Raw genomic sequence first — 57,671 nt, forward strand, 5'->3', positions numbered from 1 at the left:
ATACGCGTTACGCACCCGTGCGCCGGTCTCTAGGTCCGAAAACCTATACCCCTCGACTTGCATGTGTTAAGCCTGCCGCTAGCGTTCATCCTGAGCCAGGATCAAACTCTTCATCGTATATTTTGCGAGATATAATCTCTTTTTTATATTTGACTTCAGATCTAGTGGTTTCTTTCGAATCTTTTGATTCTATTACTCTTATTTTATTTGTTTCGATTTACATCGAAACGGCTGTCAATTCAATATGTCTAGGAACGTGTCTTCTTATTATTTTCGCTTCTTTTTCACACCGTGGTGTGTTTCTCGAAGCGGGTGCAAAAGTACAACTTCTTTTCTTTCTGGCAAGCTTTTTTTGAAGTTTTTTTTAGAAAAATTTCTTTTCCGTTTTCTTCGTTTTTCTTGTCAGTCTCTCAAGGAACGTCGCTCGTTTGCGGGGTGCAAATGTAACATCTGTTTTTAAATCTCACAAACTTTTTTAAACCTTTTTTTTAGAAATTAATTTCTAATTTGATTTGTTAGTCTGTCAGTATTTTTATGAACGTCTGCGTTGTTGCGGGTGCAAAAGTAGAACCTTTATTCGTTTTAACAATGACTTTTCTAAACTATTTTCAAACTATTTTTTAATACACTGAAAACGTGAAACTTATTTTTCTGAGATTTTGGGATTTGTAGGAGTTTAGATGGATGAATACCGTGTTTTATAGCTTTTCCGCACAGATGAACCAAGAAAACACAGAGGTTCGCTAAGGGGTTTTCCGGAATTTAGAGTATAAATGTTGTTTTTACCACCACTGCCCTAGCCCTGATAGAAGCGAAAATCCTTTCCTGACGACCTTTAGTCATGAAAGATTGTAGCGGATAGCAGGAAAAAGCTCCAAAAAACTACTCTTATATATGTACCGAATTTTTTTAATTGAAAGGCATAAAAAAACCTGTCTCATTTAGAACGAGACAGGCTGTATAGTTTAAACTTATTATTTTTAATATAAATTATGGTAATCTACTTTCCCAATATTCATTTAATTTGTCCAGATTTACAGGATTAGCTGCTGGTTGATTCTGAAGTCTTCCTGTATCAAAAGCTTCTTGAAGAATATTTTCAATTAAATAATCCTCATTGGTTTCATATGGTAAGTATTGCGATTTTAAATCAATGTCAAACATACTTGCAGCTGTATTAGACCAAAAAGCCTTCCAACCACTTTTCAGGGTTTTAATTAATTCGTAAGTACTTTTCCCTGTTTGCCGATGAATCAACTTAACCAAAATACGCCCCTGACTTCGGGATAACTTTTTTAGCCTTGCTTCAAATTCATTAGTCAAATAATCTTCAACTATTTTAAAGTACTTTCTTTTTTCTCTTTCAGAAGAGAGTCTGGCCATACCTTTATTTAAATTTGTTAATCTGTCGGCAGCTAATTTAGCATAAGGATAAGTTCTGTAAACTCTATTTTGCAATATAAGGTACTGCTTCCTTCCTTCTTCGTCCAACTTACTTTTAGAAACTACAATTTCAGGCAATTTAATAGTATCATTTAAAAGACTGTCTTTTTCGGTCAACACATATCCCATTGCATCGGGATTATAAGGAACCCCCTGACTAAAGCCAGAAAAAGACAATAGAAATAAAATTGCTATAAAATAAATAGACTTCATATTAAGGATTATAATTTGGTGTAAAATTATACATTAAATATACAACTGTAATACCAAATTTATAATTTAGCAAAAAAATATTTTATGAATACAAAATCGATATTAAACAATGAATCAATGGCTTTTTTAGAAAGCTACCTTAATAATGCTTCACCGACCGGTTACGAAAGTAGCGGACAAAAAATATGGATGGAGTATCTAAAACCTTATGTTGATACATTTATAACAGACACTTACGGAACAGCTGTAGGAGTTATCAATCCGGATGCTCCTTTTAAAGTGGTAATTGAAGGTCATGCTGATGAAATTTCCTGGTATGTAAACTATATTACTGATGACGGATTAATATATGTAATTAGAAACGGAGGTTCTGACCATCAAATTGCACCTTCAAAAAGAGTAAACATCCATACTAAAAACGGTATTGTAAAAGGTGTTTTTGGGTGGCCGGCTATTCATACCAGAAACAGGGACAAAGAAGAAAATCCAAAAATCAGTAATATTTTTATAGATTTAGGTTGTGAAACTAAAGAGCAGGTAGAAAAACTGGGAGTTCATGTAGGCTGTGTGATTACTTATCCTGATGAATTTGAGATTTTAAATGAAAACAAATTTGTTTGTCGTGCTATTGACAACCGTATGGGAGGTTTTATGATTGCCGAAGTAGCCCGTCTATTGCACGAAAATAAAATAGAACTACCTTTTGGACTTTATATAACTAATGCTGTTCAGGAAGAAGTAGGTTTACGTGGCGCAGAAATGATTACTCAAACCATCAAACCTAATGTAGCTATTATTACTGATGTATGTCATGATTCTACTACGCCAATGATTGATAAAAAAATAGAAGGAGAAACTAAAATAGGTAAAGGTCCTGTTATTACTTACGCACCGGCTGTACAAAACAATTTAAGAGACTTAATTATTGACACTGCCGAAGAAAAAGAAATTCCTTTCCAAAGACTAGCCTCTTCAAGAGTTACAGGAACTGATACCGATGCCTTTGCTTACAGTAATGGCGGAGTGGCTTCAGCTTTAATTTCACTTCCTTTACGCTATATGCATACCACTGTAGAAATGGTACATAAAGAAGATGTAGAAAATGTTATTAAATTAATCTACGAAACTATAGTAAAAATAGAAAACAACGAGACTTTTTCTTATTTTAAATAAGAGCTTCAAATTACAATTCGGCTATTCAACAATAGCCGAATTTCAAACTAAATAAATATGAAAATTCTACTACTCGAAGACGATTTTACTTTATCCAAAGAAATATCTGCATTCTTTACTTCAAAAGAATTCGAGTGTATTCCATATTATGACGGCTCTTTATTATTAAAAAAATATTCCGCTTATGAATATGATTTAATAATTCTTGACATAAATGTTCCCGGAACAAATGGCATAGAAGTTTGCAAAGGCATTCGTAAAACAGATAAAAAAACACCTATAATCATGCTAACAGCCTTTAGTGAAATAGAAGATAAACTAATTTGTTTTGACTATGGCGCCGATGATTATCTGGTTAAACCATTTCATTTTGAAGAATTACATGCCCGAATTTTATCTTTATTAAGACGAAAAGAAATTCCGCAGCAAACAGAAAACAAAATTATCATTGAAGATTTAGAAATCTTTGAAGATGAAATGAAAGTTTTTAGATCAGGTGAAGAAATTAAACTCACTCCAAAAGAGTTTAAATTGATCTTAATTTTAGCACAAGCCAAAGGAAAAATAATTTCCAAACAATTTATTGCCGAAAAACTTTGGGATTATCATATTGAAACCAATCAAAATACTATTGAAGTTTATATCAATTTTCTGCGAAAAAAGATTGATAAAGACCAAGAAGTAAAACTTATTCATACTAAAATAGGTTACGGCTACTATTTAAACAATCAGGAATGACATTAAAAAACCGAATATCACTTTTAGTAAGCTTACTGTTTACAATTCTTTTTGCTTTGGCATCAACAGTGATATTTATCTTATATTCTAATTTTAGAAAAGAAGAATTCAGAGATCGTTTAGAAATAAAAGCCCTTTCAAATATTAAACTTTTAGTCAATGTAAAAGAAGTTGATAATAAACTTTTAAAAATGATAGACCAAAATTCTATCAATAAACTCTACAACGAAAAAACTTTAGTTTTTGATTCTAATTTTAAACTCATTTACAGTAGTATTGATGATGCTAAAATTAATTGGTCGGCAGAAGACTTAAAATATCTTAAAAAACACAAAACTTTCTTTAAACAACAAGGCGATTATGAAGTATATGGTGTTTTTTATGACACAAACGACAAGGATTTTTACGCCTTAATTTCGGCAACGGATAATTATGGAAAAAGAAAATTACTCTTTTTAAGATACACCTTAATCGTATCCTATCTTCTTTTTACTTGTATATGTTGGGTTTTAACTTCGTTTATGGTCAAAAAAGCCATGAATCCACTCAAATTATTTCATCAAAAAATAAAAAAAATCAACGAAAACAATCTGGATACCCGTATTACCTCTAAGAGCACCAGAAATGAAATTGATTTGATTGCTAATGAATTTAATTTTATGATGGATCGAATAGAAATCTCGTATCAAAAACAAAAAGAATTCACCGCACACGCTTCACACGAGCTCCGAACACCATTATCCAGAATTACAGCACAAATTGAAAATACAATTGATGATGTTACTACATCTGCCAAAGAAAAAACTTTTTTAAAGACTATTTTATCAGATGTCAATCATCTGTCGGAATTAATCAATTCCTTGTTGATATTATCTAAAATTGAATCTAAAAATACCGAAAACAGCGAAGTTCATCGTATGGATGAAATTTTATTTTCGGCAATGAAAAAACTCAAAAAAAGCTTTCCTGATTTTGTAATATTATTTGAAATGGAAGAAAGCGACAATTTAGATACCGCATTAGAAATTAAAGGCAATAAAAATCTATTGGAAATAGCTTTAAATAATGTTTTAAAAAATGCCTGTCTTTATTCAGACAACAAACAAGCTCAGGTGAAAATTAGTACCTCCGGAGATAATCTTATTATTTCGATTTCAAACACCGGAAATACTTTAAGTGAAAACGAGCAGAAAAAACTTTTTCAGGCTTTTATGCGTGGAAAAAACTCAAAAGAAATCTCGGGATTTGGTCTTGGATTGCGAATTGTAAATCGAATTTTAACACTCCATAAAGCGCGAATTATTTATAGTATTCCTAAAGAAAAGACTAATTTATTCCAACTTATTTTTCATTAAAAAACAAATTTCTCTTCATTTTTAAGTTCTTTTTAAGTTCAATTTAAGTCACTTTAAAGACTAACAAAACAACTTTGTATCAAATAAAAATGATACAATGAAAAAGTTATTTGCATTATTATTACTGATTTCTCTCAATCAGCAAATTAGCGCACAAAAAACAGTCACATTAGAAGACTGCGAAAGTCAATTTTTAAAAAACAATCTTTTCCTTTTAGCATCACATTATAATATTGATGCAGCAAAAGCTTTAACTATTCAAGCACATATTTGGGACAACCCAACTATTACTGCCAGTCTAAATGCTTACAATCCCCAAAGAGATCAGTTTTTTAACGTAGGCCAAAATGGTCAAAAAGCTTTTGGTATAGAACAGCTGATTTATTTAGGACGAAAGAAAAAGAATGAAATCAAACTAGCTCAGGCTAATGAACAATTAGCCGAACTTCAATTTAATGATTTACTTAGAAATCTAAAACTGCAATTGCGTCAAAGCTTTTATACTGTTTTTTACAATTCAAAAAAACTGGAAACCACAGATAAACAACTTAGCCGACTTGAAGAATTAATTAACTCCTATTCCATTCAGACTCAAAAAGGAAATTTACCTCTAAAAGACCTGGTTCGTTTACAATCTTTATACCTCAATTTCAAAAACGAGCGCATGGAAATTGTAAATAACAATATTGTTGAACAATCTAATTTAAAATTATTATTAAATGAAACAGAAAACATCATACCCAATGTTTCTAATACAGAATTTAATAAATACCTAAAAACAATTCCTTTTGATATTAAAAATTTGGAAAATGAAGCTATCACAAACAGACCTGATTATTTGGCTAAACAAAAAGAAATTGAGGCTAATGAATTGAATCTGAAATGGCAAAAATCATTGTCGATTCCGGATATCACTTTAGGCGCTAATTACGATCAACGCAGTGGTGCTTTTCAAAAAGAAACTAATTTAACCCTTGACATCCCTTTACCTCTTTGGAATAAAAATAAAGGTAACATAAAATATGCTCAAAACATTTTAGATCAATCTAAAATTGAAAAGCAAAATTTTGATTTACAAATACAAACCGAAATCACTACTGCCTGGAATAAATGGGACGAGTCCCGTAAAAACTACATGCTGATAAAACCAACTCTGAACTCTGATTTTGAAACAGTATACAACGGAATCTTAGACAATTTTCAAAAACAAAATATCAGTTTATTAGAATTTACTGATTTCATGGAAAGTTACAATCTGGCTACAGTACAAATAAATGAATTAAAGAAAAACCTAGTTCTGTCTGCAGAAGAATTAAATAAAACCATCAATAAAGATCTATTTTAAAAACTATATCAAAATGAACTATAAAATAATTTTAGGAATTGCTATCCTGAGTCTATCCTATACAAGTTGCAAAAAAGAAGTTGAAAATCCTGAAATTAAAACTTCTTTTGCTTTGAGCGATACTATGCTAAAATCTACCACAACAGCTCAGGCAAAAATGGAACCATTAAAAAATGAGTTAAGTTTTTACGGAAAAATTACAGCCGACAACAATAAATCTATTGATGTATTCCCATTAGTTGGAGGAAATGTAATCAAAGTAAATGTTGAATTAGGCGATTATGTACACAAAGGACAAGTTTTAGCAATTATAAGAAGTACGGATATCGCCGATTTTGAAAAGCAATTAATTGATGCCAAAAATGATTTATTAGTTGCCAAAAACAACTTAAAAGTTGCTCAGGAATTATTTGCTGGGAAATTAAATGCTGAAAGAGATGTACTGGAAGCAAAATCTGAGGTAAATAAAGCGCAATCCCAATTAAGTAAAATCCAGGAAACCTATAAAATTTATAATATCAAAGCCGGTTCTATTTACGAAGTAACTGCTCCAATTAGTGGATTTATCATTCAAAAAAAGATTAATCAGGATATGCTTTTACGTAACGATCGTTCTGATAACATTTTTGATATAGCTGAAATTAGTGAAGTATGGGCAATGGCTAATATTAACGAAATAGACATCAACAAAATAAAGCTTGGAATTGATGCGTCTGTAACCACATTAAGTTATCCCGACAAAATTTTTAAAGGAAAAATAGATAAAATTTTCAACGTTATAGATCCTGAAACTAAAGCAATGCAGGCACGCGTCAAATTACAGAACCCTAATTATATGCTAAAACCAGAAATGAATGCTAATATAAAATTATCATTCAATGAAGATCAATCTATGATTGCAATTCCTAATAATGCCATCATTTTTGACAAAAGCAAAAATTTTGTCATGATTTTCAAAGATCGTAACAACATAGAAACCAGACAAGTTGATGTGTACAGACAAGTCGGTGACACCACCTATATTTCGAATGGTTTAAAAGAAAACGAAAAAGTAATCACTAACAATCAGTTATTTATTTATGATGCCTTAAACGATTAAAAATCTAAATGCATTGATTTTTGATTCAAATTCCCTTAAAACTTTATTCATTAAAATTATAACTAAAATGAAACTGAAGCTTTTAAATTTCATACTGTTTTCTATTTTTTCCTACACGGTTTCATTTGCTCAAAATCAACAAAATGATAGCATAGCACCATTTAATTTGAGGTTTCAAATGACTTCCGTTTATCAATACCATCCCGCCTTTAAAGCCGATTATTCAGGAAATAACAGCTTACAAAATCATGAAGAGAAAGCACTTTCACTCACTTCTACTCTGTTTTTTGATATGCCTTTATGGAAAGGAGCAACAATAAGTTTGAACCCGGAAATGTCAGGTGGTGAAGGAGTTTCCGGAGCTAAAGGTCTTGGTGGTTTTGCAAATGGAGAAACTTTTAGAATTGGTCAGACTAAACCTGTAGTTTATATGGCACGAATGCTCTTGGAACAAAAAATCGATTTAGGAATTAATCAGTCGTTACAATTTGTAATTGGAAAATTTGGGCTGTCGGATTACTTTGATGGAAATACCTTTTGTCATGATCCCCGTACTCAATTCTTAAATTGGTCATTAATGACACACGGAGCCTGGGATTATGCCGCAAACACCCGGGGTTATACCGATGCAATTTATGCGAATTATCAATTAGACACCTGGCAAATTCGTGCTAGTATAGCTGCTTTACCAACTACCGCTAATGGTCCAAATGTGGAATTTAATTTCAATAAATCAAATGCAATAAATGTAGAAGTTGAAAAAGAAATGAATTTTAAAAACAATGACAAAGCAATCATTAGGGTATTAGGATTCAAAAATGTGGCTAAAATGGGGAATTACAATCAAGCCAGTTCTTCATTTATCGGAACTCCTAATATCATAAGTACCCGAGCAGACGGAAGAACTAAATACGGACTGGGAATCAATGGAGAATACAGTCATGGAGAGCAATGGGGAGCTTTTGGGCGTATTAGTTATAACGATGGAAAAAATGAGACCTGGGCATTTACCGAAATAGACCAATCGGCTTCATTAGGAATTAATTTAAAAGGAAAAATGTGGAATCGCAAAGATGATTTTGGAGGAATTGCCATAGCTACTAACGGATTATCTAAAGATCATCAAAAATACCAGCAATTAGGCGGAAATGGTTTTATGATAGGAGATGGAAATTTAAATTACGGTACGGAAGAAATTGCAGAAGCCTTTTATTCTTTTAATGTTCCTCATTCGCATATTACACTTTCTCCTGATTATCAGTACATCATTAATCCCGGATACAACAGAGACCGGGGACCAGTTCAATTTTTATCACTCCGTTTTCATACAGAATTTTAATAGTTATTAAACACCATGAATAAATTTATAAAAAACATCATTGCTTTTTCTTTAAAGAATAAAGCTTTCACCTTTTTTTGGGTTGGTTTACTGGCTCTATCAGGTTTTATTGCCTTTAAAAATATGCCCATCGAAGCCTTTCCTGATGTGACTAATACTCAAATTATTATTGTAAGTCAATGGAATGGAAAAAGTGCCGAAGAAATAGAACGTTTTGTAACATCGCCTATCGAAATATCGATGAATTCGGTTCAAAAAAAGACAAGTGTAAGGAGTATCACTATGTTTGGTTTATCGGTAATCAAAATCATTTTTGATGATGGAGTTGACGATGCTTTTGCCAGACAACAGGTAAACAACTTATTAAAAAATGTCAATTTACCGGAAGGCGTAAATGCCGATGTACAACCACCATATGGTCCTACAGGCGAAATTTTTAGGTATGTTTTAAAAAGTAAAAATCGTGATTCTCGTGATTTGTTAACTTTACAAACATGGGTAATTGACAGACAATTACGCGCTGTTCCCGGAGTAGCTGATTTAGTTGCTTTTGGTGGTCAGGAAAAAACATATGAAGTAGGTGTTGATCCTATTAAGTTAGCGAAATATAATATTTCGCCGTTACAAGTTTATGATGCTATTAATGAAAGTAACTTAAATGTTGGTGGGGATATAATTGAAAAAAACCAACAAGCTTATGTTGTACGTGGAGTTGGGTTATTAAAATCAATTTCGGACATAGAAAACATTATTGTTGATGACGCTAACGGAAATCCTATTTTAGTTAAAAACTTGGCCAATGTTTATGAAAGTTCTATGCCTCGTGTGGGACAAGTTGGTTTAAATGGAAACGACGATGTTGTTGAAGGAATTGTCGTGATGCGAAAAGGTGAAAATGCTAAAGAAGTTCTAACAGCTGTAAAAGCCAAAATTGATGAGCTTAATAATGGTATTTTACCAAAGGATGTCAAAATGGAAACTTTTTACGATCGCGACCGACTAATGGATTTTACGACCGAAACGGTAATGCATAATTTATTCGAAGGAATCATCTTGGTTACCTGTGTCGTATTTCTTTTTATGGCCGATTGGAGAACCACTTTTACAGTTTCAATCGTAATTCCGTTGGCATTATTATTTGCTTTTCTGTGTCTGAAAATGATGGGAATGAGTGCCAATTTATTGAGTTTAGGTGCAGTCGATTTTGGAATTATCATAGACGGTGCCGTGGTTATGGTTGAAGGTCTCTTTGTTGTACTGGATCATAAAGCTGTTGCTGTAGGAATGGAAAAATACAATAAATTAGCCAAAGGAAGTTTGATTAAAAAAACCGGAACCGAAATGGGAAAAGCCATTTTCTTTTCTAAATTAATCATCATAACCGCTCTTTTACCTATTTTCTCTTTCCAAAAAGTAGAAGGAAAAATGTTTTCTCCCCTAGCCTACACTCTGGGATTTGCCCTAATGGGAGCCTTACTTTTTACATTAACATTAGTTCCGGTTTTATCCCATTTGTTATTAAATAAAAATGTAAAAGAAAAACACAATTCCTTTGTAAGTTTTTGGGACAGAATTGTTACCAAAGGATTTCAATGGACTTTCAAACATAAAATTAAAACACTAACTGTTTCTTTAACTTTATTATTAGGTGTCTTTTTCTCGGCTTCATTTTTAGGAACCGAATTCTTACCTCAATTAAACGAAGGAGCACTCTGGGTAGAAGCCAAATTACCTATGAGTACCGGTTTAACAGAAACCGTTAAAACAACAGCTATTTTACGTAAAGAATTACAAACTTTCCCGGAGGTAAACGGTGTTTTATCTCAAATTGGACGAAGCAATGACGGGACTGATCCCAGTGGATTTTATTATGTTCAAATGCAGGTAAATCTAAAACCAAAAGATGAATGGAAACGAAAAATTTCAATGGATCAATTGGTGGATCAAATGGATAAAAAACTAACAAAATATCAAGGAATTGGCTACAACTATTCACAACCCATTATTGATAATGTAGCCGAAGCTGTTGCGGGAATTAATGCTTCAAATGCAGTAAAAATCTATGGAGATGATTTAGATAAATTAGATGAACTGGCAAATCAGGTCATTAGCAAAATACAACATGTTCCGGGGATAAAAGACGTTGGTATTTTAAGAAACATCGGTCAGCCTGAAATTAGCGTTATATTAGACAGAGAAAAAATGGCTGCTTACGGAGTGACTTTAAGTGATGCTCAGGCTGTATTAGAATTAGCTTTTGGAGGAAAAACAGCAACTGAAAAATACGAAGGGGAAAAGAAATTTGATGTCCGAGTAAGATTCTTAAAAGAATACAGAAAAGACGACAAGGATATAGCCGATTTAAAAGTACGAACAATCAGCGGAGCTAAAATTCCATTAAAAGAAATTTGCGATATCAAAACTGTAACCGGTCCAGCGTTTATTTACAGAGATAATACCAAACGTTTCATTGGGGTAAAATTCTCTGTTCGCGACCGAGATTTAGGAAGTACAATTGCTGATGCCCAATCCAGAGTTGCCAAATTAAAAATGCCTGAAGGTTACCATATAGGCTGGACAGGTGAATTTGAAAATCAGGTGCGTGCCAGTGCCCGTCTGGCTCAGGTAGTACCTATCAGTTTAATTGGAATATTTGTGTTACTGTTTATTTTGTTTGGTAATATCAAAGATTCGTTACTTGTTTTAGCCAATGTTCCATTTGCAGTAATTGGTGGAATTATAGCCCTGCATTTAACCCGAATGAATTTCGGAATCTCTGCCGGTGTTGGTTTTATTGCTTTACTGGGAATTTGTATCCAGAATGGAGTAATTCTCATCTCTGAATTCCATCATAATCTCAAAGCTAAATTTTCACTGGAAGAATCTATTTTCATGGGAGTCAAAGCCCGAACCAGAGCTGTAATTATGACTGCATTAATGGCTTCAATAGGTTTAATGCCGGCTGCCATTTCAACCGGAATTGGTTCTGAATCTCAAAAACCTTTAGCAATCGTCATCATTGGAGGTTTAGTAACGGCGACTATTTTAACACTATTAGTGTTTCCTATTCTATTCTGGATATTCAATCGCAAGAAACACGCACCTATTGAGTAAACAAACAGAAATTATTTAAGCAACTGCAATTAATTATTATTACAAAAAAACATCATTAAATTTTAATGATGTTTTTTTATTTTAAAAAAGTATATATTAGTAAAATACTTATATTTTAAACAGAATACTTTTTAAATAATGAAAAATATTTATATAATGCTTAGCATTTTCTTTATCACCTTAAGCTGGTGTATTATCAATCCTAACGAAAAATTCACTTGCTTTCTCGAAATTGTTCCTGCTATCATTGGCCTTTTAATACTTGCATTTACTTTTAATAAATTTCGGTTTACCAATTTTACTTATTTTCTAATACTCATCCATTGTATTATTTTGTTCATTGGTGGACATTATACTTATGCCGAAGTTCCTTTATTTGATTACATCCGTAATGTTTTTCATCAAAGCAGAAATAATTATGATAAGGTTGGACATTTTGCACAAGGTTTTATTCCTGCCATGATCATCAGAGAACTGTTTATCCGAAAAAAAGTAATCAATAATAAAAGCTTTTTCAACTTTATCATTGTTTGTATTTGCCTGGCCATTAGTGCCGCTTACGAATGGATTGAATGGGGCGTTTCATTAGTAACAGCCGAAGAGGGTGATGCTTTTTTAGGAACTCAGGGCTATATTTGGGATACTCAATCGGATATGTTATTTGCAACAATTGGCGCTATTACTGCTTTGATTATGTTCGCTAAAATACAGGATAAGCAAATACAGAAATTATAAATCTTTATTTATAATACCAAGATAGTATATTTATATAATCCTTTTTAAAAGCTTGATAACAGAATCACCATAAATGAAAAGAATAACACAACTCCATAAAATGAAAATATCACAAGAGCTAAAATCCCCATGAATTTATAATGTGATTTTAAATATTCAAAAGAGGCCGTTAATTTTTCATTGTCTGTAGTGCTAAAAGCGACTTTAGCTTTGGATGCAAATTGAAACAGATAATAAACTGGGAAAAAATACAATACTGCCAACAACAAATAAATAACAGTTATAAATCCGCCTTCCATCATTCCAAATCGTGCTCCAAAAACACCCAATTTAGAAAAAATAGTTCCCATAAAAAGAGCCAAAATAACCATAAAACCTACTCCTACAAAACCAAGTATGGATAAAAAATAAGCCCATTTAGCAGTTTCTTTCAAAAACGATTTTGATTCTTCGTTAATTTGTAAATTTGAATTCGTCGATGTTTGAATTTCTTCCATAAAATTTTAGTTTATTAATTAGATTTTAAATGTATAAAAAAAATATAAGATTTTACACAAAAAAAAGGTTTTCAAAAAATGAAAACCTTTTTTACAATTAAAATTATTTTTTTACAAATTCTTAATTACAAACTCACTTCTTCGGTTTAACTCATGTTGTTCTTCGTTGCAGGATTCACTAGGTTCACATTTCACAATTTGCACTGTTTCTCCGTAACCTTTGGCAAAAATTCGCTTAGCTGGAATTCCCTGGCTAATAAAATATTCTCTGGTTGAAGCAGCTCTTTTAGAAGAAAGATCCAAATTGTATTTAGCATTTCCTCGGTTATCAGTATGCGAACCAATTTCTACTACCATTTCAGGGTATTTCTTCATCAATTCGATTACGCGATTCAAAATAGGTTTTGATTCTTTTCGGATGTACCATAAATCGTAATCAAAATAGATAGGATCGGTTTTAATCAACAATCTGTCTTTGTCTTTTACAATATCTTTTTCAGCAGCAACAATGGTTGCTATTTTTTCTTGTTTCTTGATTTCAGCATCTGCAATAGCTTTTTTAGCTGCTTTTTCTTTTTCTATTTTAGCTTTTTCAACCAGAATAGCAGCTTCTTTCTTTTGTTTTTCAACTAACAATGCTGCTTCTTTTTTCTTTTGCTCAATAACTGCTAATTCTTCTTTCTTAATCACCTCTTTCGATTTCAAAGCCATTGAAGCATCATTTGTTTTCTTTCTATCCTTATATAATTTTAAAAATTTTGAAGCATCAGTATATTGATTTTTGGAAGCATAAACCGTATAACTTTTTTCACAATCAACTGAAAAAGAAAAACTTCCATCGATTGAGGTAATAACACTTTGGACTTCTTTTTTATTAGCATCCTGTAAAATCACTTTTGTTTGAGCCAAAGGCAATTTAGAATCCACATCAGTAATTACACCGGCAATATATTGCATGCAATTTTCAACAAGCAAAGGTTGAATTTCATTAATCTCATAAATATCGTCAGCACCTTTTCCTCCTTTTCTATTCGAAGCAAAATAACCTTGCTGTGTATCCGAATCAATAACAAAAGAAAAATCGTCATAACCGGAATTAATAGGTAACCCCACATTTAATGGCGTAGTAAATTCTCCTTTTCTAATTTCGGAAACAAAAACATCCAGAAATCCATAACCTGCATGCCCATTAGAAGAAAAGTATAATTTGTTGTCTTTTGAAACAAATGGAAATTGTTCTTTTTTATCGGTATTGATAGTTGGACCTAAATTTTTTGGTGTACCATAATCAGAACCTAAAATTGAAACACTGTAAATATCAAAAGAACCTAAAGACCCCGGCATATCCGATGCAAAATACAAGGTTTTTCCATCATTGCTCAAAGCCGGATGTTCTACCGAATAATTATCGCTGTTAAAAGGCAAAGCGGTGATATTTCTCCATTTCCCATCTACTAATTCAGCTCTGAAAATCTGGAGGGTTGAAACCTTGTTTTCATTTTTAACTCTTATTCCGTCTTTAGAATTATTTCGGGTAAAATACACTGTTTTTCCGTCTTTAGTAAAAACAGCATTAGCTTCATGTAACGGAGTATTTAATTCGACAGAAAAATTCTTAATCGAATCAATCTTAGGATTTTTAAGAGAAACAGACATCAAATCCAAATAACTTTCATTGTTCCATTTATACACCTTCCCAAAAATATTTGGTCTGTTATTTACTGCCGAGAAAATTAATTCGTGACCGTAAGTTACTGCTCCAAACTCTGAATTAGATGTATTGATAGTCATATTTTTAATATTGTATCTATTTCCCAAGGCTGAGATATTTTCTAAAACCAAATTATCTTTATCAAGATTTTCAATGGCTTTTTGATTTTTAGTACTTAAAAAATAGTCACGCAAGACCTTATTTGCTTCCTCATAATTTCCTGATGCTTTCAGTGTTTGCGAATACTTAAAATAATATTCGGCAGTTGCTGCCTCCGGAAATCTTGAAATTAATAAACGATATTGTCTTTGAGCATTAGCATAATTATTGGTATTGTAATAACTGTCAGCCAAATTTTTTACGACTTCAAATGAACGATTCGTAGTAATAATAGATTCATACAATGGAATAGCTTCGCTATAATACGTTCTATCAAATAAGCGTTTGGCTCTTTTTAAATCTTGCGACTGTGCTTGCGTAAATTGTATGCTAAATACAATTAATAGCAGGTATATTCTTTTCATGGTCATCATATTAAAAGAATCTTGGTGATTTATCAAATCCTTTACCTAATAAATCGATATTAAACAACATAAAAACTTCGTGTGTTCCTGAATTGAACTGCCCTAAATTAGAAGTCGCATAATCATAAGCATAACCTACACTTATACTGGGTGAAACTTTTATATTCATCAAAGCACTTACCGAATCATCCCATCGATAGGAAGCGCCTAATTCAAATTTTTCATTAAACAACACATTCGCAGAAACATCTAAAGAAGCAGCCGATCCCGGAACAATCTTAGTCATAAAAGCCGGTTTTAACTTGAACGAATCTGATAAATTAAAAACATAACCTCCTGTAAAAAACATATGGATTTTCTCAGAACCTAAAGCGTTAATTCCAGAACGTTTTTCGATGTGTTTAGACGAAAGCAAATTTGGTGCAGACAATCCCAAATAATAGTTGTTGGTAAAAAAATAAGCTCCTGCTCCAATATTTGGAAACATATCATTTAAATTATTTGAAAAAGCCTCGTCTGTGGAAGAATCTCCTGTTTCCAATTGAAAACCGTTGAAATTTGTTTTAAACGAAGTAAAACCGGCTTTCAATCCTAATGATAATTTTGCTGTACTACTCATATTTAGAACATAAGCAAAATCGGCATAGAAATTATCCTCTTTCAATGCTCCGTTTCCAATATCATCAGTAACTACAGAAAGTCCCATTTCTACCTTTTTATTCAAAGGAATGTGACCAAAAAAATTATATGTTTTAGGAGCTCCCTCCATTCCTGCCCATTGAGCCCGATACAAAACTCCTAAATCCAACATAGCCTGTGTCCCTGTTACGTAGGCTGGATTAATAACATTCATATTATACATATAATGTGTGTATTCCGGATCTTGCTGTGCAGTAACTTTTATTATAAACAATAAAAAACTGATACTAAGTATTATTTTTTTCATTCGAAATTTAGTTTTAAGTAATGCAAACAACTATCGGTTTAGATATAAACTTCCTTGAACAGGTTTTTTATTTCCTTTATTAAAATGAAGGACATAAAAATAAACTCCGTTAGGAGCTATTCCATCAATACCTACTTTGTAGTCCGAATTTCTACCATCCCATTCTAACTTATTTTTATTCCCACGAAAGAGAATATTTCCATAACGATTGAATATTTCTAAGCTAAAATCAGGATAAATGAATTGAATATTTGGAATTCTAAACACATCATTTTTATTATCTCCATTTGGTGAAAATCCATCAGGAATAAAAAAGTCCGGAGTAACCTCACAATCAGATAATACAACTGTTACTTCTAATGGATTCGAATAACAATTCGTTGTACCTGAATAATTAAATCCATAATACTTCATTCCGTCTTTTAGTAATGCATTCGGACTTAACAGATTTCCATTTGCAGCAGCGTCATACCAAACTAAAGTATCATCAAAAGTTGTTTTATCACTTAAACTTTGAATCGTTGGCTTATCTAAACCACAAAAATTTTGTCCGTCAGTGGCTAAAACCGGAGTATCAATTTCATTAATTGTTACAGGAATTGCTGTTCTTCCGGATTCACATCCTGTTGCGGAACTGACTTCTTTTACATAATACGTTCCGGTAACTAATAATGTTGATGCGCTTAAAATAGTCGTGCTTGAAACCGAATCAAACCATTGCAATTGTGAACCACTTGGACTTAAATTAGCTATTGTTTTTAAATCATTTTTACAAAAACTAAAACTACTGCCTGCCGGATTTGAAGGTTTAGCATTTACAATAAACGATTTTGTTTTATTTAAAGCAACAGCAGCACAACCATTTCCATTATCTAAAATTGAATTCAGCGTAAATATTGTACTTCCGGTATTGCTTAACACTGAAAAAGGAATAGAAAAATTTGCACTTCCGGAATTTACAGCAAGAGTTACATTCTGATTTGAAATTACATTGGCATCTGATATAGCATAATTTAAAGTAATATTAGTCAAACTTCCTAATCCTGAAAGTTGAACAGTCGCATTTTGACCTAAACAAATATTGCTAATATTTAAAACAACAGCAGAGGCATCGGGTAAAGCTTTAACAGTAATCAGTTTTGCTAAGGCAACTGAATTACTACAGCCCGTAGTTAAATTCACAATATTAGTAACTGTAAATACCGTATTCACTCCTATATTCGGTAATAAATTTGCAGGTACAACAAAATTAGCAACGCCATTAACAACGGTGAAATTAGCTTGTTGATTAGCTGCGGTATTATCACCTGACAAATTATAAGTTATTCTGTAATTACCATTCGTTAAATTAGTATTACCCGAAATTTGAACCTGAGCATCAAATCCTTTACAAACCGGATTGATAGTTACTGTTGCGTTATTAATTCTTGGCAAAGGATTAATGCTTAAAACATCTGTAATACTGCCTAAAATATTAGTACAAGCACCTTTCGAAGCTGTATTAACAATTTTGGTTATTGTAAAAGTATAATTACCTACTGCCTGAAGATTTACAGGATTTACTGCAAAAACAAAAACTCCGTTAGTAAAGTTTCCGTTTACAATAATCGACTTAGTAGTCGCTCCATCGTTTATCGTATAACTTACATCATAATTACCATTTGGAATTGGCTGAGGACCTTTAGTCAGAGTAGCTGAATAAGTAGCCGTTGCAATTTCGTTTTCACAAATATCCGAGTTGACAACCAAAGTACTCCCTGTAAAATTTAAAGGATCTTCAATAATAATTTTAACTTTAGATTGCGAATTTGTACATATAGGGTTAGAAGATAAAACGGTATAAACAAAACTGTAAGTTCCTGCACCAAAAGTGTTATAAATAGTTTGCAGGTTTACCCTATTATCAGATGAACCACTGATTTGATTCGTTCCTGATTCATCACTCCAGCTTCCTCCCGGATCTTCTCCACTCAGCAAATCATTTAAATTCAAGTTGCTATAGGCAGCTAAATTAGCATTACTACAAATTAATAAATCAGAAGGATCTCCTCCAACAGGCTTTCTAAAAATAGATACCGATATTGTTGCTGATTGCTCAGGACAGCTATCTAAAGCCGGTATTTTATAAGTATAAGAATAATTTCCTTCGCCTAATAATTTAGGATTAATTCTGTTTCCGGATAAAGTAACTGAAGTAGTGTTACCTGTCCATGTTCCATTTTGTTGCGGAGCTAATTTTGTTCCATCAAAAGCTAAAAACAAATTAAAAGATTCTACATCATCACAGGTAGAAACATTTGGACTTGGAACACCTGTGTAAGGACCTATTTTTAACGTAACTGTAGCGGTATTATTGGTACAAATTGAAGGATCCTGAACATAGGTATAAGTATAAATACCGCTGTTTCGTAATGCTTGCGCATCTAATATTCCATTAAAAATACTTTCTTCCAGTGGTTTTGAATTATCAATCCAGACTCCTCCTGTTGTTGGAGTACCTCCCAAAAGATTAAAAAGATTAATATTTTTATAAATCGGATTTTGTATATCACAAATAGTTAAACTAGCATCATTACCCGCACATTGAGAATAACTATTTGAAGACAAGATGAATAGAAAAAGGAAATAAAATTCTATACGGTTATTTTTGATACAAAAAAGTATTTTTTTTAGCATACCCCTATTTTTAGATTAAACATCTAAGTAATTTACTGCTAATGTAAGAAATAAAGTATCAAGAATATCTAAAAAAATCGACAAAAACACACCTTATTACGAGTGTATTTTTACTTATTAATATTTTACTTCAAATTATACCTACTTAAAATGGATTTTAAAAAATAATTATTATACAAATTTATTCCATAAAAAAAGTCCCGATTACTCGGGACTTTTAAATTTATAAAACTTGAGAAATATTATTTTTTCTCAGATTTTTCCATTTTAGCTTTCAAAGCAGCTAACACATCATTGTTATCTCCTAAAGTAGCAGCAGGTGCATTAGTAGAAGCAGCAGATGCATTGTTTTCAGCAGCAGCTTTCACATTTTTCTCTTCTTCTTCACGGAAGATAGCAGTGTGAGAAGCAACTACTCTTTTGAATTCTTTGTTGAATTCAATTACTTTGAAATCAGCAGATTCACCTTTTTTCAATTTCTTACCGTCTTCTTTTTCCAAGTGACGAGTAGGAATGAAAGCAACGATATCATCACCAAATTCTACAGTAGCTCCTTTGTCAACGATTTCAGAGATCTCTCCGTTGTGGATAGTTCCTACAGCGAAAGAATCTTCGTATTGATCCCAAGGATTAGCAGTAGTTTGTTTGTGACCTAAAGATAATTTACGTCCTTCAACATCTAATTCTAATACAACTACTTCTAATTTTTCACCTACATTTACAAATTCAGATGGGTGTTTGATTTTCTTAGTCCAAGATAAGTCAGAAATGTAGATTAATCCATCAATTCCTTCTTCTAATTCTACGAAAATACCAAAGTTTGTAAAGTTTCTAACGATACCTGTGTGTTTAGAACCTACTGGGTATTTAGAAGTGATATCAGTCCAAGGATCCTGAGTCAATTGTTTGATACCTAATGACATCTTACGATCGTCTCTGTCAAGAGTTAAGATAACTGCCTCAACAACATCTCCTACTTTCACGAAGTCCTGAGCAGAACGTAAGTGAGTAGACCAAGACATTTCAGAAACGTGGATTAAACCTTCAACACCTTCAGCAACTTCGATAAAAGCACCGTAATCAGCAATAACAACTACTTTTCCAGAAACTTTATCACCTACAGTTAAGTTAGCATCTAATGCATCCCATGGGTGAGCGTTTAATTGTTTCAATCCTAATTGAATTCTTGTTTTCTCATCATCGAAATCAAGGATTACAACATTTAATTTTTGGTCTAATTCAAGAACTTCAGATGGGTGGTTGATTCTTGACCAAGAAAGGTCAGTAATATGGATTAATCCATCAACACCACCTAAGTCAATAAACACACCGTAAGAAGTAATGTTTTTAACAACACCTTCTAATACTTGTCCTTTTTGTAATTGACCGATGATTTCTTTTTTCTGTACCTCGATATCAGCTTCGATAAGCGCTTTGTGAGATACAACAACATTTTTGAATTCGTGGTTGATTTTTACCACTTTGAATTCCATAGTTTTGTTTACGTAAACATCGTAATCTCTAATTGGTTTAACATCAATTTGAGATCCTGGCAAGAACGCTTCGATTCCGAATACGTCTACGATCATACCACCTTTAGTTCTGCATTTAACGAAACCATTAACGATTTCTCCAGTTTCATTAGCAGCAATAACTCTATCCCATGATTTGATTGTACGTGCTTTTCTGTGAGACAATACTAATTGACCTGTTTTATCCTCACGGATGTCGATTAATACTTCTACTTTATCTCCAACTTTTAAGTTAGGGTTGTAACGAAATTCGTTTAAAGAGATAACACCTTCAGATTTAGCATTGATATCAACGATTACGTCTCTATCAGTAATTCTTACAACAACTCCTTCTACAACCTCTTCTTGGTCAGTAGAAATGAAAGTTTTAGATACTAATTCTTCGAATTCTTGTAAGTTTTTCTCATCAACTGCATCAATACCTTCTTCGAAATTGTGCCAGTTAAAATTTGCTAAAAACTCTTCTTGTGATTTTAATTGTTCAGACATGCTGATTGTAAATTTGTATTCTGTGTTTGCTTGAGCTTCTTAATGTGATAGAAAACTACAGAAGTGTTTATATAAATAGTTGATACCTAAAGGAAACTCTTATTCACCAAAAGGTGCGCAAAATTAAAACATTTATTTGTAACCACAAAACAAATCAAACTGATAATCACTAAGTAAACTAAATAATAAGCTAAACAGCGATTTTTATTGGTTTTTGAAGCAGAAAGTATTGATTTCTATAAGAACTTCCCTCCTGCTGTCCGCTCTATCTCTTGTCTCATCCAAAAGACGAGACAAGAGGATGCCACTTCCATCAGGGCTATTTAGAGCGTTTCATTCCCAAAACTTCTTTTGTAAAGATATTTTGATATATTTGAAAAGAAAAGAACTTCGCCAATCTACCTGATTTCGGGTGCATATACAAAGTTTGTTTCACCTATATACAAGTTATGCCTCAGTTTACAGAACCAAAACACCGACAGAAATATGAATAACAATGAAGTTAAAAACCATTTGATATTTTTCAAACAGAACATTGTCAATTTAAGAGACCAAGATTTATACCCAAAAATAGACAGATATTTTGACAGAACTTTGTTTATACAAAATATTGACTTTTTAGAAAGAAATAGTTTGATAGTTGAAGACGATAATCGAGATTCTATATACTCCATAACCGACAAAGGAGAAGCTTTTTTAAAGCAAATAATTGAAGAAGATAAATATCTTGCCGAAAAAGAAAGAATAGAATTTGAAAAATCGAAAATAGATTTAGACCTAGCACAAAAAATGCTTAAAGAATATCCATACACAAAATGGTTTGCTAGAATTAGTATTTTCATTGCAGTAGTTTTAGCAATTTTAGAAATAATACAATGGAAAGACAAATAACTGAACTCACGCTGCCACAAGAATCCTTTCGTGTGGTAATTAAACATAATTATTAAAACTTAATGAGATCCTTCCTTCGTCAGGATGACAAGTTTGCGATAAAAAAAAGCCCCGATAGCGCGGAAATGTTTTCCGTGCCCGCAACAGTTAGCAAACAAGTACAACCATATCGCTCGGATATACAGAAAACGTTAGCGCAGAATTGTATTCTGTGCACACAAAGCTTAGCTCGAAAAATAAATTATTTTGCAGAATTACTTGATGAGATCCTTCCTTCGTCAGGATGACAAGTTTGCGAAAAAAAAACAACCATCCCAAAACTGAAAATTTGACATTTCTTTCTTAAAAATTAATAAAATTTTCAGAAACAAAATCATATCAAAAAACACAACAACTAACTTATTGTCAGTTTATTTCAAATGGTATTTTCTTTGTATAGCTAACTACAAAATAATGTTTAACTTAAATTTTATTATTATGACAATTGTTAGATACCAAAACCAATGGCCTAGTTTATTTGACAGATTTTTTAATAATGATTTTGAAAGTTGGAATAGAGACAATTTTTCAAAAACCAACACCACGCTACCTTCTTTAAATATCAAAGAAAACAAAGACTTCTTTTTTGTAGAAGTGGCTGCTCCGGGATTTGAAAAATCAGATTTCAAAATTGAACTGAATAATGATTTATTAACCGTTTCTTCTGAAAAAAAACTAAACAATGAAGTTAAAGACGGAGAACGAATTACCAAACAGGAATTCAGCTACCAGTCTTTTAGCCGTTCATTTACACTTCCGGAATTAGTCGATGAAGAAAAAATTTCAGCCAAATATGAAAATGGAATTTTATCCATCAGCATCCCTAAAAAGGAAGCCGCAAAACCAAAATCTCCTAAATTAATTGACATCAAATAAACCGGAAATAAAAAAGAGTTAGCACAACACTAACTCTTTTTTTTATATTTCTTTAGGATTTTTGTTTTACCAAATCTAAAACCAGTTCGAACTGTTCTTCTCTGTTCAGATTAGAATTATCTATTTCGATAGCATCATCCGCTTTGATTAAAGGCGAATTACTTCTATGCGTATCGATATAATCCCGTTCTTCTACATTTTGAAGCACTTCTTCAAAAGTAACCGAATCACCTTTTTGGATTAACTCATCATAACGTCTTTGAGCACGAGTTTGCGCACTGGCGGTCATATAAATTTTAAGCTCAGCATCAGGAAAAACAACCGTCCCAATGTCTCTGCCATCCATAACAATTCCTTTATTTTTTCCCATTTCCTGTTGTTGTTCCACCAATTTAGCACGAACTTCAGGAATTTCAGCTACTTTGCTTACAAAATTAGAAACTTCAATGGTTCTGATTTGTTTTTCTACATTTTCACCATTTAAATACATTTCAGCAAACCCCAAATCGGAATTAAATTTAAACTGCAAACGAATAGAAGACAAACTTTTAATCAGGGATTCTCTATCCAGATAATCGGTTTTTATATAGCCTTTTTGCATTGAAAAAAAAGCAATAGCACGATACATAGCTCCTGTATCCACATATACGTATCCCAATTCTTTTGCTAATTGTTTAGCTAAAGTACTTTTCCCGGTTGATGAAAACCCATCAATTGCAATTGTAATCTTTTTATCCAAAATCTAATTATTCTAAGTTGATTGTAAAAAGCAATAAAAGTACATTTTTTTGAGCTTAGCAAACAAAGTTTTCACTGATATAATTACAAACAAAAACGGCTATTGAAATTCTCAATAGCCGCCGCTTGTAATTTATTAGACAAATTATTTGACTTTAGTAAAAGGAATGGTTCTGTCTTCACCTACTATTAAATCAAAACCGGATTTATCTTCTTTAAATTTAAATTTCAAACCCGTACGCTTAGATTCAAACATATTCTCTCCAATTGGTTCCACCGTAAAAGTAGCATAATCAGGAATATCTACATTTAAAAAGGTATTCTTTTCAGTAACCGTAATTTTATAAGGAACTCTGGAATTTGAATAAACCCCTAAATATTCATCTGCTATAATAGCTTTTTCTACTAATCCTTTAGCAGCTGTCCAAATATTATTTTCTTCGTTACTGTCCGGAAAAACATGGTCCGGATCCAAAGTGATGCTTTCAATTTCTTCTGTCGAATTATGTTTAAAAGTCCACTCAACATTTTTCTGCCAAATTTCAACAGGTAATTTTACTCTGTCTACTTTTCCGCTCTTGAATTTAATATCAAGAACAACCGGCATAGGTAATTTTTCGAAATTTTCAATAGTAATAAAAACTCCTTTTGAAGGGTCATTTTTCACATATTTTATTGCATTCACTCCTTGGTCAAATTTCCAATTATTTTGAAACCAACCTCTCCAAAACCAACTCAAATCCTCTCCTCCAACATTTTCCATTGTTCTGAAGAAATCATCCGGTGCAGGGTGTTTAAATGCCCAACGCTTGATATAAGTTCTGAAAGCCAAATCAAAACGCTCAGGTCCCAAAACCTGCTCTCTCAGAATTACCAAACCGGCACTTGGTTTAGAATAACACAAATCACCTATATGTGCTTCTTTCATATTATCAGGTGAAGTCATAACCGGCTCTAATTCAGGATCAGTATAAGAAGCTCCACTTTCATGCATATCTTCTTTTTCATCCTTGTACTCCCCATTATTAAAATCAATATCACTCAAAGTATTAATAAAAGTATTAAAACCTTCATCCATCCAGCCAAACAAACGTTCATTAGATCCCACAATCATTGGAAACCAATTGTGTCCAAACTCATGATCTGTAACTCCCCATAGTCTTTTTCCTTTGGATTTCCAGCTACAAAATACAATTCCCGGATATTCCATTCCTCCTTCATTACCTGCAACATTTGTAGCTACCGGATAGGTATATTCAAACCATCTTTTTGAATAATTTTCAATCGAATTTTTCACATATTCAGTAGAACGTCCCCAGGCTTCTTTTCCTGCACTTTCTTCCGGATAAACAGAAAGAGCTAATGATTTTTTTCCGCTTGGTAAATTAATTCGGGCGCCATCTAAAATAAAAGCTGCCGACGAAGCCCATGACACATCACGAGCATTTAGCAATTTAAACTTCCAGGTTTTAGAAGCTGTACTATTATTTTTAGCTGCTAAAACACCTTCTAATGAACGAATCATTACCGTGTTTTCACTAACTTTTGCCTCATTGTATTTTTTTAATTCTTCTGCCGAAAAAACCTCATTTGGATTAGTCAATTCTCCGGAACACACAACGACATGATTTGAAGGAGCTGTAATCGAAATATCAAAATCACCATATTCCAAATAAAACTCTGATGCTCCTAAATAAGGATTCACATTCCAGCCCTTAATATCGTCATACACACACATACGCGGATACCATTGTGCAATGGTAAAAATCTTTCCGTTTTTAGTTTCTAATACCCCCGTTCTATCCGAACCTTCATTAGGAGAAATATAAGAAAACTCGATTTTGAATTCCACTTTCCCTCCTTTTGACTTTAATTCTTCAGGAAGGAAAAGCTGCATACGCGTATCGCTTATGATATATTTAGCTTCAACTTCGTTGATTTTTTTATTATCTATTTTAGTTATTTTAACCGATTTTATTTTATGTCCTCCGTCAAAAATTTGTCCCTGACGACCATTTCTGCTTCCCATAACCGGAACAATTGCTTCTCCACGAGAGTCTTCTCTAAACAAGTTTTGATCTAAATTCAGCCATAAAAACGACATAGCGTCAGTACTGTTATTGGTGTAAGTAATAACGTCTGTTGCTGTAATTTCATTTGTTTTCTCACTTAAAACAGCTGTCAATTTATAATCTGCACGGTTTTGCCAATATTCCGCTCCAGGTTGACCGCTGGCCGAACGAGTAGCTGTTCCATTTTTAGTATAAAAAAATGGTGCGAAAGCATCACGATAATTATAATTAGAAACTTGTTTTTGAGAAGTAGTTTCCTGAGCTAACAAAGTAAAACTCCCTAATAATATTGCTATTTGAAAAACAGCACCAAATCTATTTATTTTCATGTTTTTTTCAATTTGTTACAAATTAATAAAAAAAAAGATATACAACTTTTATATTTTTTAGGCTTTAATTCAATTTTAAGAAATTATTTAACAATCATTCATCTATTCTGCAAAATATAGTTACTTTAGCTATGCTTTAAAATTCCAATCACTTTGACAACGACGATATCCAACAATCAAATCACAGCAAAAATTAACCATAAAGGAGCTGAATTATTTTCACTAGAATCAATAATCACACATAAAGAATACATCTGGGAAGGAAACCCTGAATTTTGGGAAAAGCATTCTCCGGTATTGTTTCCAATTGTAGGAACACTTAAAAACAATACCTACTCAATTGACAACAATAGCTACAATTTACCCCGACATGGTTTTGCCCGAGATATGATTTTTGAATTAACGAATCAAACTGAAAACAGTGCCACTTTTGCTATTCAATCCTGTGAAGAAACTTTAAAAGTTTACCCATTCGATTTTGAATTTCAAATTCATTATTCACTTAAAGACAAAAAACTAAACATTGAATACAAAGTCATTAATAAAACTAAATCAAAATTACCATTTTCAATAGGCGCACATCCTGCATTTGCACTAAATGGAAATTTTAAAGATTATGCTATAAAATTCGAAAAAGACGAAACTTTAGTTTACAATCTTTTAGAAAATGATTTGATTTCAAATAAAACTAAAATTTTAGAAAAAACAGATAATTTAGTTGAGCTAAACTATGAATTATTTGTGAATGACGCTTTGATTTTTAAAAATTTACAATCAAAAAATCTAAGTATTTTAAAAAATCAAAATCCTTTTTTAAAAATTCATTTTCATGGTTTTCCACATTTAGGAATTTGGACTAAAAAAGACGCTCCATTTCTTTGTATTGAACCTTGGTATGGTTATTCGGACACAAGTGAATCCAATGGTAATCTTTTTGAAAAAGAAGGAATTCAAATCATTGAAGCTGATGCAACTTTTTGTTCAAAATTCAGTATTGAAATCACGTAAAATTCAACTTTAATTAACATAATTATAATAAATATATTACAGAAAAATAATTAGATTTGTGTCAATATTGACAGTGTATTTCAATATTACCACTTCAAAATTATTATGAAAAAAACACTATTATCGTCTTATTTTATTTTTCTATTTTCATTAACGACATCCGCTCAGACCTATCTGAAACTTAATGGTCTTTCAGCTTTAGTAGGAGTTCCTCAAATAGGATTAGAAACAAGTATTGGTGATAAATCTACTTTCAGTGTTGATGTTTTTGCCTCATTTTGGAAATCTTTTGATGGCAAACCAATGCAAACCATCATGTTAACACCGGAATACCGCTATCATTTTAAAGAAAAATACAATGGTTTTTATGCTGGTTTTCATGCAGGTCCTGATGTCTATAAATTACAAAAATGGAATTACTGGGGAACAAATCAATATGAAGAAGGATTGGGATATCATATAGGTGCAACTATTGGTTATCAAAGAAAACTGAGTGATAAATTTGTTTTAGATGCTTTCGTTGGTGGCGGTTGGCATCAAGGATTTTACAAAGGATATTATACAGATGGAACACCAGGAAGATATGAAACTGCTACGCATTACAACAGAAGTGGTGAATGGCTCCCATACAGAGGAGGCATCATGATTTCATATCAACTATAAGCCAATATTTAATGAAACTTTGATAAAGATTTAACATACAATTCTTCTACTTTTTTCCTAGCCCAATCAGTTTTTCTTAAAAAAGTCAAACTGGATTTGATACAGGGGTTATGAGTAAAACACCTGATTGATATTAATTCGGCTAATGTATCGAATCCATAAAAATCAACTAATTTTTCCACAATAACTTTTAAAGTTATTCCGTGAAGCGGATCATTTGACATTTGTTTTTCCATAAAAGCAAAAATAATTCAATTTCGCTGAAAAATTGTGGAATCTTATTAATTGTTTCTACATTTGTAACTATGCTAAAAACAGTCAACATACTCAATAAAAGAGCGCGATTTGATTATGAAATAATCGAAAAATATACTGCCGGAATTGTACTGGCGGGAACTGAGATCAAATCTATCCGCTTAGGAAAAGCCAATATTGCAGAAAGTTTTTGTGAATTTAATGGTACCGAACTCTTTGCTATCAATACTTATATCGAAGAATATGCTTTTGGAAACCAATTCAATCACAAGTCCAGAAGCGAAAGAAAACTACTCTTAAACAAAAAAGAACTAAAAAATCTTGCCAGAAGCGTACAAGCCAAAGGTTTAACTATTGTTCCTTTGCGATTATTTACAAACGAAAAAGGTATTGCCAAACTTGAAATTGGACTTTGCAAAGGAAAGAAAAACTACGACAAACGTGAGTCTTTAAAAGAACAGGATACCAAAAGGGATTTAGACAGGATTAAAAAGGCTTTTAATTAATTTAAAAGCCTTAATTTTTATCTTCTAACAAAGGAACAAAACGGAATTCGCCCAACTCGTGTTTTTCGAATTGAGTTTCATTTTTACGAATAAGTAACGTCATGATTTGGACTTCTTCTCCAAGTGGAATCACCAGTCTTCCTCCTATTTTTAACTGTGCCATCAAAGGCTGCGGTATATATGGCGCCCCGGCTGTAACAATAATACTGTCAAAAGGACCATATGTTGGTAATCCTTTATAACCGTCTCCAAAAGTAAGATGCTTAGGCCTTATACCCAACTTAGGTAAAAAAGCAGAAGTTTTTTTAAACAATTCACTTTGCCTTTCTACACTATACACTTTAGCTCCCATCAAACACAAAACAGCCGTTTGATAACCAGAACCTGTACCTATTTCCAAAACCTTATGATCTTTCTTTATTTCTAACAATTGCGTTTGGAAAGCTACCGTATAAGGTTGTGAAATGGTTTGCCCGGCACTTATAGGAAATGCCTTGTCCTGATAAGCAAAATCTTGAAAACCGGATTCCAAAAAAAGGTGTCTTGGGATTTTTTTTATCGCATCAAGTACAGCTAAATCAGTAATTCCTTTTTGTTGTAAAGTGCTTACTAATTGATTGCGAAGTCCTTGATGTTTGGCTGTATCTTTCAATGTTAAGGGTTTATTTTTTTTGTAAAAATAACAGTAAAAAATCCAAAAAGCAAAATCCAAAATCCAAATCAATTATACTATTATTTTAATTTGAATTTCCTACTTTTGTTAAAAATACATTATCATGCTTAAAGTAGGAGTTTTAGGTGCCGGTCACCTGGGAAAAATTCATTTGCGTTTATTACAACAATCTGAAAAATATGAATTAGTTGGTTTTTATGACGAAAACCAGGAATACGCCGAAAAAATCTCAAAAGAATTTGGATACCAAAACTTCAACACCATAGCCAAATTAATTCACGCAGTGGATGTTATTGATATTGTAACGCCTACCCTTTCGCACTACAAATGCGCCAGAGCTGCCATAAAATCAGGAAAGCATGTTTTTATCGAAAAACCCATTTCAAATACCATTGAAGAAGCCGAAGAAATTATTGCTTTAGCAAAAGAATACAATGTAAAAGGACAGGTAGGACATGTTGAGCGTTTTAATCCTGCTTTTATTGCTACTAAAAACATGATTGAAAACCCTATGTTTATAGAAACGCACCGATTAGCGGAATTCAATCCTCGTGGCACTGACGTTCCTGTGGTTTTAGATTTGATGATTCATGATATTGATGTTATTTTAAGCGTTGTCAATTCAAAAGTAAAAAACATCAGCGCCAGCGGAGTTTCGGTAATCAGCGATACTCCGGATATTGCCAATGCCCGAATCGAATTTGAAAATGGTTGTGTAGCCAATTTAACTTCGAGCCGAATTTCGATGAAAAATATGCGTAAAACACGTTTTTTCCAAAAAGATGCCTATATCTCGGTTGACTTTTTAGAAAAGAAATGCGAAGTAGTAAAAATGAAAGATGCTCCTGAAATTCCGGGTGATTTTGATATGATTTTACAAAATGCCGAAGGTGTAAAGAAACAAATCTATTTTTCGAATCCTGAAGTAACGCAAAACAACGCTATTTTAGACGAACTGGAAACATTTGCCGATGCTATCAACAACAATACAACGCCAATTGTAACCTTAGATCAGGCGACTGAAGCTTTAAGAGTAGCTTATCAGATTATCGATTGTTTCAAAAAATAATTTAAAATTTCAAAAATAAATTAGCCACAAATTCACCTATTCATTAGTGAATTTGTGGCTAAAATTATAAATATCAATTTTAAAAAGATGAAAATAGTAGCAGTAATAGGTGCAGGAACTATGGGCAACGGAATAGCTCATACTTTTGCCCAAAATGGTTTTACCGTAAAATTGATTGACATTTCCGAAGCAGCTTTGGAAAAAGGCATGACCACTATTTTTACGAATCTGGACAGAATGCTTGCTAAAGGAACTATTTCTGCCGAAGATAAAATGAAAACCATTTCAAACATTATTTGTTATACTGATATTGAAGATGGTGTAGTTGGTGCCGATTTGGTCATCGAAGCCGCTACCGAAAATCTGGATTTAAAACTTCGAATCTTTAGAAAACTAAACGAGTACTGTTCTCACAATACTATTTTCGCCACTAACACTTCCTCTATTTCCATTACACAAATTGCTGCTGTGGTGGCGCACCCTGAACGGGTTATCGGTATGCATTTTATGAATCCGGTGCCTATTATGCCTTTGGTGGAAGTCATTCGCGGTTATAATACCAGCGATGAAGTCACAGAATTCATCATGAATTTGGCAAAGAAATTAGATAAAAGTGCCGTTGAAGTTCATGATTATCCGGGTTTTGTAGCTAATAGAATTTTGATGCCCATGATTAACGAAGCCATCGAAACCCTGTATAATAAAGTAGCCGGAGTGAGCGAAATTGACAACGTAATGAAATTAGGTATGGCGCACCCAATGGGACCTTTACAATTAGCTGATTTCATTGGTTTAGACGTTTGTCTTTCGATTATGAATGTGATGTATGATGGTTTTAAAAACCCTAAATATGCCCCTTGCCCGCTTTTAGTTAATATGGTCAATGCTAAAAAATTAGGAGTAAAATCTGGCGAAGGATTTTATGATTATTCCAAAAATAAAAAAGCCGAAAAAGTTGCTAAACAGTTTCTTTAAATCAATTATTTCAACAATTCATTTAAGATGTCAATACAATTTAATTTACACGATATAAAATCCACTTTACCCGAAAACGTAACCTTAGTTGCGGTTTCAAAAACCAAACCTGTTTCGGATTTAATGGAAGCCTATAATGCCGGTCAACGTATTTTTGGTGAAAACAAAATCCAGGAAATGGTTGAAAAATGGGAAGTCATGCCTAAAGACATCCAATGGCACATGATAGGCCATGTTCAGACGAATAAAGTAAAATTTATGGCTCCATTTGTGAGCTTGATTCACGGTGTGGATAGTTTGAAATTATTACAGGAAATCAACAAACAAGCCTTAAAAAACGACCGAATTATCGATTGTTTATTGCAAATGCACATTGCAGAAGAAGAAACTAAATTTGGTCTTAACGAAGAAGAACTTTCAGCACTTTTAAATTCAAATGAATTTCAGGAAATGAAAAACATTCGTATTTTAGGACTCATGGGAATGGCAACTTTCACCGATAACCAAAAGCAAATTCGAAAAGAATTCACCCATTTGAAATCTATTTTTGACAAACTGCAATCGCTGAATACTGATTCCGATAACTATCGGAACTGCCAACTGAATACTATCTCAATGGGAATGTCAGGTGACTATAAATTAGCTATCGAATGTGGCAGTACAATGATTCGGGTAGGAAGTAGTATTTTTGGAAATCGCAATTATCAATAGCAATGGCAATGTCAATTGCAAAAAGCAATTGCAATAACAAAATTCAATTAAAAAAAGTTAATATGGAAGTTAACGAACCTAATTTTGATAAAATTTATAATTTAGAAGATAGATTGGTTCGTTTTGCAGGAGAAAGTATTTTCTTTGTTAGAAAATTAGATAAAACTTTTGAATTGGATTATTACAAAAACCAATTGATTAGATCTTCCGGAAGCGCAGCACTCAATTATGGTGAAGCACAAGGAACAATAACCAGCAAAGATTTTATTTTTAAAGTTTCATTAGCTGTAAAAGAACTCAAAGAATCCAGAAATTCATTAAAAGTTCTTGATTATATTAAAGAAGGGGAATCAGAAGAAAGAAAATGGCTTTTGACAGAAGTTGAAGAACTTATCGCAATCGCTTCAAAAATGATAAACAACAAGAAAGAATAACAATAGCAATTTCAATTACAATTTTCAAGAATTGATTTTTTGATATTGAAATTGATTTTTGACATTGAAATTGAATATGTACGCAATATTAGACATAGAAACTACCGGAGGGCAATTCAACGAAGAAGGGATTACCGAAATTGCTATCTATAAGTTTGACGGTCATCAAATTGTTGATCAGTTCATCAGTTTAGTTAATCCCGAAATTCCTATCCAGCCTTTTGTGGTAAAACTTACCGGGATTAACAATGCTATGTTACGTTCGGCACCTAAATTTTATGAAGTTGCCAAACGCATCATTGAAATGACCACCGACTGCATCATAGTGGCGCATAATGCTGATTTTGATTATCGTATTTTACGAACTGAATTTCGTCGTTTAGGCTATGATTTTAATGCTAAAACACTTTGTACTGTAGCCTTATCTCAAAAACTATTACCGGAACAAACTTCCCATAGTTTAGGAAAATTAGTTCGTGCTCTGGGAATCCCAATGGCCGACAGACATCGTGCCAGTGGTGACGCCATGGCTACGGTAAAATTGTTTAAAATGCTTTTGGATAAAGATGTCGAAAAAGCAATCATCAGCGGTTTGATTAAATCAGAAATCCAAAAAGGAATTGCTCCAAAATTATTAGACATTATTACTAGCTTACCTTCAAAAACAGGAGTGTACTACATTCATAACGAAGAAAGTAAAATTATTTTTATTGGCAAAAGCCGAAATATCAAAAAAAGAGTCAACCAGCACTTTACAGGAATTACCCGTAGCGCAAAAAAAATACAGGCCGAAGTCTTTACCGTAACTTATGAAGAAACTGGAAATGAACTCATAGCCTTAATAAAAGAATCGCAGGAAATTAAAATCAACAAACCGGTCTACAACAGATCGGCAAAAAAGAATCATTTTTCATGGGCTATTTATTCTGAAAAAGATAATGAAGGTTATTTACGTTTAAAACTACAAAAAATCGATGGTCGAAAAAAGGAAATCATCTCCTACACCAATGCTGCTGACGCTAAAAATGCCTTGTTCCGTATTACAGCCAATTACCATTTATGCCAAAAATTAACCGGTTTATATGAAACTAGAACACATTGTTTCCAGCATACAATTAATGAGTGCGATGGTGCTTGTGTAGGTAAGATTACAGCCTCAGAATACAACGAACGCATCCAAAATTTCATTGATAAAAACAGTCTTGATAATAAAAACATGATTATCATTGACCGCGGTAGAAATATCAACGAAAGAAGTGCTATTTTGATCGAAAATGGTGTTTTTAAAGGATATGCTTTTTATGATTTGAATTACCAAATTACCAATCCTAATATTTTGAAAAACATATTGGTTCCTATGGAAAGTAATAAAGAAATTCAACGTATTATTCAGGCATACATTAGAAAAAACAAATCCTTAAAAATTATTCATTTTTAAAAAAGATAATCTTGTTTTTAAAATTTACAAGTATAAAACTTACTAAGAATTTAGTTTTTCAACACTGTATTCCTTAGAAATCAAACATGAAACACCTAATTACTATAATCGGACCAACAGCCATCGGAAAAACGGCTTTAAGCATACAATTAGCTAATCATTATAATTGCGAAATTGTTTCTTGCGACAGCCGTCAGTTTTTTAAGGAAATGACTATTGGAACTGCTGTTCCTAATTCGAAAGAATTGGCTGCCGCAAAGCATCATTTTATCCAAAACAAATCCATTTTTGAAAATTATACCGTAGGTGATTTCGAAAAAGAAGCTATTGCAACCATTGAAGAATTGTTCAAAACCAATGATTATGTAGTGTTAGTTGGCGGTTCCGGTTTGTATGTCAATGCTATCCTAAAAGGATTTGATGATTTCCCCGAAATCGATGCAACTATCCGTCAGGAAGTCAATGCTAATTATGAAAAGTTAGGCATTGGTTATTTACAAGATGAACTCAAAAAACTAGATCCAGATTATTTTGAAAAAATTACTGTCGAAAATCCGCAAACCTTACTCAATCCGCAACGGATGATGCGATTTGTAGAAGTCTGTATAGGGACAGGGAAACCTTATTCTTCCTTTTTAAATCAAAAGAAAAACGAAAGAAGCTTTACTCCCATTCTTATTGGCTTAGAAGCCGAAAGAAATGTGATGTACAACCGCATCAACCAACGGGTAGACATTATGATGAATGAAGGTTTGCTTCAGGAAGCTAAGAATTTGTATCCAAATAAAGAGCTGAATGCACTTCAAACCGTAGGTTATCGCGAATTATTTAGTTATTTTGATAAAGAATACTCATTGGAATTTGCCATTGAAGAAATCAAGAAAAACACCCGTCGTTTTGCAAAACGTCAATTAACCTGGTTCAAACGCGATGAAAATACCAAATGGTTCAATTATTTAACAGACAAAGAAAAAATTATTGATTTCATAAAACTAAAAGCATAAACTTCTTACAAAAAAATAATATCTTTAACTCAATCAAATTGACTTGATATGAAAAAGATATTATTTATTTGTTTTCTATTATGCCTAATTTCCTGCGAAATACAATATGATGGCGAAACCAAAATTGTGTTAACCGGAAAGCTTATTGATGAAAATGGGAATTCTCTTCCTGATAAAGATATTGAAATTACAATAGATGGAGGTGGTTCTATTCTTAGTAGTTCCGATTTAATTTCCTACGGTAAATCAAATCAAGATGGCAATTTTACCTTAATTTTTCCTGCACCAAAAAATGATAACGAAATTTCTATTTCAATCAACAATCTAATCAATCAAACAAATGAATTTCAGGAAAAAGAATTTAGAGCTAAAAAAAATAATTTTGAAAACTACAAACTGGATCTAAATAAAATCACTATATACAAAAAAGAATCTGTTACTAATCTAAAATTAATCTTAAACAAAACTTCCACAAACAAACGATTGGAAAACATCATGATAGAAGGGAAATTGCCTAATTTCTATATTAATCTAAATCCTTTACCAGACAATTCTGATTCTATAGAAACATTTTATAATGTAATTAAAAATCAAAATATCACATTAAAATATACGATCATCGATTATTCCAATTCTACTATCGTATCCAAAGAAGAAACAGTTATCATTCCTGTAAATGATACCCCTGTAATTTATAACCTTAACTATTAATCATGAAATATATACTATTCATTTTAATATTCTGTATAAAGCTCTCTTATGGACAAGAAAAAAACACCAAAAGTATTCTACTAGCTTTCAAACCTGAATTTAGTCTATATAGTATTATCCCTAATAGCTTTGGTGATAATTATTTATCCAAAGCTAATAAACCCAACATTGGATTAGGAATCAATTTTGATTGTATCGAATTGAAACATTTTCATGTAGGAATAGGATATGAATATATCAATTATTCAGTTACAGACATCACAAGAGCGGGAAACATCAACAATACACAATATTCTACTTTTCATGGACTCTTAGGATATCAAATTAAATTCTCTAATAATTTTAATTTACAACCGTATTTAGGTATGGGTTCCGTAAAATTAAAATTCAAATCTGGAGATAGAAATTTTGGACATCAAGACGGAACTAATTTCAGAATTGGATTCAATACAAACTATAAATTAACCCAGTCAATTTTTGCATTTGCAGGAGTAAGTTATGTTTCTTCAAAATATGATATAAATACAAATTCTGAATTTGTTTCTTTTTATGATAATTCTAAAACAATACAATTAAATATTGGAGTTAAAATAAATTAAAACAAACTAACAATACAACCGAAATTTAGAAAAACTAATCAATACAAATAATAAGAAAAAATACTTCGTTAGTTTTTATTAAATTACTTATTTTGTCAAAAAAACAAAATACAATGCCAATAGCAGCTAATTTCACTTCCATACTAAACAAAGACTTTGAAATCAATTTCACCCAATGTTTGCCATCAGGAAGTTTAAAATATACCGAATTATGCAATTTATTGCAACTTACCGCAGCTGAACACGCTGAGATGGGTGGTATTAGCTTTAGCGATATGCAGGAATTTGACCAGGCTTGGGTTTTGAGCAGAATGCGAGTTGAAATTAACGCCTTACCGAAATGGAAAGATACCGTAACGGTAAAAACCTGGATAAACAGCTTAGAAAATTCACGTTCGGTGCGTGCATTGGAAATGTATGTAAATGGGAAAAAGATTGTGGGTTGCGAGACTTTTTGGGCAGTTTTTAATACCAAAACACGTCGACCGGAGCTACTCAGCTTAACTCACGATCATTTCAAACTTTTTCCTGAAATTAAAGCAACTCAGGAAGGATTTTCTAAAATTGACATCAATCCCGAAAAAGAAGAAATCTTCAGCAAAACCGTTATCTTATCCGATTTAGATATTGTAAATCACGTAAACAATGTCAAATATCTGGAATGGTGCATGGATTTAGTGGATGAAAACATTATTTTGAAACAAAAAATAAAAAGCTTTGAAATGAACTTTATGAAAGAACTTTCACTTCGAGATCAGGTTGTTATACATGAAAATGTTTCCGATGACTGCATTGTTTTTAGCATTACCAAAGAAGACAAAAACTGCTATGCACTGCAATTGAATTTGAAGTAATTTTCTAAAGTCAAGCTGAATTTTTATGCCCGGCTATTTTATTTCATTTTAAATTTAGAAATATCACTATTGAAAATCATTTCAAAAATTACCGGGATTTAGTTTAATGGATAAACATTAAATGTTTTTTTATACTATACATAGACATTAATCGTTAGAAAGTATAGAAAATAAAAAAACTAAAATGAAAAAAATAATTCTAATCTTATGTCTGGTAACTTTAGTAGCTTGTAAATCAAAAAAAGCATATCAAAAAGAGGCTAAAGCTGATGAAGTTGTAAAATTAACCCCAACCCAAATTAACAACAGTCAAAAAAACAAAGCCTACGAATTAGGCAAACGCGTTTTAATGACCTGTAACACTTCTAAATTCAAAGCTTTTACTACTAACGAAGCAACGCAATCCGTAATTAACAATATAACCATCGAAAAACTATCCAAAACCTGTGCGAAATACAGAATGTGGTACGGCAGTTTCATTGACCTTCAATTAGCAGAAGTATATCAAAACACGCACGATCAAACGGTGGTTTATCGATTTAAAGCTTTATACACAAAAAAAGTAGCTAATAAAGAATTACGTGTTTTTATGAATGCTGACAATCTTGTTTCGGCAATAAAAACTTCTGATTGGGTCGACAAATTTCAGAATAATTAAATTTGGAACAGTTCCCCAAAAGCTACTGCTGCTTTATGCACTAAAACCGGCCAATCTTCAGCAGCATTATCATCGGCTCCATCAGAAATATATTTGAGACACAAAAAAGGAATTTCTTCTTTCATAGCAATAGTTGCTAATGCATAAGCTTCCATATCAACAACATCATATTTTGTTTCAGTATGTCCCATTTCAAAATTATCTCCTGTTCCACAAATACCATGAGGAAGCATTTCCATATGTAAACCGTACTCTAAAACCGAAGGCAGATTGGTATACGGAGTTACGTATCGTTCATAGCCTAAACCACTAACATCCATATCACGTTGAACAAATTGAGTGCAGCAAACAACATCTCCTTTTTTAAAACTACTACTTCCTGCCGAACCTAAATTAATTATTAAATCAGGTTTTTTTTGATGAATTGCTTTTGTCAACTGATAAGTAGCATTTACTTTCCCTACCCCTACAAACAAAGTATTATGATTTTCAAATACTTTTGCCGCTTCCATTTCTAAAGCAAATACAAAAAGTACATTTTCTATTGGAAATCGTTTGTTTTTATTTATTGTTATCATTTATTTGAAATGCTGTTTTTGGAATTAAAGTCACTCAATACTGAGTTTACATTTTTTTAGGCTGCAAAATTACAAATTAAATAATAGTCTTTGATATTATAGTCACTCTGAAATAAAAAAGCCATCTTTGATTATCTCAAAGATGGCTTTTTGTAAATAATTAAATAATTATTTTTTCATTTTTGCTTTTAAAGCATTTTTCTCAGCTGTCATTTCTAAAGCCCCGTAAACTCCTGAAAGGGTTTTAATAATATCCGCATTTTCAGGATCTAACTCATAAGCTTTTTTCAAATAAGGTAAAGTACTTCTAAACAAATCTTCTCTTTTCTTTTTTAGCACATCATAACGCTTAGTGTCTTTATCAGAAGTACCTAACTTATTCATTTCCTCAATAAGTACTTTCTCATTTTGTAATTTCAAAACTGCCAGGTTGATATAAGCATTTAAATAATCAGGTTTTAACTCAACTGCCTTTTTATAATATTTCTCTGCTTCTTCATTATTATTATTACTAGCTGCAATAACACCTAAATTATACACTAATCCAGCATCATTAGGATTTTTTGCTAATACCTCAGTAATGATTTGTTTGTATTTATCAAAATCTTTTGTTTGCAAATACAAATTAGCTTCTGTCAATTTCAATGAAGTATCTTCCGGATTTGCTTTTACAGCGTCAGCAACAGCTTGTTTTGCTTCAGCAATTTGTCCCTTTTCAACTAAAATCAGAGCCATGTTTTTATAAATCTCTCCTCTTTTAGATGGAATTTCTTCAGTTCTGGGTTTTTCATGAGTGCCTAACTTCACTGCTTTATCTCTCTCTGCAGCAGAAGCAAAAGCAGTTTCTTCTCCGTTAACTTTACTTACAGCAAGAAATTCTTTTCCTTTTCCTGAATAATTTAATTTTTTCAATTCAGTATACAACTCCATTGCTTTATCATAATCTTTAGCACTCACATATGTTGAAGCTGCATAATAAAGATAAATAGTGTCTTTTTTGTCTAACAAATAAGCTTCATGCAACTTTTGAGCACCTTCAATATTATTATTTGCTTTAGTTGCAGCTACACCACTGTTAATCAATAAATTTCTGATTTTAGTGATTGAAGTTGCTGCCTGAGCGGAATACTTTAATTTACCAGACGCTTTTTCAGCTGCAATTAACTCTTTATAAGCATCTGCTGCTAATTTCATATTAGCTTCAGTATCTACTTTTTTATCAACAAAATCCAAGTAAGCATTTGCTTTTAAAAACAAAGCCTGCGCTTTTTCTTCATCAGTGGCATTAGCCATTAACGGTTCAGCAGTTTTCAAAACAGCTAATACTTCTTTCATATCACCACTTTTTGCAGCTTTATCAGCAGCTTTTAATTCTTTTTTCTGAGCAAATACTGCAACAGACAGCAATAAAGCTGATGATAGCATTACAAATTTACCATTCATAATATTCATTTTTAATATTTATAATTTATTTTGATTATAGTTTATGCTTCGTCATCATCTTCAGAATCGTCATCTTCATCTTCAGGAGTCTCATCATCATCTTCATCGTCATCTTCAACAACACCTTCATCTTCCAGGACTTCCAAAACTGGTTTCACTCTTTCAATTGCAGCATCCTCAATCACATTTCCATCTTCGTCAACTACTACTTGTTCCTCGTCATCTTTCATTACTTTGGCAACAGCAGCGATAGAATCATTCCCTTTCAGATTAATCAACTTAACTCCCTGAGTAGCACGTCCCATTACCCTTAAATCTTCAATTGCCATTCTAATAGTCAATCCTGATTTATTAATAATCATTAAATCATCGGCATCAGTAACCGCGCTTATCGAAATTAATTTTCCTGTTTTCTCTGTGATATTAAGTGTTTTAACTCCTTTTCCTCCACGGTTCGTGATTCTGTAAACATCTTCTCCGTCTTCGTCAACTAACTTCGTACGTTTTCCATATCCGTTTTCAGTTACAACTAAAATTTGAGAATCGCTTATATCATTCTTATCAACAGTAACCATTCCAATCACTTCATCGGTTTCATCTTTTAAAGTAATTCCACGTACTCCGGAAGCTGTTCTTCCCATTGGACGGGTTTTAGTTTCTTCAAAACGAACTAACTTACCGGATTTGACCGCTAAGATAATTTGACTTTCACCGTTTGTTAATTCAGCACCTAATAATTCATCACCTTCTTTAATAGTAATTGCAGCAACACCATTAGCTCTTGGTTTAGAATATTTCTCCAAAGAAGTTTTCTTAACCTGACCTTGTTTAGTTACCATCACTAAATTGTGGGTTTTAATATAATCCTGATCTTTTAAATCCTGAGTACAGATAAATGCTTTTACTTTATCATCACTTTCGATGTTAATCAAATTCTGGATTGCTCTTCCTTTAGCAGTTTTAGTTCCTTCCGGAATTTCATAAACACGCATCCAGAAACATTTTCCTTTTTGAGTAAAGAACATCATATATTGATGATTTGTAGCCACAAACATATGCTCTAAGAAATCCTGATCTCTGGTTCCGGCACTTTTTTGTCCTACTCCTCCTCTATTTTGCGTTTTGTATTCGGATAAGTTCGTACGTTTAATGTATCCTGCATGTGAAATAGTAATTACCACATTTTCATCGGCAATTAAATCTTCGATACTTACATCGCCACCGGAATATTCAATAGTCGAACGGCGTTCATCACCATATTTTTCACGAATTTCAATTAATTCTTCTTTAATTAAATCCGTTCTTAAATTTACATCAGCTAATAAAGCTTTTAAATGATCAATTAACTTCATCAACTCTTCATATTCAGCACGTAATTTGTCCTGTTCCAGACCTGTTAACTGACGCAAACGCATCTCAACGATTGCTCTTGCCTGAATATCTGAAAGTTTAAATCTTTCAATTAATTTCTCACGTGCTTCTTCTGTATTCTTAGAACCTCTGATTAACGCAATTACTTCATCAATATTATCCGAAGCAATGATCAATCCTTCTAAAATATGTGCTCTTTCTTCGGCTTTACGTAATTCAAATTGTGTTCTGCGAATAACTACATCGTGACGGTGCTCCACAAAATAATGAATCAAATCTTTCAGATTCAACATTTGAGGACGGCCTTTTACCAATGCAATATTATTTACACTAAAAGAAGATTGTAATTGTGTAAACTTAAATAAGGTATTTAAAACTACATTTGGTGTTGCATCGCGTTTCAGAATATAAACGATACGCATACCATTTCTATCCGATTCATCGCGAATATTAACGATTCCTTCAATCTTTTTCTCGTTAACTAAATCAGCAGTACGCTTAATCATATCTGCCTTGTTAACCTGATAAGGAATTTCAGTTACTACAATACACTCTCTTCCGTCAACTTCTTCAAAAACAACTTTAGCACGCATTACTACACGCCCTCTACCTGTTTTAAAAGCTTCACGGACTCCCTCATAGCCATAGATTACACCTCCGGTTGGAAAATCAGGAGCTTTAATATGAGTCATTAACTCATCGATTTCAATTTCATTGTTATCAATATAAGCCAATGTACCATTTACAACTTCAGTAAGGTTATGCGGAGGCATATTAGTAGCCATACCTACAGCAATACCAGTAGCTCCATTTACTAATAAAGTAGGAACACGTGTAGGCATTACTTTTGGCTCATATAATGTATCATCAAAATTCAGTTGAAAATCAACGGTTTCTTTTTCAATATCAGCCAGGATTTCTTCTGAAATCTTTTTCATTCTGGCCTCGGTATAACGCATTGCAGCCGGACTATCACCGTCAACAGAACCAAAGTTACCCTGACCATCAACTAATAAATAACGCATACTCCACTCCTGTGCCATACGCACCATAGTGTCATATACTGATGTATCTCCGTGTGGGTGGTACTTTCCTAAAACTTCCCCAACAATTCTTGCCGATTTTTTATGAGCAGATCTTGAAGTTACTCCTAAATCATACATTCCATAAAGTACTCTTCGATGCACAGGTTTCAAACCATCTCTAACATCAGGAAGCGCTCTTGACACAATTACCGACATCGAATAATCGATGTAAGCTGATTTCATTTCATCTTCTATGTTAATAGGAATTAACTTTTCTCCTTCAGACATAAGTTGTTATATTAATTAATTATATTTCGTTTCAAAACGTGCCAATATACGGATTTTTGAAATTTCTAAAAGCTTTTCAAAGCACTAATTTCAACGATTTATTAACAAAGTAAACACCGCTTTTGTTTACTAATTTCACAGAAAAAACAAGCTTTTTTCTCATTTTTTTTGTCAATTAGCTGACATAAGTACTTAGGTACGGTTTTTGTTTTTCAATTAGTAATTCACTAAATTTACAATACTAGAAATAAACATTATGGATGACAATTTTTCACCAAGAGTAAAAGATGTTATTACCTACAGTAAAGAAGAAGCTTTACGACTGGGTCATGACTTCATTGGGACAGAACACTTGATGCTTGGTATCCTTAGAGATGGTAATGGTAAAGCAATACAGATATTAAACAACTTATCTATAGACCTGGATCATTTACGTAGAAAGGTAGAAATCCTAAGCCCTGCAATCCCCGGAATAGATAGTAATTTAGAAAAGAAAAACCTGCATTTGACCCGTCAGGCGGAACGCGCTTTAAAAACAACATTTTTAGAAGCAAAAGTTTTCCAAAGCCCATCGGTCAGTACAGCACATCTGTTACTATGTATTTTAAGAAATGAAAACGATCCTACAACCAAGCTATTGAATAAACTAAAAATAGATTATGACGTAGCCAAAGAACAATATTTAAATATGACACCAAACGAAGAAGAATTCTTAGAAAACTTACCAAGAGCAACAGACTCTTATAATGACGATTTAGGACAAGATGACAGTCTAAAAGAAGGTAATTTCAACAACCCTGCTAATAAGTCCAATAAAAAATCCAAAACCCCTGTTTTAGACAACTTTGGTAGAGATTTAACTGACATGGCAGAAGAAGGAAAATTGGATCCTGTTGTAGGACGCGAAAAAGAAATTGAACGAGTTTGCCAAATTCTAAGTCGTCGCAAAAAAAACAACCCTTTATTAATTGGTGAACCAGGAGTGGGTAAATCTGCTATTGCTGAAGGCTTAGCTTTACGAATTATTCAAAAGAAAGTTTCCCGAATCTTATTTAACAAACGAGTAGTTACTTTAGATTTAGCAAGTTTAGTTGCCGGTACAAAATACAGAGGACAGTTTGAAGAACGCATGAAAGCCGTGATGAACGAATTAGAAAAAAATGATGATATCATTCTTTTCATTGACGAGATTCACACTATCGTAGGTGCTGGTGGAGCAACAGGCTCACTTGATGCTTCAAACATGTTTAAACCTGCTTTAGCCAGAGGTGAAATCCAATGTATTGGTGCAACAACCCTTGACGAATACAGACAGTACATTGAAAAAGACGGTGCCTTAGAAAGACGTTTTCAAAAAATCATTGTTGAACCTACTTCTGTAGAAGAAACAATCACCATTTTGAACAATGTTAAAAACAAATACGAAGACCATCACAACGTAACTTATACACCAGAAGCTATCGAAGCATGCGTTAAATTAACTAACCGATATATGTCGGAACGTTTTTTACCGGACAAAGCTATTGATGCTATGGATGAGGCAGGTTCTCGTGTACACATTACTAACATTGAAGTTCCTAAGAAAATATTAGACTTAGAACGTCAATTGGAAGAAATTAGAGAATTGAAAAATGCTGTAGTTAAAAAACAAAAATACGAGGAAGCTGCTAAACTTCGTGATGACGAAAAACGTCTTGAAAAAGATTTAGCTATTGCTCAGGAACAATGGGAAGAAGATGCTAAAAGCAATCGAATTCTGGTAACCGAAGACAATGTAGCCGATGTGGTTTCGATGATGACAGGTATTCCGGTAAATCGTATAGCGCAAACCGAAAGTAATAAATTAGCTAAATTACCTGAACTAATTGAAAGCAAGGTTATTGGACAAAAAGAAGCAGTGATTAAAATTGCCCGTTCTATTCAAAGAAACCGTGCCGGATTAAAAGATCCAAACAGACCAATTGGTTCGTTTATTTTCTTAGGTCAAACAGGAGTTGGAAAAACGCAATTAGCGAAAGTTTTAGCGAAAGAATTATTTGATTCTGAAGACGCCTTAGTACGTATTGACATGAGTGAATACATGGAAAAATTTGCTATTTCCCGTTTAATCGGAGCTCCTCCGGGATATGTTGGATACGAAGAAGGCGGACAATTAACTGAAAAAGTTCGTAGAAAACCTTATGCAGTGGTGCTTTTAGACGAAATTGAAAAAGCACATCCGGATGTATTCAACATGTTGTTACAGGTTCTTGATGATGGTTTCCTAACAGATAGTTTAGGCCGAAAAATCGACTTTAAAAACACTATTATTATCATGACTTCTAACGTAGGAGCACGACAATTAAAAGATTTTGGTCAGGGAGTAGGTTTTGGAACCGCTGCTAAAGTAGCTCAGGCAGATGACAATTCGAAAAGCATCATTGAAAACGCTTTAAAGAAAACATTTGCCCCTGAATTCTTAAACAGAATTGATGACGTAATTGTATTCAATGCTTTAGAAAAACACGATATCGATTTGATTATCGAAATCGAATTGAAAAAATTATACGCCAGAATAGCTGATTTAGGATATATTTTAAAACTTTCAGACGAAGCAAAAGCTTTTATTGCCGAAAAAGGTTTCGATAAACAATTTGGAGCCAGACCTCTAAAAAGAGCCATTCAAAAATACGTTGAAGATGCTTTAGCTGAAGAAATAATCACTTCAAAAATTGCAGCCGGTGACGAAATTTTCATGGATATCGAAGAAGGTTCTCAAGAACTAAATGTAAAAATTAACAAAGCAGGAGAAACAACTAATCTATAAAAATTGTTATCCTTTTTCATTAACAAACCCGTTACGTTTTCATAACATAACGGGTTTATTTATTTAACACTGGTTTATTTTTATTTGAAATACAAATAAGTAGTTTTAGCTTTTAAGATTTCAATAAAAATTACAATGAATAAAGTTATCGTAGGTAGTGAAGAATGGTGTTCGTTTCCTGAATTAGGAATTCCGGTTATTAAAGCCCGAGTAGACTCGGGAGCTAAAACCTCAGCCCTGCACGCCATCAATATTGCTCCTTTTATAAAAAATGAAACCAATTGGGTTAAATTTGACCTCAACCCTATACAAAACAATTCTAAAACAATTATTCATTGCGAAGCACCTTTAATTGACAAAAGAGTGGTAAAAAGCTCCAGCGGCTTCAGAGAACAACGCTATGTTATTCAAACCAATTTAAAAATTGGAGATACCAGCTGGGCCATAGAAATGACCCTGACTAATCGTGACACCATGGGCTATAGAATGCTATTAGGTCGTGAAGCTATGAGCGGAAGACTTTTAGTTGATCCCGAACAACAATTTTTATTAGGACAACCAAGTAGCGACAATCTAAAGGAAATCTACAAAAATTCAGAAAAAATGCCTAGCGGATTACGCATCGGTTTATTGGCAAGCAATCCTGAATTATACAGTAACAAAAGAATCATGGAGGCTGGAGAAATGCGTGGTCACGAAATGCATTTTTTGAATATCAAAGAATGCTACATAAAACTGGATGCTAAAAAACCCGAAATTCATTATCGTGGAGGAAAAATACTGAATGAATTTGACGCAATTATACCCCGGATTCGTCCAAGCGTTACCTTTTATGGCTGTGCTTTAACCAGACAATTTGAAGCCTTAAATGTATTTTGTCTCAATTCCTCAACTGCTATTACCCAATCCAGAGACAAACTCTTTTCTTTGCAATTGCTACTTCACAGCGGAATTGGAATCCCTACAACCGGATTCGCTAATTCACCGTTAGATACTGACGACTTAATTAAAATGGTGGGAGGGCCGCCATTAGTTGTCAAATTATTAGAAGGAACTCAGGGGAAAGGAGTTGTATTAGCCGAAACTAAAAAAGCTGCCGAAAGTGTTATCAATGCCTTCAAAAGTTTAAATGCAAATATTTTAGTTCAGGAATTCATCAAAGAGGCAAACGGAAAAGATCTGCGCCTATTTGTCGTTGATGGAAAAGTGGTCGCTACAATTCAACGTGAGGCAATGCCTGGCGAATTTAGAGCCAATATTCATCTTGGCGGAACAGCCTCCGTAATCAAAGCCACTCCGGAAGAAAAGAAAATAGCCATCAGAGCCACAAAAGCAATGGATTTAAAAGTTGCCGGAGTAGACATCATTCGATCAACAAAAGGACCTTTATTACTCGAGGTAAACTCTTCTCCCGGACTGGAAGGAATCGAAACAGCAACCAATAAAGACATTGCCGAAGAAATGATTAAAGCCATTGAAAAGAATTTCAAATTAGACGCAACAGCTAAACAGAAAGAACAATAAACAGTATAGAAAGAGTTCCATCACTATTTACATCTCTACTTATAGTATTAGCCAGTAGAGAACCAGACCCCATAACCGCAATTAATACAATAAAAAAACATGCAATCCCAGCGGTTTTTTTCATAAAAGCAAAAACTATAATTTTCTGACAAAAATATATATAATTTTTCATTGTTGACTGTTTTGAAAAAAATTAAAGTGTAAATCCAACATTTTGTTCAAAAAATCCAAAGAAGCGCTGAAAGTAGTCGTACTTTTCTAAATGCTATTATTACTTCTCTTCATAAAAATAACTATTTTTGCAGTCTAAAATTTTTATCGATGCCAAACAAAAAATACAAAATTGCCGTTATTCAACTGAATTTGAATGACATTGCCGAAAATAATTTAAAAAAATGTATCAGTTGGGTTAGAGATGCTGCCGCACAAGGAGCTGAAGTGATTTCTTTACCAGAATTATATAGCAGTCATTATTTCTGTCAAAGTGAAGATGTAGACAATTTTGCTTTGGCTGAACCTTTATACAGCACTTCTTTTATCGCATTTAGCGAATTAGCAAAAGAATTAGGTGTGGTGATTATTGTTCCTTTCTTCGAAAAAAGAATGGCCGGAATCTACCATAACAGTGCTTACATCATCGATACTGATGGAACTGAAGCCGGATTATACCGAAAAATGCATATTCCGGACGATCCTGCTTTCTATGAAAAATTTTATTTCACACCGGGGGACTTAGGTTTTAAAAATAATCCAACGAAAAAAGGAAATATTGGAACTTTAATCTGCTGGGATCAATGGTATCCGGAAGCAGCACGTTTAACTGCTTTAAAAGGTGCCGAAGTATTATTTTACCCAACAGCTATTGGTTGGCATCCTCAGGAAAAAGAACAATATGGCGAAAACCAATATGGTGCCTGGATGAATGTAATGAAAGGACATGCTGTTGCCAATGGTGTTTATGTAGCTGCTGCTAACCGAATTGGTTTAGAACAATATTTACCGGATACAGCCGGAATTGAATTCTGGGGAGCTTCCTTTATTTGTGGTCCGCAAGGAGAGATTTTAGCACAGGCTTCTCACGATAAAGAAGAAATTCTAATTGCTGAGGTTGATTTGGATTTACAGGAAAACGTACGTCAAAACTGGCCATTTTTCAGAGACCGAAGAATCGATGCCTTTGGAGATATTACTAAAAGAGCTATTGACTAGAATTTCAAAAAGTTAACCGTAAAGTTTCTCAAAGGAAGTACAAAGGCTCGCAAAGTAATTTAATTACTTTGTATAAACTTTAAAAACTTAAATAAAAATGGACCAAAACAACACGTTTTAGTCCATTTTCTTTTTTCATATACTTTTCACAAATCCTCTTATGGCCTGTCAAAAGACTTAGAGTTCTTTAAATAGCACGCAGATTTTGGCAGATTTATACAGCTTTTTTTAACCCTTTGTGGAGCTTAGCTTTTCTTAGCGAATCTTTGTGATAAAAAATTATTGTAAGTTCGGTTGGAAAAACTTAACTGTTCCATCTCCTTCACTGCTTACCACTAATAAACTTCTTTTGTTTGGACTCTTCGAAGCAGGAACAAACAACAATCCTTCAGGGGCATCTCCTGTTTTAATACTTTGCAAATATTGTGGCGCCGAAGGATTCGTAATATCATAAACCATTACCGTATCGGTTCTTTCCAAACCAACAAACAAGATGTTTTTATTCCCCATCTTGGCAACTACCACCGCTTCCGGTTCAGAACCTTTGTCATCACTACGAGCATCATCATAAGTTCCAAAATCATTTGAACGTTTATCCAAATCGTTTTTACTGTCAAAAACCAAACTTCCGGTATTTCCGTTCCAAATAGTGAACGAACGTGCTCCAAAACTAATTAACTCATCCAAATCGCCGTCGTTATCGGTATCGCCTTCTGTCGAAATCAAATTCAAACGTCCCATTGAGGCATCGGCTTTTAGAGTAGCTGCATTAGGAAAAACAGTCGCATCTAAAGTCAATGTCTTTAATCTGGCTACATCTGTATAAGGATTGTATTCTCTGGCATCACCTTCATTGGCTGTAATAAAATATGACGTTCCATTTACCGTATAATTTGCAATGGCATCCGGCATGTACATCCCTTTTAATTTCCAGGGATTAAATGCTATAGTCAAATCTTTATCACTAACATCAATTCCGTTTTCGGCAGTATTAAAATCTTTATAGCCCAATCCAAATAACGAAGTGATTGTTTTAGAAGCCAAATCTATCTTAGCCACTCCGTTATTTTCCTGCAAAGTTACCCAGGCAGTTTTTGAATCGGCAGAAATTGTGATGTATTCCGGTTCTATATCAGCAGCAAAGCTTTTAGCTGTTTTTGAAACTCTAAATCCTTTGGTTTTTAAAGTAGTCAACTGACTTGCAAAACCAGCAAAATTCAAAGTGGTTACCGCATAATTATTGTTGACTTCAATAATAGAAACTGAACCATCCGGATCTACCGAATAATCCGCATTTGGTTCTCCTTCGTTTGCCGTCATAATATATTTACCATCTGGTGAAAAAGTGACCATATCCGGCAGAGCTCCCACGGTAATTTCTTTAATCAAGCTATAATCGGACGTATTAAAAACAACTACTTTTCCATTCCCTTGTTTGTTTACAGTCGATTCCAAAGCAACTGCCAGTTTCCCTCCGTAAACAGAAACACTATTTGAAGCACCACTATAAACGGATAAATCAATCACCGCTAATTTTTTAGGATTTGCAGGATCCGATACATCAACAACATCAATTTGATTAGTTGCACTGTTGTTTACCGTAAAAAGTCTTTTAGTAGTTTCATCATACGCACTGATTTCGGCTGCAGCTAATCCGCCAATAGTTATGATACCTACTTCTTTAAAACTTGCCACATCTTCGTTAATCTCAATTTCCTGATTGTTGTCACTTTTTTCATTTTCACAACTGCAAAATATAAACAGCGCTGCTATTAATGAAATTCCAAAATTTTTCATGTTTTTTCTTTTTGATAGTTTTCAGCAAAAATAAACGCAGCATGAAACTTTTGGATTAAGCCAGGATTATCAAATATTTAACAAGAATGAATGCGATGTTAGCAAATGGTTTCGAAAAAACAATCAAGGTTAAGACACTGAAAAAATAACAACATAAAAAAAGAGGATATGGATTCCTCTTTGGGGTATTTTGAATATTATCAAATAATTATTTCGCTTTATATAATGTCATTTTTTTATTTTCAGGATTAATTTTGACATAACCACCTACGATCGTAACAAAAACATTTTTCTTATCGAGTACTAAAACTGATGTTGGACGTAAACCTTGCCAAAATAATTCATCAAAAACAGTTGTTACTTGCCAATTTTTATCAATCATATAAAAACCTTTGTTACCTGCTATATATAAAATATCTTTGTAAATATACATTGCATCGGGTGAACTCCCAAGTTTTATAGCTTTGGAGATTATAAACGAATTATCTGTGCTTTGAAGTTTATAGAGATTACCATAATTATCCCCCATATGTGCTAAACCTCCCATAAAGCAAATAGAATCATTAAATTTAAAAATGAAACTTACATTTCCACCTTTAATGCGTTTCGATTCTTTAAGAATTTTTGCTAATGGATCATTTTCATCATACATTAAACTTATAAAAGAACTGGGACGAATTTCATTCATATTTTTTCCATTGACAAAAAATTGTTTAGTAGAATCTTTAGCTTTAAAAAATAACCCACCTCCCCATTCACCTTTATTAATTCCTATTAATTTTCCGTTTGGAATATCAAATATGACATTAGAATTCGATTTAAATTTATCTATTTGAATTTTACCATTTTTCAATGAAAATATAAACTTTCTATCTGATGCACGATTAAATTCATACCATTCTTTACTAAGTCTTTTAGGTATTGGACAAGCTATAAAATCTTTTAAAGAATAGTCCTGAGCTAAACAAAGCAAAGGATTATTTATAAACAACAAAATGGATATAAAACGTATTATTTTCATTTTGGAATAAAATATTAAATCAGAGACTTATCAAATATAACCAACTTTATCTCACAAATCATTCTTTTGAAATTTATTTTTCCTATAAAAAATCATTTCCCTAGTCCTGACCGAAGAGGAAAGCGCATACAGAGAGAGCCTTTCATTTTTCTTGTACTGGGATAGCTACTATAAGAAACTCTTGCCTGTACTTAGATAAACAAGTTATACCCAAAAACTTTGTAAAAGACTGCTGGAAATTGCTCCATAAAAAACTATAAGTAACAATGGTTACTCATTTTTATAATCCTTACGAATGCTTATATTTGCGGTCATCAAATTTTAGCATCTTTTTTATGACAACTACAAACAGACGTTTTCCTGCTGAATGGGAAAAGCAAGAAGGAATTTTACTTTGTTTTCCACATAACGGAAACGATTGGCCGGGAAAATACGAAGCAATTCAATGGGCTTTTGTAGAGTTTATTAAAAAAGTAGCTGCTTACGAAAAAGTTTTTCTGGTAGTTATTGACGAAAAACTGCAAGCCAAAGTAACTGACATGTTGGACCGTGCCCGCGTGAATCTGGATCAGATTACTTTTATCCAACAAAAAACAAACAGAAGTTGGATGCGTGACTCAGGCCCTATTGTAGTATATAAAGACGGAAAAAGAGAAGCCTTAAATTTCAACTTTAATGGTTGGGCAAAATACAAAAACTTCCAACTTGACAAACACGTTCCTGCAAAAGTAGCTGATGCTTTAAATCTTCCGTTAACACAAGTAGTATACAAAGGGAAGCCTGTAATTGTAGAAGGCGGTGCTATTGATGTCAATGGCAAAGGAACTTTATTAACTTCCGAAGAATGTCTGATGCACCCGAGTATTCAGGTACGCAATGCTGGTTTTACCAAAGAGGACTACGAAGCTGTTTTCAAAGAATACCTGGGTATTACCAATGTAATCTGGCTAGGTGACGGAATTGAAGGTGATGACACTCATGGTCATATTGATGATTTGGCACGATTTGTAAACGAAGATACCATCGTGACAATAGTAGAAACTGATCCGAATGACGCCAACTACAAACCATTGCAGGACAATTTAAAACGCTTGCAAAGTGCTAAATTAGAAAACGGAAAATCGCCTGTGATTGTAGCTTTACCAATGCCAAAACGTTTGGATTTTGAAGATTTACGCTTACCTGCAAGTTATGCTAATTTCCTTATTTTAAACAACTGTGTTTTAGTTCCTGTTTTCAATGACCCTAACGATAGAAAAGCCTTAAACATATTAGCCGAATGTTTCCCTGACAGAGAAATTATCGGAATTAGCGCGATTGACTTAATTTGGGGCTTTGGAACACTACACTGCTTAAGTCAGCAAATACCGGAATAATATTTACATTTTTTTTGTAAACGCAAAGAGAAAAAGTTTACCACAAAGCTTCGCAAAGTTTTTTTAAAGATTTTGCGAAGCTTTACTATTTTTAATCTGCCAAAATCTGCTGAATCTGCGTGCTATAATTTTACAAGCAGATTCAATACATTATTTTTCTTTGTAAACTTTGCGAAGAACTTTCAAAACTTTGCGGTTATTTTTTTCACCACAGATTAACACAGATTTTATAAATATTTTCATTTATGAAAATAACTTATCTGAGCTTCTTATCTTTTCAGAAAGTATAAAACTTATATGACTTATATGGTGAAAAACATTTAGCCATTGATTAACACATATTATAAAAAAAATTTGCGAATCTTTGCGTTTACTCAGAGAGCCTTAGCGGAAAAACTTTGCGGTTAAATGATGCTCTTATAAAGCATTGCACATAAAATCCCGAATCCAAAACTCAATAAAGTTCCTATCAAAATATATTCAGTCAAACGAACATCTTTGGATTCTTTTAAATCACCAAACCTAAAAATAGATTTGGCTGCCAATAAAAACCCTATTCCTTCCCAGAAATTAATCACGACAAAAAAGAAGATAAACAGCCGTTCCAAAATCCCAATATATTTCCCGGCGTTATTGGTATCTCCGGTATCAATTTTTATAATTTGCTCACTCCATTTAGACAACAGCACTTTTAAAATAATAGCACTTACATAAGTCACAGCAACCAAAGCCGTAATTAAAGCCAAACTTTGCTGTGAATACAAACTTGCAATAGCAATTTCACATGGAAAATAATACAATACCACCATAGCAATCACAGCCAAATGCGTCAACTGATCAATAAAAAACCAGGTTTTTTCTGTTTTCTTTTTTTCAAAATATAATTTGGCGCAATCAATCCCAAAATGACTCAAAGCAATCAAAACTATAGCCAGAAAATATTTTGAAGCAAACTGTGTTGTAATAAGCAACAACAGCAAATGCACTCCTATGTGGTAATATAAATATTTTGACTTGATTTTTTTCTTCTTCTTGTCTTTTACCCAAGTTGTGGGCTGCAATAAAAAATCACCTATAAAATGGGCCAAAAGCAAACTTAAAAATAATACTACCATTGTTTTTTAATTTCTTGTTTGTAAAATGCAATCGTATTTTTTATCTCCTCATAACCCGCTCTTTTAAGCGAAGAGCTTATCGAACTTTGGCTTTTTCTATTCAGAGCTGTAGCCAATTGATTTTGGTTAACCCCCGGGTTTTCTAAAGCTTTCTTTAAAATTTCAGCCGAAGTACTCGTCCAGTTATCTGCAACTAAAAGAAGCAAAGGTATTATAACTTCAAATGCTGAATTGAATCCCGTCCAGGGTGTTTTTATGCCCAATGTTTGTTTTTTTAAAGCCTCAAAACACTCGCCTGAATTGATAAAAGCTACACCATTAGATTCTGTTATCTTATCGGCATTATAATCGATAGTCCCCACTCCTATTGCTATACGCGCGTCAAGTGCTTTATGTTGTTTGATAGTAGCTTTAATCAACAATGCTATTTCAAGTGCATCTTCGACCGGAACAACTAACTGAAAACTATCGCCCCGATAAATCTCCCAATCTTTAGGTTCACTGCCATAACTATTCAAAACAGCCTTTAAATCAGCCAGCCATACAGCAGAAGCCAGTTTTCGGGAATGCATAATATCTCCTGTAATTACCGCTTTCATAATTTATGATTTTAATGCAAGATACAAAAAAATATCGCTAAATAAAGTGATATTTAAAATTATCGCTAAATTAAACGATATTTAAAATTATCGTCAAATTAAACGATAACAAATCAAAATTTGCATTTTCAGAATTCCCAATTATAAACTATCTTCGTTTTCAAAATTGAAAATCTCTAAATGTCTTCTAACAATCTCCTGCTCACTCCTATCGAATACTTAAAAGGCGTTGGTCCCAGTCGGGGCGAGTTGCTTCGCAAGGAATTAGGGATTCATAAATATGCTGATTTACTCAATTTTTATCCTAATCGCTACATCGACAGAACCCGATATTACAAAATCAACGAGTTACAAAACAACATTGCCGAAGTACAAATCATCGGGAAGATTATCAATATCAAAACGGTAGAATTTGCCAAAGGCAGAAAACGTCTGGTAGCTACTTTTGTAGATGATACCGGCCAAATGGAATTAGTATGGTTTCAGGGGCACAAATGGATTCGGGAATCTCTGAAATTAAATCAAACCATAGTGATTTTTGGAAAATGTACTTCGTTTAACGGCATGTACAATATGGCACATCCCGAAATCGAACTGTTAAGCGAACACGAACAAAGTTTGCGTTCAGCGATGCAACCCGTTTATCCTTCAACCGAAACCCTGACTAATCGTGGAATTTCAAATCGTGTCATTAACAAAATGATGCAGCAATTATTTCTGGAAACACAAGCCTTGTTTACAGAAACTTTGCCTGATTACTTAACGCAACAGTTAAAGTTAATTCCTAAAAACGCTGCTTTATTCAACATACATTTTCCTAAAAGTGCCGATGCTTTGGCGAAAGCCCAATTTCGATTAAAATTTGAAGAATTGTTTTTTATTCAGATACAACTGATTATGAAAAACATGATTCAGAAGCACAAAATCAAAGGACACTCTTTTACTAAAGTAGGCGAATTTTTCAACGAGTTTTACCAAAACCACCTTCCTTTTGAACTGACTAATGCTCAAAAAAGAGTAATTAAGGAAATTCGAACGGATATGGGGAGCAATGCCCAAATGAATCGCTTATTGCAAGGCGATGTGGGTTCGGGAAAAACCATTGTAGCTTTTATGAGTATGTTATTGGCTATGGATAATGGTTTTCAGGCTTGCTTAATGGCTCCAACAGAAATCTTAGCCAATCAGCATTTTTCAGGACTTTCAGCATTAGCTAAAAAGCTGAATTTAAATATAAAAATACTAACAGGTTCAACTAAAACTTCAGATAGAAAAATTATCCACGAAGAACTTGAAAACGGCAGTTTACAAATTCTTATTGGTACTCATGCCTTACTGGAAGACAAGGTAAAATTTCATAGTTTAGGTTTAGCAATCATTGATGAGCAACATCGTTTTGGGGTAGAACAACGTTCTAAATTATGGAAGAAAAACGATATTCCGCCACACATTTTAGTGATGACCGCTACTCCTATTCCGCGTACTCTGGCAATGAGTTTGTATGGCGATTTAGATATTTCGGTTATTGACGAATTACCTCCGGGAAGAAAACCCATTCAAACGGTACATCGTTACGATAGTAATCGTTTGAAAATTTGGAAATTTATTCGGGACGAAATTGCTTTGGGTCGCCAAATATACATTGTTTATCCGTTGATTCAGGAATCGGAAAAGATGGATTACAAAGATTTAATGGACGGTTACGAAAGCATTTCAAGAGATTTTCCGCTGCCGCAATACGCCGTTTCTATTGTTCATGGCAAAATGAAACCGGCTGATAAAGATGCCGAAATGAAACGCTTTTCCGAGGGAAAAACTAATATTATGGTGGCTACAACAGTAATCGAAGTAGGTGTAAATGTTCCTAATGCCTCGGTAATGATTATCGAAAGTGCTGAACGTTTTGGTCTTTCACAACTACACCAATTGCGTGGTCGCGTAGGTCGTGGTGCCGAGCAAAGTTATTGTATTTTGATTACCAGCCACAAATTGAGTTCAGACAGTAAAACCCGAATGGAAACGATGGTACGCACCAATGACGGCTTTGAAATTGCCGAAGTTGATTTAAAACTACGCGGTCCCGGAAACCTAATGGGAACCCAACAAAGTGGCGTATTAAACCTTCAAATTGCAGATATCGTTAAAGACCGTGAAATATTATCACTCGCCCGAGCACATGCTTTAAAAATACTTTCAGACGATGCCCCGTTACAAAAACCGGAACACGCTGTTTTAAGAGCTGTGTATATAGAACTAACAAAGAAAAAAAATATTTGGAATTACATTAGTTAAAACAACTTTAAATCATGATTTCGTACAACCCAAAAGACTGGATTACTTTTATTTTTCGTTTTCACAAAGCCGATACTTTTCGAAAATTGTTTCCATTAATCATACTTATTGGAATTTATTCAGCAGCAGTAGCCTATCTCGAACTCGAATATTGGGATTTACCCGATGACAGTCACGTAAAAAACATTTCGATGATGCACGGAATGCTGGGATTTGTAATTTCGTTATTATTAGTTTTCAGAACAAATACGGCTTATGATCGCTGGTGGGAAGGCCGTAAAATGTGGGGCGCATTGGTAAACAACAGTCGTAACCTGGCTTTAAAATTAAACGCCATTATTGAAGACGAAAAAGACAGGGCTTTTTTCAGAAAAATAATTCCTGCTTATGTCTCTATTTTAAACAAACATTTAAAAGACGAAGAAACGGGTAAACAATTATCGGAGGAAATTTCGTTTCCGGTAAACCATCATACACATCGTCCAAATCAGGTTGCGAAAATGCTCTTTATGAAAGTAAATGAATTGTATAAATCTCAAAAAATCACCGGAGACCAACTGATTATTTTAAACAACGAAATTCAGTCTTTTACGGATATTTGCGGTGCCTGTGAACGCATTAAAAACACTCCTATTCCCTATTCTTACAGTGTTTTTCTAAAAAAATTCATCTTTTTCTACGTAATGACTTTACCTTTTGGGTATGTATTTAATTTGGGGTATTTTGTAATTCCCGTAGTGGTTTTTATCTTTTATGTTTTGGCCAGTTTAGAATTAATTGCCGAAGAAATTGAAGAACCTTTTGGGCATGACGACAATGATTTACCAACCACTAAAATTGCAGCGAATATTAAGAAACATGTCGAGGAATTAATTCAATAAGTGCCTTTTAGAATACTATAAAATCATCATTCCAAAATTGTTTATTGGAAGACAGATAAATTATAAAAAGTGACTTTAATAACTTTGAAGCTCGGTTGACAATGTTTATATTTGCAACCTTATTAAAATTTACAAATGAAAATATCATACAACTGGTTAAAACAATTCATTAAAACCGACTGGAATTCAGAACAAACAGCAGCCTTATTGACTGATTTAGGTCTTGAGGTAGAAGTGGTTGAAAAATATCAATCTGTAAAAGGAGGATTAGAAGGTATTGTTGTTGGCCATGTACTTACATGCGAAAAACATCCGGATGCCGACAAATTAAAAGTAACTACTGTTGATTTAGGAAATGGTACACCAATACAAGTTGTTTGTGGTGCCAGCAATGTAGCAGCAGGACAAAAAGTGCCGGTAGCAACCATTGGAACTGTTTTATATGATAAAGAAGGAAATTCATTTACTATAAAAAAAGGAAAAATCCGAGGACAGGAAAGTCATGGAATGATTTGTGCCGAGGACGAATTAGGTCTGGGAGAAAGCCATGACGGAATTATGGTTCTAGATGATGCTTTAGTTCCGGGAACTCCTGCAGCTAAAGTTTTCAAAATAGAAAATGATGAGGTTTTCGAAATAGGTTTAACACCAAACCGCGCCGATGCGATGAGCCATCTGGGTACTGCCAGAGATTTAAGAGCCGGATTATTACAAAATGGTGTGAGCGTTGAATTAATTACGCCGTCAGTTAGTAATTTTAGAGTGGATATGCGTACCTTAAAAATTGATGTTAAGGTTGAAGCAACTGCTTTAGCACCTCGTTATTGTGGAGTTACGATTTCAGGTATCACCGTAAAACCTTCTCCTGCCTGGTTACAGGATCGTTTGAAAGCTATTGGAATCAATCCAAAAAA

Annotated in this window: 48 protein-coding genes and 1 rRNA gene (1 of these 49 running past the window's edge); 30 read left to right on the top strand and 19 right to left on the bottom strand. The window is 33.2% G+C overall.

Annotation, left to right across the window (positions count from 1 at the left end; translation table 11 throughout):
* Positions 1–117, bottom strand: a 16S ribosomal RNA gene (locus BLR17_RS09820); the annotation flags it as partial.
* Between the two features lie 873 nt (positions 118–990).
* Positions 991–1,656, bottom strand: a complete 666-nt coding sequence (locus tag BLR17_RS09825; RefSeq protein WP_066323934.1) for a DUF4294 domain-containing protein — start codon at positions 1,654–1,656, stop codon at positions 991–993.
* Between the two features lie 84 nt (positions 1,657–1,740).
* Here BLR17_RS09825 and BLR17_RS09830 point away from each other — a divergent pair, with 84 nt between their 5' ends.
* From BLR17_RS09830 to BLR17_RS09865, 8 genes are all read left to right on the top strand, one after another.
* A complete protein-coding gene (locus tag BLR17_RS09830) occupies positions 1,741–2,829 on the top strand; it encodes a M42 family metallopeptidase (protein WP_066323933.1) in 1,089 nt (362 codons plus the stop codon).
* 57 nt (positions 2,830–2,886) lie between these two features.
* Positions 2,887–3,567, top strand: coding sequence for a response regulator transcription factor (locus BLR17_RS09835; RefSeq protein ID WP_066323927.1), 681 nt, complete (start codon positions 2,887–2,889; stop codon positions 3,565–3,567).
* A complete protein-coding gene (locus BLR17_RS09840) occupies positions 3,564–4,922 on the top strand; it encodes a sensor histidine kinase (protein ID WP_066323925.1) in 1,359 nt (452 codons plus the stop codon). Before BLR17_RS09835 ends, BLR17_RS09840 begins: the two co-directional genes overlap by 4 nt.
* A gap of 97 nt (positions 4,923–5,019) precedes the next feature.
* The gene (locus BLR17_RS09845) at positions 5,020–6,267 is read left to right on the top strand and encodes a TolC family protein (protein ID WP_066323921.1); all 1,248 of its coding nucleotides are present in this window, start codon (positions 5,020–5,022) and stop codon (positions 6,265–6,267) included.
* Between the two features lie 13 nt (positions 6,268–6,280).
* The gene (locus BLR17_RS09850; protein WP_066323920.1) at positions 6,281–7,366 is read left to right on the top strand and encodes an efflux RND transporter periplasmic adaptor subunit; all 1,086 of its coding nucleotides are present in this window, start codon (positions 6,281–6,283) and stop codon (positions 7,364–7,366) included.
* 67 nt (positions 7,367–7,433) lie between these two features.
* A complete protein-coding gene (locus tag BLR17_RS09855; RefSeq protein WP_066323978.1) occupies positions 7,434–8,705 on the top strand; it encodes a carbohydrate porin in 1,272 nt (423 codons plus the stop codon).
* A gap of 15 nt (positions 8,706–8,720) precedes the next feature.
* Entirely contained in the window at positions 8,721–11,819 is a 3,099-nt protein-coding gene (locus tag BLR17_RS09860; RefSeq protein ID WP_066323906.1) for an efflux RND transporter permease subunit, read from the top strand.
* A 138-nt stretch (positions 11,820–11,957) separates the two neighbouring features.
* Entirely contained in the window at positions 11,958–12,554 is a 597-nt protein-coding gene (locus BLR17_RS09865) for a DUF2238 domain-containing protein (protein WP_066323905.1), read from the top strand.
* Between the two features lie 44 nt (positions 12,555–12,598).
* Here BLR17_RS09865 and BLR17_RS09870 read toward each other — a convergent pair whose 3' ends face one another.
* The 5 genes from BLR17_RS09870 to rpsA all read right to left on the bottom strand — a co-directional run bounded on the left by BLR17_RS09870 (position 12,599) and on the right by rpsA (position 20,929).
* The gene (locus BLR17_RS09870; protein WP_066323903.1) at positions 12,599–13,051 is read right to left on the bottom strand and encodes a DUF5362 family protein; all 453 of its coding nucleotides are present in this window, start codon (positions 13,049–13,051) and stop codon (positions 12,599–12,601) included.
* Positions 13,052–13,162: 111 nt separating this feature from the next.
* On the bottom strand, positions 13,163–15,286 hold the full coding sequence (locus BLR17_RS09875; RefSeq protein WP_066323977.1) for an OmpA family protein: 2,124 nt from the start codon (positions 15,284–15,286) through the stop codon (positions 13,163–13,165).
* Between the two features lie 10 nt (positions 15,287–15,296).
* Entirely contained in the window at positions 15,297–16,232 is a 936-nt protein-coding gene (locus BLR17_RS09880) for a PorP/SprF family type IX secretion system membrane protein (RefSeq protein WP_066323901.1), read from the bottom strand.
* 30 nt (positions 16,233–16,262) lie between these two features.
* Positions 16,263–18,908, bottom strand: a complete 2,646-nt coding sequence (locus tag BLR17_RS09885) for a gliding motility-associated C-terminal domain-containing protein (protein WP_066323899.1) — start codon at positions 18,906–18,908, stop codon at positions 16,263–16,265.
* Between the two features lie 242 nt (positions 18,909–19,150).
* Positions 19,151–20,929 carry a 30S ribosomal protein S1 gene (gene rpsA / locus BLR17_RS09890; protein WP_066323894.1) on the bottom strand — a complete coding sequence of 593 codons (1,779 nt, stop codon included), beginning with the start codon at positions 20,927–20,929 and terminating at the stop codon, positions 19,151–19,153.
* A 486-nt stretch (positions 20,930–21,415) separates the two neighbouring features.
* Between rpsA and BLR17_RS09895 the strand changes: the two genes are divergently transcribed.
* Positions 21,416–21,820: a hypothetical protein gene (locus BLR17_RS09895; RefSeq protein WP_066323885.1), complete on the top strand. Its 405-nt coding sequence runs from the start codon at positions 21,416–21,418 to the stop codon at positions 21,818–21,820.
* A 477-nt stretch (positions 21,821–22,297) separates the two neighbouring features.
* The gene (locus BLR17_RS09905) at positions 22,298–22,735 is read left to right on the top strand and encodes an Hsp20/alpha crystallin family protein (RefSeq protein ID WP_066323975.1); all 438 of its coding nucleotides are present in this window, start codon (positions 22,298–22,300) and stop codon (positions 22,733–22,735) included.
* 52 nt (positions 22,736–22,787) lie between these two features.
* Here BLR17_RS09905 and cmk read toward each other — a convergent pair whose 3' ends face one another.
* Both cmk and BLR17_RS09915 read right to left on the bottom strand, forming a co-directional pair.
* Positions 22,788–23,474 carry a (d)CMP kinase gene (cmk, locus tag BLR17_RS09910; RefSeq protein ID WP_066323881.1) on the bottom strand — a complete coding sequence of 229 codons (687 nt, stop codon included), beginning with the start codon at positions 23,472–23,474 and terminating at the stop codon, positions 22,788–22,790.
* Positions 23,475–23,618: 144 nt separating this feature from the next.
* Positions 23,619–25,874 carry a M1 family metallopeptidase gene (locus BLR17_RS09915; protein WP_066323879.1) on the bottom strand — a complete coding sequence of 752 codons (2,256 nt, stop codon included), beginning with the start codon at positions 25,872–25,874 and terminating at the stop codon, positions 23,619–23,621.
* Positions 25,875–26,027: 153 nt separating this feature from the next.
* On the opposite strand from BLR17_RS09915, the gene BLR17_RS09920 reads away from it, so the two are divergent.
* Together BLR17_RS09920 and BLR17_RS09925 are read left to right on the top strand one after the other, a co-directional pair.
* Entirely contained in the window at positions 26,028–26,882 is an 855-nt protein-coding gene (locus BLR17_RS09920; protein ID WP_066323872.1) for an aldose 1-epimerase family protein, read from the top strand.
* A 105-nt stretch (positions 26,883–26,987) separates the two neighbouring features.
* Positions 26,988–27,545, top strand: a complete 558-nt coding sequence (locus tag BLR17_RS09925; protein ID WP_066323871.1) for a DUF3575 domain-containing protein — start codon at positions 26,988–26,990, stop codon at positions 27,543–27,545.
* A gap of 8 nt (positions 27,546–27,553) precedes the next feature.
* On the opposite strand, the gene BLR17_RS09930 is transcribed toward BLR17_RS09925, so the two are convergent.
* On the bottom strand, positions 27,554–27,781 hold the full coding sequence (locus tag BLR17_RS09930) for a VF530 family protein (protein WP_066323869.1): 228 nt from the start codon (positions 27,779–27,781) through the stop codon (positions 27,554–27,556).
* 69 nt (positions 27,782–27,850) lie between these two features.
* On the opposite strand from BLR17_RS09930, the gene smpB reads away from it, so the two are divergent.
* Positions 27,851–28,306, top strand: coding sequence for an SsrA-binding protein SmpB (gene smpB / locus BLR17_RS09935; RefSeq protein WP_066323867.1), 456 nt, complete (start codon positions 27,851–27,853; stop codon positions 28,304–28,306).
* Between the two features lie 10 nt (positions 28,307–28,316).
* Here smpB and BLR17_RS09940 read toward each other — a convergent pair whose 3' ends face one another.
* Positions 28,317–28,958, bottom strand: coding sequence for a protein-L-isoaspartate(D-aspartate) O-methyltransferase (locus tag BLR17_RS09940; RefSeq protein WP_066323972.1), 642 nt, complete (start codon positions 28,956–28,958; stop codon positions 28,317–28,319).
* A gap of 124 nt (positions 28,959–29,082) precedes the next feature.
* Here BLR17_RS09940 and BLR17_RS09945 point away from each other — a divergent pair, with 124 nt between their 5' ends.
* The 10 genes from BLR17_RS09945 (at position 29,083) to BLR17_RS09990 (ending at position 37,432) form a co-directional block, all read left to right on the top strand.
* A complete protein-coding gene (locus BLR17_RS09945) occupies positions 29,083–30,048 on the top strand; it encodes a Gfo/Idh/MocA family protein (protein WP_066323865.1) in 966 nt (321 codons plus the stop codon).
* Positions 30,049–30,135: 87 nt separating this feature from the next.
* On the top strand, positions 30,136–31,023 hold the full coding sequence (locus tag BLR17_RS09950; RefSeq protein ID WP_066323862.1) for a 3-hydroxyacyl-CoA dehydrogenase family protein: 888 nt from the start codon (positions 30,136–30,138) through the stop codon (positions 31,021–31,023).
* Positions 31,024–31,050: 27 nt separating this feature from the next.
* Positions 31,051–31,734: a YggS family pyridoxal phosphate-dependent enzyme gene (locus tag BLR17_RS09955; RefSeq protein ID WP_066323860.1), complete on the top strand. Its 684-nt coding sequence runs from the start codon at positions 31,051–31,053 to the stop codon at positions 31,732–31,734.
* A 62-nt stretch (positions 31,735–31,796) separates the two neighbouring features.
* Complete coding sequence (locus BLR17_RS09960) at positions 31,797–32,168, top strand: four helix bundle protein (RefSeq protein WP_066323970.1); 372 nt, start codon at positions 31,797–31,799, stop codon at positions 32,166–32,168.
* 76 nt (positions 32,169–32,244) lie between these two features.
* Entirely contained in the window at positions 32,245–33,606 is a 1,362-nt protein-coding gene (locus BLR17_RS09965) for an exonuclease domain-containing protein (protein ID WP_066323857.1), read from the top strand.
* Positions 33,607–33,692: 86 nt separating this feature from the next.
* The gene (gene miaA / locus BLR17_RS09970; RefSeq protein WP_066323855.1) at positions 33,693–34,610 is read left to right on the top strand and encodes a tRNA (adenosine(37)-N6)-dimethylallyltransferase MiaA; all 918 of its coding nucleotides are present in this window, start codon (positions 33,693–33,695) and stop codon (positions 34,608–34,610) included.
* A gap of 48 nt (positions 34,611–34,658) precedes the next feature.
* Complete coding sequence (locus tag BLR17_RS09975; protein ID WP_066323853.1) at positions 34,659–35,321, top strand: Ig-like domain-containing protein; 663 nt, start codon at positions 34,659–34,661, stop codon at positions 35,319–35,321.
* A gap of 2 nt (positions 35,322–35,323) precedes the next feature.
* A complete protein-coding gene (locus BLR17_RS09980) occupies positions 35,324–35,920 on the top strand; it encodes an outer membrane beta-barrel protein (RefSeq protein ID WP_066323851.1) in 597 nt (198 codons plus the stop codon).
* A gap of 113 nt (positions 35,921–36,033) precedes the next feature.
* Positions 36,034–36,774 carry an acyl-[acyl-carrier-protein] thioesterase gene (locus BLR17_RS09985; protein ID WP_066323841.1) on the top strand — a complete coding sequence of 247 codons (741 nt, stop codon included), beginning with the start codon at positions 36,034–36,036 and terminating at the stop codon, positions 36,772–36,774.
* Between the two features lie 184 nt (positions 36,775–36,958).
* Positions 36,959–37,432, top strand: coding sequence for a hypothetical protein (locus BLR17_RS09990; RefSeq protein WP_066323834.1), 474 nt, complete (start codon positions 36,959–36,961; stop codon positions 37,430–37,432).
* On the opposite strand, the gene BLR17_RS09995 is transcribed toward BLR17_RS09990, so the two are convergent.
* From BLR17_RS09995 to gyrA, 3 genes are all read right to left on the bottom strand, one after another.
* A complete protein-coding gene (locus tag BLR17_RS09995) occupies positions 37,429–38,010 on the bottom strand; it encodes a 5'-methylthioadenosine/S-adenosylhomocysteine nucleosidase family protein (RefSeq protein ID WP_066323830.1) in 582 nt (193 codons plus the stop codon). The two genes, BLR17_RS09990 and BLR17_RS09995, sit on opposite strands and share 4 nt — an antisense overlap.
* A gap of 168 nt (positions 38,011–38,178) precedes the next feature.
* Positions 38,179–39,453, bottom strand: coding sequence for a tetratricopeptide repeat protein (locus BLR17_RS10000; protein ID WP_066323828.1), 1,275 nt, complete (start codon positions 39,451–39,453; stop codon positions 38,179–38,181).
* 41 nt (positions 39,454–39,494) lie between these two features.
* Positions 39,495–42,137: a DNA gyrase subunit A gene (gyrA, locus tag BLR17_RS10005; RefSeq protein WP_066323826.1), complete on the bottom strand. Its 2,643-nt coding sequence runs from the start codon at positions 42,135–42,137 to the stop codon at positions 39,495–39,497.
* 256 nt (positions 42,138–42,393) lie between these two features.
* On the opposite strand from gyrA, the gene BLR17_RS10010 reads away from it, so the two are divergent.
* Positions 42,394–44,943 (top strand): ATP-dependent Clp protease ATP-binding subunit, encoded by a 2,550-nt coding sequence (locus BLR17_RS10010; protein ID WP_066323824.1) that lies wholly within the window; start codon positions 42,394–42,396, stop codon positions 44,941–44,943.
* 129 nt (positions 44,944–45,072) lie between these two features.
* Positions 45,073–46,467: a 30S ribosomal protein S6--L-glutamate ligase gene (gene rimK / locus BLR17_RS10015; protein ID WP_139068305.1), complete on the top strand. Its 1,395-nt coding sequence runs from the start codon at positions 45,073–45,075 to the stop codon at positions 46,465–46,467.
* Here the strand turns inward: rimK and BLR17_RS10020 are convergent.
* Positions 46,448–46,639 (bottom strand): hypothetical protein, encoded by a 192-nt coding sequence (locus BLR17_RS10020; protein WP_066323821.1) that lies wholly within the window; start codon positions 46,637–46,639, stop codon positions 46,448–46,450. The genes rimK and BLR17_RS10020 overlap by 20 nt on opposite strands.
* A gap of 149 nt (positions 46,640–46,788) precedes the next feature.
* On the opposite strand from BLR17_RS10020, the gene BLR17_RS10025 reads away from it, so the two are divergent.
* Positions 46,789–47,676 carry a carbon-nitrogen hydrolase gene (locus tag BLR17_RS10025; RefSeq protein ID WP_066323818.1) on the top strand — a complete coding sequence of 296 codons (888 nt, stop codon included), beginning with the start codon at positions 46,789–46,791 and terminating at the stop codon, positions 47,674–47,676.
* A 279-nt stretch (positions 47,677–47,955) separates the two neighbouring features.
* Here the strand turns inward: BLR17_RS10025 and BLR17_RS10030 are convergent, their stop codons facing one another.
* Positions 47,956–49,473 (bottom strand): choice-of-anchor I family protein, encoded by a 1,518-nt coding sequence (locus tag BLR17_RS10030; RefSeq protein ID WP_066323816.1) that lies wholly within the window; start codon positions 49,471–49,473, stop codon positions 47,956–47,958.
* 208 nt (positions 49,474–49,681) lie between these two features.
* Positions 49,682–50,494 (bottom strand): hypothetical protein, encoded by an 813-nt coding sequence (locus BLR17_RS10035; RefSeq protein WP_066323814.1) that lies wholly within the window; start codon positions 50,492–50,494, stop codon positions 49,682–49,684.
* Between the two features lie 335 nt (positions 50,495–50,829).
* On the opposite strand from BLR17_RS10035, the gene BLR17_RS10040 reads away from it, so the two are divergent.
* Positions 50,830–51,870 (top strand): agmatine deiminase family protein, encoded by a 1,041-nt coding sequence (locus BLR17_RS10040; protein ID WP_066323812.1) that lies wholly within the window; start codon positions 50,830–50,832, stop codon positions 51,868–51,870.
* A 404-nt stretch (positions 51,871–52,274) separates the two neighbouring features.
* Here the strand turns inward: BLR17_RS10040 and BLR17_RS10045 are convergent, their stop codons facing one another.
* Both BLR17_RS10045 and BLR17_RS10050 read right to left on the bottom strand, forming a co-directional pair.
* Positions 52,275–52,985 carry a DUF3307 domain-containing protein gene (locus BLR17_RS10045; protein WP_066323810.1) on the bottom strand — a complete coding sequence of 237 codons (711 nt, stop codon included), beginning with the start codon at positions 52,983–52,985 and terminating at the stop codon, positions 52,275–52,277.
* Positions 52,979–53,584: a transcriptional regulator gene (locus BLR17_RS10050; RefSeq protein WP_066323809.1), complete on the bottom strand. Its 606-nt coding sequence runs from the start codon at positions 53,582–53,584 to the stop codon at positions 52,979–52,981. The genes BLR17_RS10045 and BLR17_RS10050 overlap by 7 nt, the downstream gene beginning before the upstream one ends.
* 180 nt (positions 53,585–53,764) lie before the next feature.
* Between BLR17_RS10050 and recG the strand changes: the two genes are divergently transcribed.
* The 3 genes from recG to pheT form a co-directional block, all read left to right on the top strand.
* On the top strand, positions 53,765–55,876 hold the full coding sequence (recG, locus tag BLR17_RS10055; protein WP_066323807.1) for an ATP-dependent DNA helicase RecG: 2,112 nt from the start codon (positions 53,765–53,767) through the stop codon (positions 55,874–55,876).
* 14 nt (positions 55,877–55,890) lie between these two features.
* Complete coding sequence (locus BLR17_RS10060) at positions 55,891–56,757, top strand: bestrophin family protein (protein WP_066323804.1); 867 nt, start codon at positions 55,891–55,893, stop codon at positions 56,755–56,757.
* Between the two features lie 135 nt (positions 56,758–56,892).
* Positions 56,893–57,671 carry the beginning of a phenylalanine--tRNA ligase subunit beta gene (gene pheT, locus BLR17_RS10065; RefSeq protein ID WP_066323801.1) on the top strand. Its footprint extends 1,642 nt past the window's final position, so 779 of the gene's 2,421 nt are visible here — the first part of the coding sequence; its start codon is at positions 56,893–56,895; the stop codon falls past the right edge of the window.

Source organism: Flavobacterium glycines, from assembly GCF_900100165.1.
Classification (GTDB): Bacteria; Bacteroidota; Bacteroidia; order Flavobacteriales; family Flavobacteriaceae; genus Flavobacterium; species Flavobacterium glycines.

Bases quoted from the DNA above. Each gene is read 5' to 3' on its own strand.
- BLR17_RS10030 (WP_066323816.1), bottom strand. From the start codon at position 49,473: ATGAAAAATTTTGGAATTTCATTAATAGCAGCGCTGTTTATATTTTGC.
- BLR17_RS09980 (WP_066323851.1), top strand. From the start codon at position 35,324: ATGAAATATATACTATTCATTTTAATATTCTGTATAAAGCTCTCTTAT.
- BLR17_RS09995 (WP_066323830.1), bottom strand. From the start codon at position 38,010: ATGATAACAATAAATAAAAACAAACGATTTCCAATAGAAAATGTACTT.
- BLR17_RS10060 (WP_066323804.1), top strand. From the start codon at position 55,891: ATGATTTCGTACAACCCAAAAGACTGGATTACTTTTATTTTTCGTTTT.
- rpsA (WP_066323894.1), bottom strand. From the start codon at position 20,929: ATGTCTGAACAATTAAAATCACAAGAAGAGTTTTTAGCAAATTTTAAC.
- BLR17_RS09895 (WP_066323885.1), top strand. From the start codon at position 21,416: ATGAATAACAATGAAGTTAAAAACCATTTGATATTTTTCAAACAGAAC.
- BLR17_RS10040 (WP_066323812.1), top strand. From the start codon at position 50,830: ATGACAACTACAAACAGACGTTTTCCTGCTGAATGGGAAAAGCAAGAA.
- BLR17_RS09955 (WP_066323860.1), top strand. From the start codon at position 31,051: ATGTCAATACAATTTAATTTACACGATATAAAATCCACTTTACCCGAA.
- BLR17_RS09925 (WP_066323871.1), top strand. From the start codon at position 26,988: ATGAAAAAAACACTATTATCGTCTTATTTTATTTTTCTATTTTCATTA.
- BLR17_RS09960 (WP_066323970.1), top strand. From the start codon at position 31,797: ATGGAAGTTAACGAACCTAATTTTGATAAAATTTATAATTTAGAAGAT.
- BLR17_RS09840 (WP_066323925.1), top strand. From the start codon at position 3,564: ATGACATTAAAAAACCGAATATCACTTTTAGTAAGCTTACTGTTTACA.
- BLR17_RS10020 (WP_066323821.1), bottom strand. From the start codon at position 46,639: ATGAAAAATTATATATATTTTTGTCAGAAAATTATAGTTTTTGCTTTT.
- recG (WP_066323807.1), top strand. From the start codon at position 53,765: ATGTCTTCTAACAATCTCCTGCTCACTCCTATCGAATACTTAAAAGGC.
- BLR17_RS09865 (WP_066323905.1), top strand. From the start codon at position 11,958: ATGAAAAATATTTATATAATGCTTAGCATTTTCTTTATCACCTTAAGC.
- BLR17_RS09950 (WP_066323862.1), top strand. From the start codon at position 30,136: ATGAAAATAGTAGCAGTAATAGGTGCAGGAACTATGGGCAACGGAATA.
- BLR17_RS09860 (WP_066323906.1), top strand. From the start codon at position 8,721: ATGAATAAATTTATAAAAAACATCATTGCTTTTTCTTTAAAGAATAAA.
- smpB (WP_066323867.1), top strand. From the start codon at position 27,851: ATGCTAAAAACAGTCAACATACTCAATAAAAGAGCGCGATTTGATTAT.
- BLR17_RS09965 (WP_066323857.1), top strand. From the start codon at position 32,245: ATGTACGCAATATTAGACATAGAAACTACCGGAGGGCAATTCAACGAA.
- BLR17_RS09825 (WP_066323934.1), bottom strand. From the start codon at position 1,656: ATGAAGTCTATTTATTTTATAGCAATTTTATTTCTATTGTCTTTTTCT.
- BLR17_RS09990 (WP_066323834.1), top strand. From the start codon at position 36,959: ATGAAAAAAATAATTCTAATCTTATGTCTGGTAACTTTAGTAGCTTGT.
- BLR17_RS09885 (WP_066323899.1), bottom strand. From the start codon at position 18,908: ATGCTAAAAAAAATACTTTTTTGTATCAAAAATAACCGTATAGAATTT.
- BLR17_RS10045 (WP_066323810.1), bottom strand. From the start codon at position 52,985: ATGGTAGTATTATTTTTAAGTTTGCTTTTGGCCCATTTTATAGGTGAT.
- BLR17_RS10000 (WP_066323828.1), bottom strand. From the start codon at position 39,453: ATGAATGGTAAATTTGTAATGCTATCATCAGCTTTATTGCTGTCTGTT.
- BLR17_RS09835 (WP_066323927.1), top strand. From the start codon at position 2,887: ATGAAAATTCTACTACTCGAAGACGATTTTACTTTATCCAAAGAAATA.
- BLR17_RS09975 (WP_066323853.1), top strand. From the start codon at position 34,659: ATGAAAAAGATATTATTTATTTGTTTTCTATTATGCCTAATTTCCTGC.
- BLR17_RS09880 (WP_066323901.1), bottom strand. From the start codon at position 16,232: ATGAAAAAAATAATACTTAGTATCAGTTTTTTATTGTTTATAATAAAA.
- BLR17_RS09870 (WP_066323903.1), bottom strand. From the start codon at position 13,051: ATGGAAGAAATTCAAACATCGACGAATTCAAATTTACAAATTAACGAA.
- gyrA (WP_066323826.1), bottom strand. From the start codon at position 42,137: ATGTCTGAAGGAGAAAAGTTAATTCCTATTAACATAGAAGATGAAATG.
- BLR17_RS09905 (WP_066323975.1), top strand. From the start codon at position 22,298: ATGACAATTGTTAGATACCAAAACCAATGGCCTAGTTTATTTGACAGA.
- BLR17_RS10035 (WP_066323814.1), bottom strand. From the start codon at position 50,494: ATGAAAATAATACGTTTTATATCCATTTTGTTGTTTATAAATAATCCT.
- BLR17_RS09845 (WP_066323921.1), top strand. From the start codon at position 5,020: ATGAAAAAGTTATTTGCATTATTATTACTGATTTCTCTCAATCAGCAA.
- BLR17_RS09945 (WP_066323865.1), top strand. From the start codon at position 29,083: ATGCTTAAAGTAGGAGTTTTAGGTGCCGGTCACCTGGGAAAAATTCAT.
- BLR17_RS09830 (WP_066323933.1), top strand. From the start codon at position 1,741: ATGAATACAAAATCGATATTAAACAATGAATCAATGGCTTTTTTAGAA.
- miaA (WP_066323855.1), top strand. From the start codon at position 33,693: ATGAAACACCTAATTACTATAATCGGACCAACAGCCATCGGAAAAACG.
- BLR17_RS09915 (WP_066323879.1), bottom strand. From the start codon at position 25,874: ATGAAAATAAATAGATTTGGTGCTGTTTTTCAAATAGCAATATTATTA.
- BLR17_RS09930 (WP_066323869.1), bottom strand. From the start codon at position 27,781: ATGGAAAAACAAATGTCAAATGATCCGCTTCACGGAATAACTTTAAAA.
- BLR17_RS10010 (WP_066323824.1), top strand. From the start codon at position 42,394: ATGGATGACAATTTTTCACCAAGAGTAAAAGATGTTATTACCTACAGT.
- BLR17_RS10050 (WP_066323809.1), bottom strand. From the start codon at position 53,584: ATGAAAGCGGTAATTACAGGAGATATTATGCATTCCCGAAAACTGGCT.
- BLR17_RS09875 (WP_066323977.1), bottom strand. From the start codon at position 15,286: ATGAAAAGAATATACCTGCTATTAATTGTATTTAGCATACAATTTACG.
- BLR17_RS09855 (WP_066323978.1), top strand. From the start codon at position 7,434: ATGAAACTGAAGCTTTTAAATTTCATACTGTTTTCTATTTTTTCCTAC.
- BLR17_RS10025 (WP_066323818.1), top strand. From the start codon at position 46,789: ATGCCAAACAAAAAATACAAAATTGCCGTTATTCAACTGAATTTGAAT.
- BLR17_RS09985 (WP_066323841.1), top strand. From the start codon at position 36,034: ATGCCAATAGCAGCTAATTTCACTTCCATACTAAACAAAGACTTTGAA.
- BLR17_RS09850 (WP_066323920.1), top strand. From the start codon at position 6,281: ATGAACTATAAAATAATTTTAGGAATTGCTATCCTGAGTCTATCCTAT.